The organism is Gynuella sp., from assembly GCF_050297175.1.
Classification (GTDB): domain Bacteria; phylum Pseudomonadota; class Gammaproteobacteria; order Pseudomonadales; family Natronospirillaceae; genus Gynuella.
Map to the genome: position 1 here is coordinate 1 of NZ_JBNKSF010000059.1, position 57671 is coordinate 57671.

At 49.1% G+C, this 57671-nt stretch carries 15 protein-coding genes and 1 rRNA gene (1 of these 16 running past the window's edge); all 16 read left to right on the top strand.

Annotated elements, in window-relative coordinates:
* Window positions 1-90: ribosomal RNA gene (rrf, locus tag ACQY6I_RS22210) — 5S ribosomal RNA — on the top strand; the annotation flags it as partial.
* A gap of 127 nt (window positions 91-217) precedes the next feature.
* Window positions 218-496, top strand: a complete 279-nt coding sequence (locus ACQY6I_RS22215; protein ID WP_428243735.1) for an FtsB family cell division protein — start codon at window positions 218-220, stop codon at window positions 494-496.
* Window positions 489-1190 (top strand): 2-C-methyl-D-erythritol 4-phosphate cytidylyltransferase, encoded by a 702-nt coding sequence (ispD, locus tag ACQY6I_RS22220; RefSeq protein WP_428243736.1) that lies wholly within the window; start codon window positions 489-491, stop codon window positions 1188-1190. The genes ACQY6I_RS22215 and ispD overlap by 8 nt, the downstream gene beginning before the upstream one ends.
* Window positions 1190-1684 (top strand): 2-C-methyl-D-erythritol 2,4-cyclodiphosphate synthase, encoded by a 495-nt coding sequence (gene ispF / locus ACQY6I_RS22225; RefSeq protein WP_428243738.1) that lies wholly within the window; start codon window positions 1190-1192, stop codon window positions 1682-1684. Before ispD ends, ispF begins: the two co-directional genes overlap by 1 nt.
* Complete coding sequence (truD, locus tag ACQY6I_RS22230) at window positions 1677-2696, top strand: tRNA pseudouridine(13) synthase TruD (protein ID WP_428243739.1); 1020 nt, start codon at window positions 1677-1679, stop codon at window positions 2694-2696. Before ispF ends, truD begins: the two co-directional genes overlap by 8 nt.
* A 51-nt stretch (window positions 2697-2747) precedes the next feature.
* Window positions 2748-3398, top strand: coding sequence for a protein-L-isoaspartate(D-aspartate) O-methyltransferase (locus ACQY6I_RS22235; RefSeq protein WP_428243740.1), 651 nt, complete (start codon window positions 2748-2750; stop codon window positions 3396-3398).
* Complete coding sequence (locus tag ACQY6I_RS22240; RefSeq protein WP_428243742.1) at window positions 3395-4282, top strand: DUF368 domain-containing protein; 888 nt, start codon at window positions 3395-3397, stop codon at window positions 4280-4282. Before ACQY6I_RS22235 ends, ACQY6I_RS22240 begins: the two co-directional genes overlap by 4 nt.
* Window positions 4283-4384: 102 nt before the next feature.
* Window positions 4385-4819 (top strand): HIT domain-containing protein, encoded by a 435-nt coding sequence (locus tag ACQY6I_RS22245; RefSeq protein ID WP_428243743.1) that lies wholly within the window; start codon window positions 4385-4387, stop codon window positions 4817-4819.
* Between the two features lie 27 nt (window positions 4820-4846).
* Window positions 4847-5461 carry a DUF924 family protein gene (locus tag ACQY6I_RS22250; protein WP_428243744.1) on the top strand — a complete coding sequence of 205 codons (615 nt, stop codon included), beginning with the start codon at window positions 4847-4849 and terminating at the stop codon, window positions 5459-5461.
* Window positions 5462-5536: 75 nt separating this feature from the next.
* Complete coding sequence (locus tag ACQY6I_RS22255; protein ID WP_428243745.1) at window positions 5537-6001, top strand: phosphatase PAP2 family protein; 465 nt, start codon at window positions 5537-5539, stop codon at window positions 5999-6001.
* 77 nt (window positions 6002-6078) lie between these two features.
* Window positions 6079-6597: a phosphatase PAP2 family protein gene (locus ACQY6I_RS22260; RefSeq protein ID WP_428243746.1), complete on the top strand. Its 519-nt coding sequence runs from the start codon at window positions 6079-6081 to the stop codon at window positions 6595-6597.
* Complete coding sequence (locus tag ACQY6I_RS22265) at window positions 6594-7658, top strand: MJ1255/VC2487 family glycosyltransferase (protein WP_428243747.1); 1065 nt, start codon at window positions 6594-6596, stop codon at window positions 7656-7658. Before ACQY6I_RS22260 ends, ACQY6I_RS22265 begins: the two co-directional genes overlap by 4 nt.
* A 361-nt stretch (window positions 7659-8019) precedes the next feature.
* The gene (gene tyrR, locus ACQY6I_RS22270; RefSeq protein ID WP_428243748.1) at window positions 8020-9606 is read left to right on the top strand and encodes a transcriptional regulator TyrR; all 1587 of its coding nucleotides are present in this window, start codon (window positions 8020-8022) and stop codon (window positions 9604-9606) included.
* A gap of 2838 nt (window positions 9607-12444) precedes the next feature.
* Entirely contained in the window at window positions 12445-31509 is a 19065-nt protein-coding gene (locus tag ACQY6I_RS22275; RefSeq protein WP_428243749.1) for an SDR family NAD(P)-dependent oxidoreductase, read from the top strand.
* A 75-nt stretch (window positions 31510-31584) separates the two neighbouring features.
* Window positions 31585-49848, top strand: coding sequence for an amino acid adenylation domain-containing protein (locus tag ACQY6I_RS22280; protein WP_428243750.1), 18264 nt, complete (start codon window positions 31585-31587; stop codon window positions 49846-49848).
* On the top strand, window positions 49841-57671 hold the 5' portion of the coding sequence (locus tag ACQY6I_RS22285; protein ID WP_428243751.1) for an SDR family NAD(P)-dependent oxidoreductase. The gene runs 5420 nt beyond the window's last position; only the first 7831 of its 13251 coding nucleotides appear in the window; the start codon lies at window positions 49841-49843; its stop codon lies beyond the right edge, outside the window. Before ACQY6I_RS22280 ends, ACQY6I_RS22285 begins: the two co-directional genes overlap by 8 nt.

Sequence of the window (57671 nt, forward strand, 5' to 3'; positions counted from 1 at the left end):
ACCTGATTCCATCCCGAACTCAGTAGTGAAACGACGCATCGCCGATGGTAGTGTGGGGTCTCCCCATGTGAGAGTAGGACATCGTCAGGCATCTAACACAACCCCGGTCTGGGATCAGATCGGGGTTTTTTTATGTCTGTCGTTTTGCTGAGCAGTGGGTGTTTATCCTTGATCAATTGCATTAAGATTGGCGCAGTTTTTTGATAGGACATCCGGGTTGAGCATCAAGTTTCTTTGGACTTTTTTAGTCGTTGTCTTTATTGGTCTGCAATATCGTTTATGGGTTGGTGAGAGAAGCCTGGCTGAGGCGTCTTCGCTAAAGAGCCTTATCGATCTGAAAAAAGCTGAGATAGAGATTCAAAAGAAACAGAATCTGGAGTTGCAGTACCATGTTCAAGCATTGAAAGATGATCCTCAAGCTATTGAAGAGGAGGCCAGGGAAGCTCATGGCTTGGTTAAACCGGATGAAATTCTGATCTTAATTCCTGATGAATAATTCTGAAACCCCTGTTTGGGTAATCTTACCTGCTGCTGGAATTGGATCGCGTATGCGAGCCGAATATCCAAAACAGTATCTGCCTGTTCATGGCAAAATGATCATTGAGTGGACCCTCGAGCTGTTCTTATCTATTCCCTATATTCAAGGAATCGTTGTTAGTGTCAGGCAAGATGATCAGCGTTGGGCTGAATGTAATTATTATCAGGATCCTCGGGTAGTAACCGTTTATGGCGGTAAAGAGAGGTCTGATTCGGTATTGTCAGCAGTCAATTGGGTCTATGAGCATCAGCCCCGTACCGCATGGGTCATGATACACGACGTTGTCCGACCATGTGTTCGCACAGGGGACTTGAACCGCCTTTATACTCGTTGCCTAAACTCAGAACGGTCTGCCATTCTGGCTGTTCCGGTTTCCGATACGGTTAAACATGTACAGCACGATACAATTACCCACACAGTTGATCGCACTGAACTGTGGCAGGCGCAGACTCCACAGATGTTTCCCGTAGAGGCACTGAAGCGTGCGTTTGAGAATGTTATTCACGATGGCCATCCTGTTACCGATGACGCTTCAGTAATGGAGCTTTATGGGCATGTAGTCGATGTCGTAACAGCACATCGTGACAATATCAAGATTACAACACCGGAAGATCTGGAGCTGGTTGAAATGATTTTAGGGAGAGCAAAGTAATGCGCGTGGGCCATGGTTTTGATGTACACCGTTTTGATGAGGAAACCGAACCTGACAAATTTATTGTATTGGGTGGCGTGAAAATTCCCTGTCATGCTGAACTGATTGCTCATTCAGATGGAGATGTTTTAGTGCATGCCATATGTGATGCGGTACTTGGTGCAGCAGCATTGGGAGATATTGGTCGCCATTTTCCGGATACAGATGACGATTATAAGTCTGCAGATAGTCTGCAACTATTGCGACATTGCTGTTCTTTGGTGTCGCAAAAGCAGTTGATGATTGGAAATATAGATTCAACTATTGTTGCTCAAACTCCCAAAATGGCGCCGCATATCGAGAGTATGCGTAAGAATATTGCCGCTTGTGTTCAGTGTGATGTGGATCGGATTAATGTTAAAGCAACCACTACGGAGCATTTGGGGTATACCGGACGAAAAGAAGGTATCGCTGCACACGCAGTGGTTTTACTAGTGGCGGCTGATCATGGCTGATCTTAACTATGATTTTGCTCGGGCACTCTCGCTGGTTGTCGAGCCGGTTGATTTTAAACAGCAACCTGTTGATTTTATTGTCGAAGAAGAGCTTCGTTTCGAGCTTACTGGTGCAGGCGAGCATTTGTATATATTGATTGAGAAGGAACAGCAGAATACCCACTGGTGTGCCAAACAAATTGCCCGGTGGGCAAATGTCCCCAATCGTCATGTTAGTTTCGCTGGTTTGAAAGACCGTCAGGGTGTTACCCGACAATGGTTCAGTATCTGGTTACCAGGAAAACCTGATCCAGAAGGACCTCTTGAGATAGAGGGGGTCAGTGTAATTGATCAACGACGTCATCGTGCTAAGCTGCAGCGTGGAGCTTTGTCATCCAATCGTTTTCATATCGTTTTACGGGGCGTACAGGGTAATCTTGGGGAAATTGAAGAGGGGCTTACCCGTATCGCAGCAAAAGGGGTTCCCAATTATTTTGGTCCTCAACGTTTTGGTGTTGATCATGGAAATGTGACACTTGCTCTGGGTCGCCCGGCACAGGAGTGGTTGGAGCAAAATCGGGCCAATGATATTTACGTTTCAGCGGTTCGCTCTTATCTTTTTAACAGTCTGCTTCACCACAGAATTCTACAAGATAACTGGTCTGTCCCCCAGGTGGGTGAGCCATTGATATTATCGGGCTCTAATAGCTGGTTTGTGGCTGAAGGAACAGACGATGAGTTAATCCGTATTGAACAGGGTGATTGTTCAACATCAGGTGTGATGTACTCCGGGCCGACTGTTTTGGACGAGTCTCCTGCTTTTAGTCTTATAGAGCTTGAGCTGTTGCACTCCTACGCTGAATTGACTGACTGGCTGACACCATTGCAGCTAAAGCCATTGCGTCGACCATTAATCCTAAGGCCTAATCAATTGCAGTGGACATTTTTAGATAACCACACGCTGAGTCTGTCTTTTGGGTTACCTTCCGGTACCTATGCAACTTCAGTATTGCGTGAACTCTTTAGTTTCTAATATTTGGTCAGAATACGGAGATTGAGTGTTTTGAACCTCGAAGGCATTGGAATGACCTCGCGTCGCACCCGGGAGCGGCTTGTTAGTCGGTTGTTGGAAAAGGGAATTGGTAATGTATCTGTTTTGGAAGTTTTTTTGAATACTCCAAGACATTTATTCGTTGATGAGGCCTTGGCCCATAAAGCGTATGAAGATACTGCATTGCCGATCGGGCATGGCCAGACCATATCGCAGCCCTATATTGTTGCCAGAATGACCGAGTTGCTGCTTAGTCATGGAACTCCAGAAAGGGTATTAGAGATTGGTACAGGCAGTGGTTTTCAGACTGCTGTACTGGCGCAGTTGGTACCTGAAGTCTGGTCAGTTGAACGTATATGGCCTTTGCAGCAAAAAGCCCAAAAACTGTTGTCAGTACTCGAACTCACCAACATCCATTTACGTTTCGCTGATGGTGGGTTCGGTTGGGAAGACGCTGCTCCATATGACGGTATTATTACGACATGTGCCCCTGAATCAGTCCCTGATAGTTTATTGCAGCAACTTAACCCGGAAGGTGGCAGGCTTGTAATCCCAGTTGGTGAAAGTGAGCAGTCTCTATACTTAATTATTCGTGATGGCGATAACTTTCAGCGAGAAAAAGTCGAAGTCGTTAAGTTTGTGCCATTGCTCAACGGAACAATCAACAAGGATATAGGTGAATGATGCAATATCTTGGTGTCTTTTTAAAAGGTTTTTGCATGGGCGGCGCGGACATCGTTCCAGGCGTTTCAGGTGGAACCATTGCGCTAATCACCGGAATTTATCAACGTTTGCTGAAGGCTTTGAGTAGTTTTGATCTGGTAGCGCTCAGACTATTGTTCCAAGGGCGGTTCAAGTCTTTACTGGAACATGTGGATGCCGCCTTTCTTGCATCTTTGTTGTCAGGAATGCTCTTGGCAGTGGTAACGATGGCCAATATTTTGTCATATCTTTTAGCAAACTACAGTCCGGTTGTCTGGGGATTTTTCAGTGGGTTGGTGTTGGCCTCCACCATTTTTCTTGTTCGTGGACACGTGCAATGGCGGCTGTCTTTTTGGTTGCCGTTTTGTTGTGGGATGGTATTGCCTGTTGTGCTGGCATTGGCTCAGCCAAGTCATATAGAACCAACTTGGCCAATTGTGTTTTTTTCGGCAGTGTTGGCGATTTGTGCCATGGTTTTACCCGGTATTTCCGGAAGTTTTATCCTGCTAATGCTCGGTATGTATGAACATGTCCTGCGAGCTGTCAGAGAACTGGATATATTGTTTTTAATCGTCTTTATGACAGGTTGTGCAGTCGGTATTTTGTCATTCTCCAGGCTGATTTCTTTCCTGTTGGAAAAATACACTGCGTCGGTGATGGCAGTGCTTACCGGTATTCTGGCTGGTTCAATGCTGAAACTCTGGCCATGGCAGTTTGAGGGACGGTTTTTGTCACCGGCAGATTATAGCCAGGCTCACTCAACTCAGAATTTTCTCTATATAACTGTTTTAGCCTGGTTAATGGGGATGGTTGTGATTCTGTTGTCACAGAGATTGCTAGAGCGAAATGAAAAAAACATTGACTAAATAATCGCAAGTCATTCTTTGGCAAATAGTGGTGATAAATATTCATTGTATGCTTCTGTAAACATATACTTGTGCTTCATTATTAATAATAAGAATGTGGTTATGTTTGAATTGGACGAAAGATTACAGTCGGATTGCCTTGACCTCGGGCAGTTGAATTTATGCAAGGTTCTGCTGCTGAAAGATGCTAACTATCCTTGGGTTATTCTGGTTCCGATGCGGGATGATATAAAAGAAATATATGATCTCGACGAGCTTGATCAGGAACAACTGGTATGGGAGTCCTCCTTTGTTTCCAAAGCGTTGGCAAAGTGTTTTGATGCAGACAAAATGAATGTCGCAGCATTAGGTAACGTTGTCTCTCAATGCCATATTCATCATGTAGCCAGAACCATTGATGATCCTGCATGGCCAAATCCGGTTTGGGGGGCAGTGCCTCCTCGTGGTTATACCCGTGAACAATTGATTAGCCGCGGTAAGGAAATACAGGAAGCATTGAAAACATCCGTTTTCATTCCGGCCAATCTGGAGAACTGATGTGATGTTGGAAGAATTTCAGGCTGTATGGAACATGTAGTAGACGATATTCTGTCCTTTTGGCTGGGACCTCTGGATAACGAGGGCCTGGCTAATCTGCAGAAACAGCGTCGTTGGTGGCTTTCAAGTTCAGCATTTGATCAGGAAATCGATACTCTGTTTGCTGGACTATTACAAAACGCTGAAAACGGGATGTTACTTGATTGGTTGAATTCGGCGGACAGTTGTTTGGCATATATTATTTTGACAGACCAGTTCAGCCGCAACATATACCGCCATACTAACAGAGCATTTAGAAATGATGGTCTTGCGCAAGCGGCTACCCATCATGCTCTTAAGAATAACTATTTAAAAATATTGCCCGTCGCAGGACGGTGTTTTTGCTTAATGCCGTTGATGCATAGTGAATGTTTGGAAGATCACAAAACGCTTGAGCAGATTTTAAATCAACAAACCAAAGAAGTTGGTTTGTCTAATGGCGTTGTTCGGTTTTGGTCTGGAATCACTAATTCTGCACAGGAACATCGCGCTATTATTGAGCGTTTCGGTCGCTATCCTTACAGAAATGAGGTGTTGCAGCGACAGAGCACGGCTAGGGAGCTTGAATACCTTAAGCAAAATGGCAGTCGGTTTGGACAATAGATTGAGGTAAGCGATATTAAGATTTTACATAATATACACGCGTTGGATGTTATCTTTTTTAACTGGCTAATGTCATTGCCGTCGCAAAATACCCAGGCAAAATGGTTGCGCAAAATTTCCTGGACAGGTGATGGATATGTACCCATTGCCTTTGGAGTGTATTTACTTTATTCCCATCAGTATGGATGGGCGAAACTCATTGGGCTCGGTTATCTACTGGAGCGCGGATTTTATTTTTCATGCAAGTATGGGTTTCGTAGAAAGCGTCCGGCTAATGCCATCGGGGATGTTGAGACTTATATCAAACCTGCAGATCAATACAGCTTTCCCAGTGGTCATACCTCTGCGGCGTTTTTATTCGCCAGTATCGTGGCCGGATATTGGGGTGTCGGCTGGATGTTCTTACCTGTCGTAATATGGGCTGCGCTTGTGGCTTTCTCGCGGATGATCATGGGGCTGCATTTTTTGTCGGATCTTCTGTTTGGTGTATTGGTTGGTAACGCCTGTTACTGGATTGCACGAGTGATTGTGCTGTCATAAAAAATTCACTGAAATTCAATACTACTGAAATTCACTTCCCATAGTGTCAGCTCAATCAGGAGCTATGGGATAAATGAATGAATCTTCTGCACAATATTCATGAACTGGACGTTGTAACCTTTCACTGGTGTATGGCTCGTCGGCACCGGGAGTTGCTTACCCGGACAGGCCGGCTCATTTCCAGAACCGCTGATGGCCCGTTATATGCGGTTTTCGGATTACTCATGGTTTATCTCGGATATCAGGCCTGGGGTTTGGCGCTGGCGTTGAGCTTTGCCGTCGAGAGACCGATATATTTTGTGTTAAAGAATGGTTTTAAGAGAAACAGACCTGCTGCAGCGTTATCGGATTTCCGGAGTTTCATTCAACCTTCAGACCAGTTCTCCTTTCCCTCCGGCCATACATCAGGGGCGTTTGTTTTTGCCTGTTTTATCAGTCAGGTTTTTCCCCAATGGAGCGTATTGATTTATCTTTGGGCTTTGAGTGTCGGTTTGTCGAGGATTTTTCTGGGAGTGCATTTTCCAACCGATACTGTCATGGGCGCATTTTTAGGAAGCAGTTGTGCAATATTGGCCATGGGAGTTTTGCTGCCATGAAAATTTTATATGGTGTGCAGGCAACGGGTAATGGTCACATTACCCGTGCCAGAGCAATGGCGCCGTTATTGAAAGCATCAGGCCTTGATGTTTCCTATCTGTTCTCGGGACGTGCTCGGGAAGATTTGTTTGATATGGAAGAGTTTGGCGATTTCCAGGTACGGGAAGGACTGACCTTTATCACCCGTGATGGCTGTTTGAAAATTGGTGAAAGTTTCAAGCAGGCATCACTGAAAAATTTGTTTCGCGATATCCGGGAACTGGATCTTTCCAGTTACGATATGGTGATTTCTGATTATGAACCTGTCACCGCCTGGGCCGCCAGATTGCAGTCGCGAAAATGTTTAGGGCTGGGGCATCAGTATGCATTTGGCCATCGTGTTCCACGTTATCGGATCGATATTCCGGGCCAGTTGGTTTTGCGGTGGTTTGCTCCGGCTCAAATGCGCCTCGGAGTTCATTGGCATCACTTCAACAATCCGATTTTGCCTCCAATCATTCATATCGAAGATAACCCCCCGGTACCGGATTCTCGTAAAGTTCTGGTGTATCTGCCATTCGAGAACTCTTTCAATGTATTGAATCTGCTCAAGAAGGTGACGGATTATGAATTTCATATGCATTGCAAAGATATTCGGCCGGGTGTGTATGGAGCTGTAACCGTACATCCATTTAGCCGCTCTGGTTTTCAGGCGAATCTACAGCAAGCCGAATCAGTGCTATGTAATGCCGGGTTTGAGCTGGTGTCTGAAGCCCTGAACATGGGAAAGCGCATCATGGTTAAACCCTTAAAAGGTCAGGTTGAGCAGAAATCCAATGCCAAAGCCCTACAGCAGCTTAATCTTGCCTGGACCTGTTCCCATTTATCTGTTCAGAGCATAGATCAATGGTTAAGAGGAGGGGAGGTGGTACGTATTCAGTATCCAGATGTTGCTGCAGCAATCGTCCAATGGCTGCAGGAAGGCGCTGTGAGACCAATTTCTGAATTAAGTGAACAGCTCTGGAATGAAGTGGGAAGTCATGACCGTACTGGATTATTCTTGAAATCGATGGTTGCCTGAAAACCAGCTGATATAAATAGTCATCTTTTACAGGAATGAGACAAGTATTTTATCGAATGCGGCAATTGACCAGCCGGTCAGTTGACGTACACCTCAATACCCAACAAACTGCTCCGTCTGTGTAAAGAGTTGATTACAGGCGAGGGGCGACACCGAAACCAACGTTAATCTACTACTGAAAAACGCTCTTTTGTGAGAGAGTGGTTTTTCAGATATTTGGCGAAATTGCCAGATTTTTCCTGCCTGTTTTACTAAGTCCTGAATAAGTCCGTTCGCAGTTTTTGTGAAATTGTTTCTATTCCTGGTATTTTTCTGGATATCGGAGTGTAAGTTTATAATTACGAATAACAACGGTTGAGCGATGCGTTTACAAGTCCTATGTGAAAACAGAATGGGTATAGCCCATGAAATACTGGATGTTCTGGTGCAATATAAAATTGACTTGACCGGAATTGAAACAGGTCCTGATGGTCAGATCTATCTGCATATCCCCAATCTTGAGTTCGAAAAATTTCAGGATTTGATGCCAAATATTCGGAAGGTGGGGGGCGTGACGGATGTTTCCACCATTGCCTACATGCCTCAGGAGCGCGAACGGCAGGAGTTGTTAACGCTGGTCAGAACTTTGCCGGAACCTATCATTTCGATTGACGCACGTGGCCATATTATTGTTGCCAACTATGCGGCCAAGCGTATATTCAAGCTCAGTGATGAAGAAATCAAAGATCGTCCTCTTAAACAATGGATTAAAGGGTTCAACATTAACAAATGGTTAAACCAGGAGAGTTGGGAACCCCAAACAACCTACATCCAGCTGAAAAACCATACCTACTTGTGTGACATAATGCCGATTAGTTTGCCTGAAGCTTCTGATGAGGAAGCTGTGATGGCTGGCGCCGTACTCACCTTTAAGTCGCCATCGCGCCTTGGCAAGCAGATGATCGCGTTTAACCAGACGGCTGGTGAGTTCGACATGATCATCAGTGAAAGTCCACTTATGAAAAAGCTGATCCGCCAAGCCAAAAAAATGAGTCAGTTGGATGCCCCGGTTCTGATAACCGGGGCAACCGGAACGGGTAAAAACCTTCTCGCCAAGGCTTGTCATCAGCATAGTTTGCGCAGAGATAAGCCTTTTTTGACACTTAATTGTGGCAGCTTGCCAAAAGAGGTCGCTGAAAGTGAGTTGTTTGGACAGACAGAAGGAGCGTTTGAAGGAGCCAGGGAGAGCAAAGGAATATTTGAGCAAGCTGAAGGAGGGACGGTGTTTCTGGATGAAATCGGCGAACTGGATCTTTCCCTTCAGACAAAGTTTCTCGGGCTGTTGCAAAATGGACGTTTTCGAAAAGTAGGAGCAGAACAGGAGGTACGGGTAGACGTTCGTATCATTTGTTCAAGCCAGCAGAACCTGGTAAAAAAATGCCAACAGGGTACCTTTCGTCAGGACCTTTATTATCGGTTGGACGTATTGTCCCTTGAGCTCCCTGCTTTACGGGATCGTCCGCTGGATATTCTGCCGCTGGCCGAACATTTTATTGCCCGTTTTTCTGAGCCTCAGAAAAAATTCTTTACCCTTTCCAAGCCTTGCCAGAATCTGTTAACCCAATATCAGTGGCCAGGTAACGTACGTCAGCTTGAAAATACCTTATTCAAAGCAGTTACTTTGTTAGAGGGAGACGTCATGGAGCCGGAAGACATACAGCTCCCAGAAAATGATGTTTCATTTTCGTCTTTTGGATATCGACTCGATGAAAATTTTTCGGGGTCTTTGGACGAGGCTGTCAAAAAATTTGAATCCGAAATCCTTCGACGTTTATATCCAGCCTATCCCAGTTCACGTTTATTAGGGCGAAAATTGGGGATTTCACATACTGCGATTGCCAATAAGCTGCGTGATTATGGGATAAGAAGAGCATCTGATAAAAACAAGAATGGGGAAGTGAGCTGTTAGGGACAAGGGCGTTTGAAAAATGACCTGTTTGCCCTGGGGTGTCGTTGGCTCTTTCCAGAGTCGAAAACCCGCACTCATGCAATTCAGTCAATTTGAGGTTCTTTGAGTGGGTGCTTGCTACTAACCCACAGTTCAGAATATCGGATATAGTGTCCTAAATAAAAACGCGATTCAGATGAACAGCCAACAGACATTGGCGGCACGTTTGAATCTTGTCATATTAGCCACTCATTCTTCGAGAAGCTCGCCAGAACGCCACATCTGGGTTGCAGCCCCGCCATTGCCTGCGAGCTGCGCCTTGTTGTGGCGCTCTGGCGGTGCTTTCTTAATACATGTCTTATTCAGGACACTACACTAGCTTCATAAGCGTGGGATGATTCGAGCCGAGACTGTTGAAATCGTGAGTATCCATGCAGATACCGTTGGTCGGCGTCTAAAGCCTGACGCAAAACATCTCGAGGTCGATCAGAGAGGTCGAAAAACGGACAAAGCACGCTGCTCGACGACTGATCGCGAAAAACAGATTCAATCCAGCACCATCGACAAAACGCCAGACCCATTGAATATGACCTGGTATGGAGTCCTGACTAAAACCTATTTTTCAGAGGTCCCTTAGAAAACAGCTGCAGGGGGGGGCTCGAAGGGTGGGACGGAGGCTGCAGTAAATGTACCCGCTTGCAAACTGAATTCAGCAGCCCACCTGAATATGCGATTTATTTGAGACACTACACTACTACGTCTTGCGGACGCGTAAAACGCTTGAGGAGTTGTATCTTTAATTGCCTTGCCAGGCTTTAATGACTCACTCTTCCACCTGATGAGTCCGATTTGCCTGTTTTGACAGTCAGCCAAACGTCTCCTGAGCAGAGTGACGGAACGGCGTCTGTTGTAAGTCCAATTCATTCAACCAAAGCTCTGACTACTCCAATGGCTCGGACCCGCATCCCGCTTTATGCATTTTTCATTGAGCCAAAAACATGCGCTACCCGTGCCTGCCTTATCGATTTCTTCAGGCTTGTGACCTACTGCCTGTTCGTCAACGGTTGGTTGCGTTTTTCTTCTTTGATGTATCTGATTTCGAGACCCCATGGCATGGTACACACTGTTTACCCTCTCGTCTTTAGCGCTATTTTCCGTCAATCCCTCATCGCGTCTGTCGAGGTCTCCTCACATGCCTAAATCAGCTTGTGTTCATGGTCGTTTTTAAAGCCATAATACGAGTGGTCATGTTTCTTGGCCGGCCAGTATCGACAATCTGACGTTTACGAGCCCCCTGATCTGCAATTGCCCTTCAAAATTATAAACTGATCTTTGATGATATTGGTTCTGGTTAACTGTTCCCTAAACAACCATTATGGTTTTGGCATCTGTGAATATTAATGGGAAACAGACGCGCTAGAAAACCGATCATTCGGTTGCAGAAGTGACGGATGGTAAAACAGTCAAATTATCGCAGATCAACCCCCGGGTACATCTTGGCACATGATATCAATCTCGATAGAAGCCTTTTGCAAACTATGAACGGCCGAATGTAAGAGCGCAATTGACCCTCCAAGGTATTTATGGTCTGGTAAATAGGCGGTGCTCATAATTGTGTTTTTAACGGTTACATCACCAATTAGATTTTCTCTTATGAGTCTGCCGGTGCCAAGCCTGTTGCGTTGTTAAATTGATCTTCTCCTACCAAAGTGCGATAGAGGAATAAAATGCCTTTATAGTTAATTATGGGATCAATTGATAAGTATTAGAATGATAAATATTTAGAGTTTGATCTGTTGTTTGTATTTTCGAAGGCTCGTTTGTGTGTATAAAGCGCAAATATTGATCAACTATTGCCGGGCAATCAATTATGCCGGGTTAACAATTTTAGTCATGGAACAAAACGGTGTTTTGATAAGTGTTGTCAGGTTCATGTAAGGGTTAATGCCCGACAGGTTTTAGCATTTCTGTCCTGACTACTAAAACAGCAGTGATGATAAATAAGGTTTTCATTAAGGTAAATTTTATAACGGATAAGGTAATAAACAGGTATCGTTTTTTATGATATGTTGCCAAAAAAATACACTAAAAATACGTTGGATTGCATATTAATGTTCGCAAAAATAAAACACGAATGGCTTCTTTAATATTTAATTATACGACAAAAAATGACATGCATAATGTTGTTTTTATGCGCGCATTACGTTTCTTATAACCCTGTTGTTTTGTGAAAAATTGTCCTGCTGATTGATAAGGGTTTATCAGGAATTCTGTTTTTCAGGATCATATTTTTCTAGTAATCAAAAAATTACTGATTCCACTTAATCTGGAGTTTTCTATTAACCCCCGAAAGCATTTATGTCGGGTTAATAATGTAATTCGGGGAGGCATCAAGGTGTCGGGCTATCCCAATGGCCTTAGCTAAAGCGAGCCTCGAGAAATTAAGGTGTTTCACACAACACCCAGGTTTTTCGTTGGTGATAGTGAAAGGGGTCATTGGTTGTCGGATTAATCGTTTGAGGCGAAAAACTCAAATTGCTTAACCAGGCTGAGGGGCGACTTACATTTCGTATGCTTTCTGACATGTTTTCGAGAAAATGTTTGATCGTGCCGCAAAAATTCAGGTTTATTTGAAATTGTATCTGAAAGATAGAATCTATAAAAGGTGTTGTATTTGACAGAAATTATTCTGAAATTACCCTCCGGAAAACTGCGATTGTACTGTTTTGGAAGGAAATATGCCGTTTTATTCGCAGGTAACAGAAAGCTGCAGTCAGTTAAAGTGCTTTTTAAAGTCCATCGATAACTGTCCGATGACGGCCAGGATAATATTGAGACAAGTTAAAAATGTTAACAGTGATGAACAACTATATGCATGGTTTGGTAGCGATACCTGTAGTGCACGCCATGGCTGAAAAATCTGTATTCGCGATAATCCAGCGCGAACAACCATGTCGTCTATCAAGCTTGGTTGATCGGACCGGTGCCAATGCTGGTCACTTGTTGACCGCGTTGTTACTGCTCGAAGGTCTTGGTTATATTGAGGGAGTCAGGCAAGACAGTATCTGTTACGTGAGAGATGGTGCTCCGCCTCACCTACCTGCAAATATCCATCAACTACTAGTGTTTCCATTCGATGAATATCTCAGGCAATCGCAAAAAAAATTAACGCTGAAACCCTGGATTGATCTTATGAAACAGCGGTGGCAGCTTGACCCAGAACTCGCCATGTATCTCGATGGTTGTCTGTTAGTTCCGTTGCTGCTGTCGCTTAATGAACATGGCATGCTGGAGCTTGGTAGTGGACAAAAGATCTTTACTTTTTTTCATGCAAAACTGTCTGTACACGATGAACTGGTAAACATTTTTCATGATCGTGGATGGTTGGAACCAGATGATGGCGATTGGCAGGTTACCGGGATAGGTGAGTTTGTTGCGCGCAGGATTTTCATTACGGCATCAGTGGCTTCGTATTTACCGATGTATTCTCAGATCGACGCGGTGATCTTTGGAGATTGTCAGGAAGTCTTCAGTCGCGATAGTGAGGGGCACGAGAAGCATGTGGATCGGTCACTTAATGTATTAGGAAGTGGCTTCCAGCATCAAAAGTTTTTTTCAGAACTTGAAAGTATCGTGTCCACTCTCTTCAATCACCAGCCGGTTTCCGAGCAACCCAGATATATCGCTGATATGGGCTGTGGCGATGGGCAAATGCTGTTTAAGTTGTATCAGGTTGTGCGGGACAAAACTGAGCGTGGCAAACAGCTGGAGCAATACCCTCTAAAGCTGATTGGCATCGATTACAACAAAAAATCCCTGATTGAAACCAGCGCTACATTGAATGGTCTTGACCATTTGGTGATACATGGTGATATCGGTGATCCACAACAGATGATCAATGACCTTATCGAACAAGGCATTGAAGATACGGAAAATATTTTACATGTACGTTCATTTTTGGATCACGATCGGCCATATTTGAAGCCTGTCAATGTGCCTGGCGCATATGCCCACCATGTTTATGGATCTTTTACTCATCCTGACGGTACCCGTCTAATGCCAGAAGCCGCCTACCAGAGTCTGGTGGAGCATATGTCTCGATGGGCTGAAATACGGTCCAGGTTCGGGTTTTTGATACTCGAAGTCCACTGTTTGGGAACCCAGGCGATAAATCAGCATCGGTCACAGACCGAAAGCCTTAATTTTGATGCCTATCATCGATTTTCATCGCAACTGTTATTGGAGGCTGCGGATTTTATTGCTGCCACTGCAGAATCCGGGCTGATCCCTGAGTTTGTACTCGCCAAGACTTATCCACGGATTTATCCCTTCACCAGAATTACACTGAACTATTTTCGACAATGCCGCTGGTGTTTAAGAATTGCGGATGTCGATGATATTCCGGTGCTTGAACGCATGGAGAAACAACGGTGCGAACAGGACGGAATGGTATCGGACTTTTCCGATCAGGTGACTATTGCTCAGCGTATTCAACAGTATCCAACCGGACAATGGGTTGCCACCCAGGAGGGGAAGGTGGTCGCGGTAATCTATTCACAGAGAATAGCCAATGATCCCGCACCACGGGAAAGCAGATCACCCGGCCTGCAATGGCTCCATCAAGATAATGGCCCTGTCGCAGAACTGTTATATATGTGTGCCTATGATTCAGAAGTGTCGGAACTACTCTATCAGTTTGCGAGGTATTACCACCAAATCACCACCAATATTGAAGCAGTTGTTGGTGATGAACGTTTAGTGACAGAGAGCATCATTAACCATCGTGAAACAGAAGTTATTTTTCCTGTCAAATTATCAGAAACGCTGACAAGGTTTGTTCGCCGATATCCTCTGGATGAGTCTGAAGATGACATTCATGTTGAAGCCGTACTCGACGAATTCTGTGTTACCTGGTTGATACATAACTTTAGTCGGATGGGGATTTTTTTAGACCAGCAAATAATTTATCCGAATACTCTGCAATTGGCAGACACGATGGGGGTTGAGCCTAAGTATCGTCAGCTGCTTGACTGTCTTGTGGATATATTGATTGCTCATCAGGTTGTTGACCAAACCCCTCAAGGCTTGCGGGCTAACTCAAATTATTTCCGCCTTATGCCTAAAGAATTGGGAGTGGCCCGTGAGCAGTTTAAGCGTCGATTTATTCAGCAATATCCTTCTTATACCGCCAATATTGAATTGGTCTTTGAGACACTGGACAACATGCCAGCGGTTTTGAGAGGCGATGTTTCAATTTATGATGTTGTGTTCGCGAATGGGGACATGTCGTTATTCTCAGAACTGTTCATACACAACCCTGTCTCTCGATATTTTAATGAACTGGTTGCCGAATCGGTGCTGGCGGTGGTCGAACAAAAACTGGCGGCTTATTCATCTGATAAACTAAAGATTTTGGAGGTGGGAGCCGGTACCGGTGGTGTTTCGGAGGCAGTTCTTTGTCGGCTGAAAGCGTATGGCGGTAACGTGGAGTATGACTACACGGATATATCCGGCTCGTTCACACGTTATGGGCAAAAACGCTTTTCAGACCAATATCCGTTTGTTCAATTCAAGCGACTGGATATTGAAGAGGATCCGATTGTCCAGGGTTTTATTGAACAACAGTACGAAGTCGTTGTCGCCGCCAATGTACTTCACGATACCCGCTTGGTCGTACCTTCATTGGAGAGAATCAGGAAACTGTTGAAGCCGGGTGGGGTCTTCGTATTGAACGAATTCACCGCAATGAAGGATTTTCTGCTGTACACCGGTTGTTTTTTGCATGGCCCTTGGTTATTTGAAGACCCGCAAGACCGTCTGAATAAAGTTTGCATGCTAAGTTCTTCGCTCTGGGAACAGGCTTGTGAAAAAGCAGGTTTTGAACATATTTCCGCTTATGGGTTGCCATTTATTCGTGATGCAGAAAAATTCAGGCAAAGTGTACTGGTGGCGCACGCGGGCAACCATATGTCCGCCACAGAGACGGCAAATACAGTCGCAAAGGTTAATTTTTCTGTTGGCAGCAATAATTCCGAGGTCCCTGTTCAGCAGTTAGTGGAAACAGTTGTCCATGAGATTCTTGGAGAAAGCCGTGCCCAGGCGCTGACAGATACCCATCCGTTTATGGAAGCAGGTATAGATTCCATCGAAATGTTGGAACTGAGAACCTTGCTGGCCCGTAGAACCGGTCATGATCTGACCGCTCCCTTCCTTTTTCAATACAACACCAAAGCCAGGGTGGTTGAATATTTTACCAGACATGGTGTGATGGAAACGCCGATGCTTCCAGAGACAAAAGCTCTCCGGGAACAACCAGAGAAAGAACGCTCGACTGACGTCCCACCAGTCCCCCCGGTAAAAACTCCTCAGATACCTAATGAGCACATGAAGTCTGTCATCAATGATGTCTTTATTGAAATTATCGGTGAGGTCCGGGACCAGCAACTGGCCGAGGACAGGCCGTTCATGGAAGCAGGTATTGATTCCATTGAAATGCTTGAGATTCGCACGCTGCTCTCCAGGAAAACGAATCAGCTGCTCGATGCTCCGTTCCTGTTTGAGCACAATACCAAAGCCCGGTTGTACCAGTATTTTTCCACTGAATCTAAGACATCATCAACGATAGTCTCATGTCAGGAAACGACTGGTGAGGTAACCGATGATGGACTGATGCTAACTGTTCCCTGTTCTAAAGAAGAATCCCATGTATCTGCTGGCAAGGAAGGTCTGGAGCAAGCACCGATTGCCGTCATTGGTATGGCGCTACGTTTTCCCGGTGATTGTACGGATGAGAACAGCTTCTGGCAGATGCTGGCTAATGGTGAATCAGCTGTCGGATATCTGCCGGCAGACCGCTGGCAATGGCCGTTGTCTGCTGACCTTGAGGAGGTGGATCGAGGCTTGGGGGCAGGCGCATTTTTGGAACGTATTGATGAGTTTGATCCGGCATTTTTCCGTTTGGGTGGTGCTGAAGCCGAACTCATGGATCCTCAGCAAAGGTTGTTGCTGGAACTGAGCTGGGAGTTGCTGGAAAACGCCGGATATAAAGCATCCAAACTGGCTGGTAGTCAGACGGCGGTATATGTGGGGGCTTGCCACTTTGATTATCGCGAGCTGGTGGAGAAAGCATCCACGCTCCCCGAAGCGCATTTGTCGACTGGAAACCATGGTTCCATTCTGGCAAACCGTATTTCCTATTTTTACGACTTCCATGGCCCCAGTGTCTTGTTTGATACGGCCTGCTCAAGCTCTCTCGTAGCTATTCATTATGCAGTAAATGCCCTACGTCATGGTGAATGTACGCTGGCCCTGGCCGGTGGCGTCAACCTGATGTGCAGCCCAATGAATACATTGGCATTCTATCGTGCCGGGATGTTGTCCAGAGAAGGACGATGCAAGGTATTTGATGCCAGCGCAGATGGTTATGTGCGTGGAGAAGGTGCTGCATTTGTTTTGTTGAAGCCGTTGCATGAGGCACGGCAAGACGGTGATACCATTCACGGCCTGATTCGTGGTTCTGCTGTTAATCACGGTGGTCAGGCGAGTTCATTAACCGCGCCGTCACCCGCGGCACAAAGTGAGCTGCTAAAACAGGCCTATCGCAACGCCGGGGTGTCACCCTTGACCGTTGGGTATATAGAAGCACATGGTACTGGAACGTCTTTGGGTGACCCGATTGAAATTCAAGGGCTGCAGACGGCTTTTCAGCAGTTGCTGGCAGAGGAATCCCAATCATTACCCGAACAACCCTGGTGTGGTATCGGGTCGATTAAAACCAATATAGGTCACCTCGAGGGTGCTTCGGGCATTGCGGGGTTCATCAAAGCTCTGTTATGTGTGAAGAATGGGGCATTGCCGGCTTCTCTTAACTATCAACGCCTTAACCCTAATATCCGGTTAAGCGGAGATACACCGTTTTATGTGGTTCAGCATAGCCAATCCTGGCCACTGCCACCGTCGAACCAGGCCGCGCAGCCCAGAAGAGCGGGCGTCAGTGCATTTGGATTTGGTGGGGCCAATGCGCATGTGGTACTGGAGCAGTTTGCGGACTCTTCGACGGAAGATGGTATTGCACCAGTGCCAGCTCAGATCATTGTGTTATCCGCGAGAAACGAACAGCGTCTGATCGCGGCTGTCGAGAACCTTCGCGCGTTTCTTCAGAGCTCGGTCGAATCCTTACCCGTTCGGGAACTGGCCAGAGTGGCATATACGCTACAAACGCGGCGCGAGGAAATGGATGTCCGGATGGCTGTGGTTGTTCGCAGTATTGCGGATTTGTGCGATCAGCTGGACAGATATGTAGCCGCAACCGGGCATGGCAACCGGACACTCAAAGGCAATGTACGGCAGGACAAAGAGCAGTTGTCTTTGTTCTGGAGCCAGGATAAACAAGAAGCCCAGGCGTTTGTCCGCGAGTGCCTACACCATGAACGACTGGAAAAACTGGCCCAGTGTTGGTGCTGGGGAGCGGATGTCGACTGGCAGTTGTTATGGACCGGGAGACAGGTAAGGCCGGTAACATTACCGGGCTATCCATTTGCCAGGGAGCGTTACTGGATTGAATCATCTGGACCAGACTTTATGGTCAGTACGAGTCGCCTGCATCCGTTGGTCGATAAAAATATATCTACACTGGCAAGCTACTCGTTTCATTCTGTATTCACCGGCAATGAATTTTACTTGCGTGATCACCAAGTGTCTGGCCAAACAGTTCTTCCCGGTGCAGCGTACATTGAAATGGCTAGGTTCTGTGTTGAAACTGCCGCAGAGCAAAGTATCACCCGTATACAGAACCTTTCCTTTCAACGGCTTTTCAGCGTTAACCATCATCATGCTGAGATTTTCGTCAGTTTGTCTGTGAGTGGTAGTCAGATTGATTTTGAATTTCACAGCGGTAGCTGCGGTAACGAACGACAGGTGTTCTGCGATGGTCAGGCATTCTTTAGCGAGTTGCCATGGCTGGATGATAAGGTTGGCCTGAACGAGCTTATCAGTTATGTGTCTGATCAGCTGACGGTCGCACAATGCTATGAGTTGCTTGAGTCATGTCAATTACGATATGGCGGCACATTTCAGGTTATCCAGAAGTTTTATTATAACGCCCACGAATCTGTTACCAGACTCGTGCTCCCGAGCACTCCGAATATCGACAATCAAGCGCTGAAACTACATCCTGCTATTCTGGATGGTGCATTTCAGAGTGTGGTTGTACTGCTCGCCGCGAGAGGACAAGGTCGACGGGGCAGCTATTTACCGCTGTCTATCGAGGCCATTGAGATTATCCGAGCTATCCCGGATAACTGTTACGTTTATGCCAGACCTTCCGATCAGCCTCATGTGCAGACGGAAAAGATCAGAAAGTACGATATATCGATTCTGGACGATCAGGGGCATGTCTGTATCAGGATTCACAATCTGGTTCTAAGGATCAATATTGATGGGGTTGATGCTGATCCGGAGCGAAGTTTTTATCAGTTTCCCTGGGTTGAAAAACCGCTGGCAGTTGCTCAGTCGAATCACCGGTCCGGTCCCACCTGCTATTTCGTGTTTGGCAATGATACACAGACAAAAGATGTATTGAGCAATCAGCTCCTTCGATCCAAGGCTATGGACACCCGTATTATTCTGGTTCAGTCGGGACGTGAATTTAAATATCTTGATAACGATATTTGTCAGATTGATCCCGGAAGCGAGGAAGACTACGTCAAACTGACGCAGATGATCGGCGAGCATCATGGACTGACTATTAATGTACTTCACCTCTGGTCGATGGAAAGTCAGATCAACGAACGTCATGAGCCGATCAATGCTTACCTGAACAATGGTTTTTATTCTTTGTTGTTCTTCACCAAACAATTGATAAAACAGCGCCTGAACGCAGAGGTTTATCTACTTTACTTTTATGCGGAAGCAAATGAATGGTTGAGCGGTCTGAGCGGGTTTCATAATACCATCGCCCGTGAGCATCCTTCTTTTCACTATAAAAATGTCCACTATATGACTCGCAATACGGCTTCTGTTGAGAACGTGGCAGAACAGCTTGTAACCTGCGCAATGGCGGAGCTTCATCCCAACAGCTATGACTCTGTCAGTGTTCAATATGATGGCCGTGAGAGAAAGATACGGCAGCCTCAGCGACTTAACCTCCGTCATTTGGAAATAGCAGAATTAACTGTCAAGCATTCGGGGGTGTACCTGGTCACGGGTGGCAGTGGGGCACTCGGTGTGTCCGTGGCAAAGCTTTTGTGTACCCGTTCAGAGCCCAACATAGTATTGGTCGGACGCAGGCCGCCAGAGGTGGTCAAGGCGGAATGGTCAGCGTCTTTTCAGTCCCAGGGCGACAGCGTTCGCTATATTCAGTCGGACATCAGTTATCCGGAACAGGTTCGCAGCCTCATTGCACAGCTGAAAGCAGAGTATGGTTCGATCAACGGCATTGTTCACTGTGCCGGAGTCATTCGGGACGCCTATGTCTTCAATAAAACCTTGGAGCAGGCTGAATCTGTCATTGCCCCGAAAGCCTTGGGAGTGACGTATCTGGATCAATACACCCAGGATGAGAAGCTGGAATTTTTCCTGTTGTTTTCTTCTATTAGCGCGGTTTTTGGAAATCCCGGACAAGCTGACTATGCATTTGCCAATGCCTTTATGGATGCATTTGCAGAACATCGGGAAGTGCTGCGTGCCAGTGGTCATAGAAATGGCGTATGTCGCAGTATCAACTGGCCACTCTGGCAGGAGGGTGGCATGCGACCAGATGAACAATCACAGGCATTTATGGAGCAACAGCTGGGATTATGCCCGATCCCTCAGGATCATGGTCTGGCTGCTGTTGTTCAGGCTCTTTATATCGATGCGCCACATCTCATGTACGTTGAAGGTAATCCGGCCAAAATAGAAACTGCGTTAAAGATACCGACAGTTTCGGAAAAACCGATATCCAGGCAGTCTCTATCCGAGAGAACTGGCTTCAGCCAAGCCGATTTTGATCGCCAGGCAGTGCGATTTCTGAAAGATATGATTGTTACAGAAATGAAACTGTCAGCAGATGGGTTTGATGAACATCTGCCTTTCGAGCAGTTTGGCATTAACTCCCTCATGATTGTAAAACTGAACAAAGCCTTGGAAGCGGTATTTGGAGAACTCTCCAAAACTCTGTTTTTTGAGTATCAAACGCTGACTGAATTGGCAGGATATTTTATTGCCAACCATCGTGACAGATTGCGTGAGCTGGTGTCTGGAAAAACCTCTGACCATACGCGGAATATTGCTTTGTCGGCGGTTGCTTCACCCCAATCGAATCATCTCAATCATCTGACATCAGTGGCTTCAGTTTCGCGATCCTTACAGCGTGATGCTGATGATATGGTCGCCATAATTGGCTTGAGTGGCCGCTATCCCGGCGCCGATACGCTCGATCAGTTTTGGGAAAACCTCAAATATGGTAGAGACAGTATTGAGGAAATTCCTCGTAGCCGTTGGGATCACGATCGTTTTTTTGATCCGGATCCAGACCGCAAAGGCAGAAGCTATAGCAAATGGGGTGGTTTTATCAGCCACGTAGATCGTTTTGATCCGCTGTTTTTTAATATCTCGCCGAAAGAAGCGGAACTAATTGACCCTCAGGAACGGCTGTTCCTGCAAACCAGTTGGGAAACGCTGGAAGATGCGGGATATACCCGCCGGGGGGTGGCCGATAAACGGGTCGGCGTGTTTGTCGGCGTCATGTATGGTGAATACCAGTTTTTCGGTGCCGAAGCGGTGATGCAGGGAGGGCCGGTCGTTACTGCTTCCATGTATGCTTCCATTGCCAATCGGGTCTCCTACTTTTTTAACTTCCATGGTCCGAGTATTGCCCTCGATACCATGTGTTCATCATCATTAACTGCCATCCATTTGGCCTGTGACAGTATTCGTAATGGAGACAGTGAAATTGCTATCGCCGGTGGTGTTAATGTATCCATTCATCCTTATAAATATGTTTTTCTGAGTCAGGGAAAATTTGCGGCAAAAGATGGGCGTTGTCGCTCCTTTGGCGCAGATGGCAGTGGATATGTGCCGGGAGAAGGCGTCGGGGCAGTATTGTTGAAGCCTTATCGTCAGGCCCTGGCTGATGGTGATCATGTTTACGGAATCATTCTGGGCAGTGCTGTGAATCACGGCGGCAAAACCAATGGGTATGCTGTTCCCAATCCCGTCGCCCAGGCAGATGTCATTGATCGGGCGATGTCCAGAGCGGGTATCAGACCACAGGATGTCAATTACATTGAAACCCATGGTACCGGTACAGCTCTCGGAGATCCGATTGAAATTACCGGGTTGTCCAGAGTATATGATAAGCATGCTCCTGCTAGGCAGTCTTGTGCTATCGGTTCGGTAAAATCCAATATCGGTCACCTCGAATCTGCGGCCGGCATTGCGGCGTTGACCAAAGTATTACTGCAGTTGAAACACCACCAGCTGGTGCCGTCCTTACATTCCGGTACTCTCAATCCAAATATTAATTTTGCCAATACCGCCTTTTATGTTCAGCAAAATCTGACTGTCTGGCGACCACCGTTATCAGGCGAAAAGCGTCGTATCGCGGCGATCAGCTCCTTTGGAGCTGGAGGGGTCAATGCCCATATGATCATTGCCGAACACCGTCAGGCCGCGATGTTGCCGCAATCGCCTGAGCCTCAATTGATTGTACTGTCAGCCGCTACCCAGGAGCGGCTGCGGATAGTATGTGAACGTCTGATGGAGTTTGTTGAGCCACTGGCAGATCCCCAAAATGTCCCTATGGCAGCAGAAGAAGATTTGCCCAATACCATCAGTCTTGCCGACATTGCCTACACGTTGCAAGTCGGCCGTGAAGCCATGAAAGAAAGGGTTGCGTTCGTGGCCTCTGATATATCCAGACTGATCTATCTGATTAGCCATTATCTGGATAATAATCTGGATGCCGCTGATATCTACTGTGGCTCCAATATGTCCGGTTCTGGAGATAATGCTGTAAACCCTGGTCATGGGCAAATATCAGACCTTCCTTCATTGGCGCGCCGATGGGTGAGCGGTGCCAACATCGACTGGAAAACACAAGCGCTCAATCAGACGGGTAGAAAAGTCTCTTTGCCCACATATCCATTTGCGCAGGAGCGGTGTTGGGCACCTGGTTCCGGAGATGGCTGGCTGGCCGAGCATTCCCTTGAAAGGGGAGAACGTCTGCATCCCCTGATTGATCAAAATATTTCCACTCTTACCCAGCAGTGTTTTGTCCGTACTTTTAAGGGGCACGAGTTCTACCTGAGAGACCATCTGGTCGATGGCAAATCCATATTGCCTGGGGTCGCATACATAGAAATGGTGCGCGCCGCCAGTGCTTTATCCAGCCCTGATCGACCTATGGTCATTCAACAAATGAGCTGGACCCATCCGATAGAAGTCAAAGGCTCCGGCAAAACCATCTACATCACTTTGCAACCTGAAACGCGAGGTGTTCAGTTTGAAGTCTATAGCGATACTGAAGGCCAGAAAGTGATTCACTCTCAGGGCCTGCTGATGGATGATCCCGGGCAGGAGCGTGCAGCCGATGTCGTCGATGTTGAGGCCTTTACCAAAGGATGTGCGACGGTGTATGGCGGTACGGATATTTATCGCCAATATGAAGCTGTCGGATTTGGTTATGGGCCGTCCTTCAGAGTTACCCAGTCCTTATGGGTTGCTGACCGGCAGGCGCTGGCATTGATTCGCCTACCGGAAGAGGCGCGCAACGAAGTATCGGAATTCATGCTGCACCCGGCCTTGATGGATGGTGCATTGAGGACTCTCTTCTGGGCCAATTACCCGGCAACGCTGGGACAAGGATTACTGTTAGTGCCCTACAGTATTGGTCGGATTGAAATACTCCATGCGCTACCGGAGACCTGTTATGCCTACGCGAGGGTACTGGAACAACCAGCCAATAGCCGACATGACCTGTTCAAATATCAAATATCGGTATTGAATGAACAGGGGCAGGAGCTGGTAAGGATCGATGAGTTTGTCTGTCGACCCTTCAGGAAACAGTCCTCTCTGCAACAGCCGGTATCAGAAAAGCCGGTTCTGTATTATCAGCCACAATGGCTGAAGGCCACTATCAATCAATCCTCCCGCAAGGATCCCGCCTCTGATGCTGTGTTAATGATTTTTCAATCTGACTCTGAACTGTTGGAAGGGTTAACCGGGGTATGGCGAAGGATCATCCGGGTTGCAGTGGGAGAGGGATTCAAAGTGTTGGGCGATGATCACTTTGAAGTAGAGCCCAGCAGCTTTTCGGATTACCAGCAGCTATTTCAGCAGCTGAATGAAAACGGATTAATGCCATCCGCCATACTGCACCTATGGAACCTTGAGCAGTCTGAGGATACGTCTGAAGTTCTGCAGCCGCAAGGCCTCGATCAGGGCTTATTTTCCATGGTCGCTGCCTTTCAGGCATTGAGTACGGCACGACCAAACCACCGTTGCCGTTGTGTCTACGCATACTTAGGAGGCGCTGACAGTATCAGGCCGGAGCATGACGCCGTTGGTGGATTCATCCGCTCGACCATAAAAGCCAATCCATATTTTCAAGCGATGACGGTACAACTGGAGCGGACATTGTTGACTGGCAATTGCCACTTGGCTTTATTGCTGCGAGAACTGAACGCTGACAGAAATATTCACAGCAGCGAGGTTCGCCTTAACGCCGCAGGCAGGTATGAGCGACGGTTACGATCACTGCATTCGTCAGGCATGCTAGATCAGGCGGTGCCTCTGAAAACTGCGGGCGTATATCTGCTGACTGGCGGGCTTGGAGCCATTGGTGAAGTATTTGCCCGATATTTGAGCGAACGCTATCAGGCCCGTTTGGTATTGGTTGGAAGGTCAGTCCAGACAGACCAGACAACCCGGCACATCAGAGACCTGGAGCTATTGGGCGGCAAGGCTTTATATGTGCAGGCCGATGTCGCCGATAGTCAGGATGTTCAACGTCTGTTTGCGACGGTTAACGAACACTTTCAGGATTTGAATGGCATTTTCCATATTGCCGGTGTGGTTGATAATACACCGATATTACAAGTCGATCAGATGATATTTGCCAAAGCAATTGCGGCAAAGGTTCAGGGAACGATTAATCTGGATTATGCCAGTCAATCAGAACGGCTTGATTTTTTCATTCTGTTTTCCTCCATCTCAGCCATGCTGGGCGATTTCGGTTCCGGCAGTTATGCCGCTGCCAATCGGTTTATGGATAGTTATGCGGACAAAAGAGAACAACTCCGTCAGCAGGGACAGCGTTACGGCAGGACCTTGAGCATCAACTGGCCATTGTGGAGCAGCGGTGGCATGGATGCTGATCTGGACGAAGAATCCCAGCGTTTGTATGAAAACTATTTCGGGATGCAGACATTTGATGGCGTTGCCGGCATTCGGGCATTCGAATGGCTACTGAGACAGGACTGCTCGCAGGCGGTCGTTGTACGTGGTGAACAGGACAAGATTGAATCAGCGTTGGGTCTCTCGACCAGTGCGGTCAAGGTTCATTCCGGTGCGCCGGCAGATCGTGAGATCTCGCAACCACTGTCCGTCGGTCCGGAAGCAAGTCATGATCCTTTGTTCGTAAACACTGAGCGTTTTCTCAAAAACACCCTATCGGTGGTAATCAAGTTGGCACCGGACAGAATCGATGCAAATGCCCGGCTTCAGGCCTATGGGATAGACTCAGTGATGATCATGGATTTGAACCGGTTACTGGCTAAAGATATTGCTGATCTGCCCGGTACGCTGTTCTTTGAGTATGAGAACATTTCCGAGATCACGGAATATCTTCTGCGTGAGCATCGTCCTGCTCTGGAGCATTTGCTGGGGCGGCCCTCGGATTCCGCTGAAGCACCCGCTCAGCAGCAGCCAACTGCTGCTGTCAATACCCTGTCAAATAACCATTCCCGGTTTCGCAACGAGATGGCCGTTCGTCATGAACACCCGGGATTGGATCGCGCCAGTCCGGAAGTTTCGGAAATAGCCGTCATCGGCATCGCCGGACGTTACCCTGAAGCCGAAGACCTTGAAGTCTTTTGGAAAAATCTACAGGCTGGTGCCGATGCGATCAGAGAAATTCCTGCTGATCGTTGGCGTCATCAACAGTATTTTGACAGTGATCCTGACTGTCCAGGTAAAAGCTACAGTAAGTGGGGTGGTTTTATTGCCGATGTCGATAAATTTGATTCCCTGTTTTTTCAGATATCTTCGTTGCAGGCAAAAACCATGGACCCACAGGAGCGGTTGTTTCTGGAGACCGCCTGGTCGGCGATAGAAGATGCCGGTTATACCCGAGCGACCCTGCCGCCCTCACGGTATGCCAGTAAGGGACTGGATGTAGGGGTGTTTGTCGGTGTCATGTGGGATGACTATGCCATTGTCGGCGCAGAAGAAAGTTTTCATGGTAATCCGGTCATGGCACTGTCAAACCGGTCCGCGGTGGCCAATCAGGTTTCATACTTTTTTGACTTTCGTGGTCCCAGTATGGTGGTGGACACTGCCTGCTCCTCCTCTCTGGTGGCCATCCATCAGGCCTGCGAAAGCCTGCGTCGGGGTGAGTGCCTGTATGCACTGGCCGGAGGGGTTAACGTCATGGTACACCCGGGTAAGTATGTCAATCTCAGCAGGATGAAGATGTTGTCCAGCGATGGCCACTGCCGTTCATTCGGAGCGGGAGGGGATGGTTATGTTCCCGGTGAAGGGGTCGGTGCAGTATTACTGAAGTCGCTGACCCAGGCTGTGACGGACCGTGATTCAATTCGTGCCGTTATTAAAGCCAGCGTGGTAAATCATGGTGGCAAAACCAACGGATTCACCGTTCCCAATCCTAATGCCCAGGAGGATCTGATTCGAACGGCTGTGCACAGAGCCGGTATCGATCCGAGGTCTGTCAACTATGTTGAAGCACATGGTACTGGTACTTCCCTCGGGGACCCGATTGAATATGCCGGGTTGGATAAAGCTTTAGGGCGATTGATGGATGGTAATCACGTGTGTGCCCTGGGGTCGGTAAAGTCCAACATCGGTCATCTTGAAAGCGCAGCGGGTATTGCAGCGCTGACGAAAGTGATATTGCAGTTGCAGCATCAGCAGATCGTTCCATCCCTGCACTCTGCCACTCACAATCCCTTGATCGATTTCGAACATTCGGCATTCTATCTGCCGCAGGCGCTTGGGCCCTGGCATCGTGTGACGGTGCAAGAAGCGGATCATACTGAAACTGTGTTTCCGCGTCGTGCTGGAATCAGTTCGTTTGGTGCAGGCGGCACCAATGTACATCTGATTGTAGAAGAATATGAGTTACCGAAAAGTAATGGTGGTCATGATTCGAGTTCGATGCAGCTTATCGTATTGTCTGCCAAAAACAGCGAAAGACTCCAACAAAAAGCCGGAATATTATCATCCTATCTGACTCGCCAGCAGGAGCTGGGTAATACCATCCGTTTGCAGGATGTTGCCTGTACGTTGCTCACCGGTCGGGAACAAATGCCCGAGCGGCTGGCGATGGTCGTGCAGGACATGAATGAGCTGATTTCCAGGTTTGCAGAGTATGGACAGGGGCGTGAAGTTGACAGTCTGTATCGCGGCAATGCCAGACATGAATCCGAGTTGCCGGCACTGATCAGTGAAGGCGAGAGCGGAAAAGCATTCATCCGATCATTGGTAGCCGCTGGAGACATTCACAAGCTCGCGCGTTTATGGGTGAGTGGTGTTTCCCTTGATCCCGTCCAGTGTGCTGAATTGACCCTTGCGGATGCCAGACGTATTTCGTTGCCAACCTATCCATTTATCCGTGAGCGGCACTGGTATTCTGTTCCCGAACGACGTGTTTCCCACTCCTATCAGACCCTGCATCCACTGCTGGATAAGGTGGATTATAGCGGTAGCCTGGGGACGGGTATTCGATTCAGAAAAACACTTTCGAGTGCTGAGCCCATTGTCGCCGATCATATCGTGAAAGGGCAAAAAATTCTGCCCGGTGTGGGATACCTGGAAATGGCCTTTACCGCATTAGCGTACATTCAACCGGCAGACAATTGGCAGTTGAACCGGATAACCTGGTCGCGCCCTGTGGTCGTGGATGATAGAGACCATGAGCTGGAACTGTCGTTGCTGAAGCAGAATGACGACATTCTGTTTGAACTGCGGTCAGTCCGTCAGCAGATAGTACATGCCAGCGGATCTTTCGACCGACTGCAAACCGTTCCTGTCACGCATTCGTTTTCCATTGAGCAGATCAAGGGTAATTGTTCGCATTTGATCGACGCCGATCATATGTACCGGAAATTTGCTGGCCAGGGGTTGCAGTATGGTCCGTATTTTCAGGGTATCGATCAAATCTGGAAAAATGATCAGGAGGCGCTTGGCCGGTTAACACTGCCATCGGCTTACCAGTCAGAACAGAGTGTTTATCTGCTGCATCCGGCCTTGCTTGACAGCGCTTTGCAGACAGTCTCCAGCCTGCTGGAAAACGAAGCAATGGAAGACTCACCATTAATGCCGTTCAGTGCGGAAAATCTAATTGTCTTTCGGCCCCTGTCTGCGAATGTTTATGTCTATGTCAGACATACCGGACATCATCGTTTTAGTGTGTCGCTCATTGATGATCAGCAGCGGGAATGCGCGCGTATTGAGACTGTTTACTTTCGTCGTCATCGGGACACGTTCGAATCCTTCAGTTATAAACCCCGGTGGATGATGGCTGCTCAGACCCCGGCCAGCAAACCGGCTGCCGCGGGTAGTATATTGATCGTTTCTGCAACGAATGGTCAGGCGCTGGTCAGGCTGCTGGATCAACAACATGCCGACAGTCGTCTGACGCACATTGAACTATCTGCAGAGATCGCTCCGGAGCAGTGGTTCGAAGATAGTCTGATCAACATTCACCGGCTCGATATGGTTTACTTTTTGGCTGCCGGCAGCGAGGCCGATCTGCACAGTGATGACGCTTTACAGCGCAGCCAGCAGTCCGGTGTGTTGGCATTGTTCCAGTTGATTAAAGCATTGCAAGGGCGAGGGCTGCTGGAGCAGCCGGTGAGCCTGAAAGTGTTGACCCGGCAGGTTTTCGGGATCACCGAGGATCTGCCACTGAATCCTGCAGATGCCAGTCTGATCGGATTGGCGCGGGTCATCGACAAGGAATTTCCAAAAATAAAAGTGTGTTGTATCGATTATCTGGTCGATGACGCCGCTGATTATGCGGGACTTGTCCGGCAACTGGTGGCAGAGCCTGTTATGGAAAAAATAACGCTGACAGTCCTGAGAGATGGAGTACGTTACCAGCGCATCCTTGAACGTGTCCAGTTGCCGGCCGCCAATCAGTCAATATTCCGCCCTCAGGGAGTATATCTTATTCTGGGTGGAACAGGCGCCATTGGTCTTGATACGGCGCTTTATTTGTCCGAACGTTATCAGGCTAGGCTGGTGCTGGTCGGTCGCAGTGAACTCACTGAGGCGCGACAGGCCAGGGTTACACAAATAGAAGCTGCGGGTGGTGAGGTCATGTATCTGCAGGCTGATGCCAGTAATCGCCAGGCGATGCAGAATGTGATCGATGCTGTTCATGACCGCTTTGGAGTCCTCAATGGTGTCATTCATTCGGTCATTGATCTGGTCAATGAGCCCATAACACAGTTGTCCGAAGCGCGCTTTAAACAGGCCCTGCAACCGAAAGTTGATGCCAGTTATGTCCTTTACCAGGTTTGCAAAGAAGAACCTCTGGATTTCATGCTGTTTTACTCCTCGGGTATTGCCTTTGAAGGCAATCAGGGACAGGCAGGTTATGCGGCAGGTTGTGCATTTAAAGATGCGTTTGCACATTATCTGGATCAGCGCATGCCTTATCCCGTCAAAACCATCAACTGGGGATACTGGAATGGTGCAGCTATCCCGGAACGAGAAGCGATTCTGCAACGGTTTATCGAGGCGGGTATCGAACCAATCAGCCGCAGTGAGGGCATGGAGTCACTGGAGCGACTGCTGATCAGCGATGTTCATCAGGTGCTCACCACCAAGGCGTCGTCGCGCATCCTGGAAAATATGGGCATTCCATTGCAGTATGGCATTCAATGTTACCCTCAGGTGGCGCCATCCCTTGTGGTTAAGACGTTGGCCGGCAGTAACTATCCATTACCTGAAAGTACTGTTTTACAGAGCCACCAACAGGCATTTCAGCGCCTGGAACGATTTGCTCAAAGTTCGCTGTTGAAGGTCTTTCAGCAAATGGGATTCCTCAAACATTATCCGGAAGTATATGCGATAACAGAGCTGCGGGAACGCATGAAAATCGATCGGCAATATGATCGCCTGTTCCTGGCTTTGCTCGATATCCTGGCGACAGCCGGATTCATAGAGCTTGACGGGGATAGTGTATCGACACATTACGATTTGTCCGCAAATCAGGTTGGTCAGGAACTGTCGGTACTTGAACAGACCGGTAAGCAGTTGTACCAGGAATGTGCCGAAGTACGCGGCATCATGCCATTGTTGTCTGCCTGTCTGAATGATTTTCCAGCCATTCTGACCGGCCATAAAAATCATATGGAAGTGATGTTCCCGGGCGGGTCGAAAGCGCTGGTCGAAGGGGTATACAAAGGCAACCGGGTGACAGATTACTACAATGGTCTCACGGCTGACATTGTGCGTAGCTACATTGTGCAGCGCTTGAATGAACAGCCACACAGCCGGATTCATATTCTCGAAGTCGGTGCCGGCACAGGGGCAACCAGTTCTTCTGTGCTGGAGGCCATTTGGGAATATTCCGATCACATCCAATTTACCTATACCGATATTTCTTCGGGTTTCATCAGTCACGGCAAAAAACTGTTCTGCGAACGTTACCCATTTGTGGACTTCAAGGTACTGGATATAGAAAACGATATTGCTGCACAGGGATTCGAAGCCGGCACTATTGATCTGATCTATGGCAGCAACGTGTTTCATGCCACCCGGCACATTGAACACACTCTGGGGCAGATCAAAATTCTGTTGCGCAAAAATGGACTGGCGCTGATCAATGAAGGTACCTGGGTACCGAACTACACCACGCTGACATTTGGCCTAACGTCTGGGTGGTGGCTTTTTGAAGATGCAGCCTGCCGTTTGCCAGGGGCTCCGCTGTTGAGTCAGGCTCGGTGGAAGCAACTACTGCAAGTCAGCGGTTATCGCAATATCGAAATGCGCGAGTTGACGGACAGTGCCGGAGACAGTATCGGTCAAAGTCTGTTTATCGCTGAAAGTGATGGTGAAGTACTGGTTGAAACTGCTTTGGCCGACAATCTGCGGCCAGAGACATCCAAAGTTCCCACTACAGCCTCAGTGGTGAATCAGTCGGTTGGTACGGGGAGTGTGTCACAACCACAGCAGGCACAAACCACACTGCTATCTGAAGAGCAGTTTAACAGTCAGATACAGCAGTACGTCGCTGCTGTCTTTGCCAGAGTGTTGGAAATGGATGCATCCGTTTTCGACGTGCGGGCAACCTATGACGAATATGGTATCGACTCTCTGGTTGTGTTGGAACTGAATAAGGCGTTTGAGAAAGACCTGGGCCGATTACCGTCAACCTTGTTGTTCGACAACATTACCATTGAACAAATCACGACCTATTTTCTGACTGAAAAACGCTCCGTTATGGAAAAGATGTTCAGGGGGCCTCAGCTAGCAAAAGAAGTCCCGCAAACAGAATACAGACCAAGCCATGGAGAACGTGCGACCGGGCAGCTGACAACCGCTGACGTCATCCACACTGATGAAGGCAATGAGGATCTGTCGACCGCTCCGCCTGGCTATGACCAAATACCGAATGAAATGGAAGCATTGGTTGCGAATTTGTCTGATGATGAAGTGGATGAACTGCTTCGCAAATTGACTGGAGAGGTTGTCTAGCATGTATCAATCGGCATCAACACCTAACCCGCATATGCACATTAACCTATGGCTTGCCAGGCAGGAGCTGTAAAGATGGATGAGAAACGAAAAAAACTTATAGAACTGCTAAACAAACGTCAGTCTTCACGCTCAGACGGCGATATTGCCATCATCGGAGTGGCCGGTCGTTATCCCATGGCAGACAACTTGGATGAATTTTGGGAGAACCTGCAATCCGGTAAAAGTTGTATACAGGAAATACCACCGGAACGATGGGACTGGCGTGAACACTATCATCCAGACGCCAAAACCCTGGATAAAAGTTACAGTAAGTGGGCTGGGTTTATCCGTGATGCGGACAAATTTGACGCTTCATTTTTTCAGGTGTCTCCGTTAGTGGCCGAAGCCATGGATCCACAGGAGCGGGTGTTTCTGGAAGTGGCCTGGTCAGCGGTTGAAGATGCTGCTTACACTCGTGACCAGCTGCGACATCACCACCCGGTTGGTGTATTTGTCGGCATCATGAACAGTAATTATGAATGGATGGGGGGAGAAGCTGCGGCAAAAGGCGTGTTAACCGATGCTCATTCAAATTTTTGGTCCATCGCCAATCGGGTCTCTTATATTTTTGATTTTCGTGGCCCCAGTATGGCGGTTGATACGGCCTGCTCATCATCATTGACGGCGATACATCTGGCCTGTGAAAGCCTTAAGCGTAAAGAGTGTCGGGTCGCGGTGGCTGGTGGGGTAAACCTGATCCTGCACCCGATGCACTTAAGCATGCTATCCAATCATCAGATGATTTCAAAAGGTCAGCAGCTCAAGAGTTTCGGTGCGGACGCTGATGGCTTTGTCGATGGCGAAGGTGCCGGTGCCATTGTGCTGAAACCACTGGTTGAGGCGATTGCTGCGGGTGATCGGGTTTATGCCGTGATCAAAGGTTCGGCGATTAACGCCGGTGGGAAAACCAGCGGTTATACCGTACCAAATCCCAGAGCCCAGACAGACGTGATTCATAACGCTTTACTGCGGGGCAACGTTGATTTTAATTCAGTCAGCTATATCGAAGCACATGGTACCGGTACGGCATTGGGTGACCCCATTGAAATTTCCGGTCTTTCCGGGGTTAGCCGGGTAACCAGAACCGGGTCTGTGGAGATGCCGGCAGTCGATTGCGCCATCGGCTCCGTCAAATCCAACATCGGTCATCTGGAATCGGCCGCCGGAGTCGCAGGTATCACCAAAGTGCTGCTGCAGATGCGTCATAAAACACTGGTTCCGTCGCTTCATTCGAATGTACTCAACCCCAAAATCGATTTCTCGGATTCCCGTTTTCAGGTGCAGCAGTCACTGACCGAGTGGTTACAACCGAGCTATCTCAATCAGCGGGGGCAGCATGTGAGTGTGCCGCGTCGCGCGGGTGTCAGTTCTTTTGGTGGCGGCGGAGCCAATGCGCATGTCGTGTTGGAGGAATATGTCGCGCCAGCCCGAACGGTACCCGTTGAATCGGAGTGCGGGCCGTATTTGATTCTGTTGTCTGCAAAAAATGTTGAACGCTTGCGCGAATATGCCGCCAATCTTCGCGAGTTTCTCGATCACCATATGCTATCTCTACAGGATGTGGCTTACACCCTGCAAACGGGACGTGAAGTCATGGAAGTGCGACTGGCCATCATTGCCAGGGAAACCGAAGAGCTAAAACGCCGAATCACGTCGTATCTGAATGAAGAGGGAAGTGAGAAGGACAGGAGCAATGAGGGTATTTATGATTCCCACATAGGCAGCGCTGTCGGGACCACAATACCTGAAGATGTGTCTGTGGCAGTCGATCATAATGATCTCCCTGTCCTGGCCCGCTGTTGGGTTCAGGGAAAACAACCGGACTGGTCCAGACTGTCTGCCTGGCGCGGGGCAGAAAAGGTAAGCCTCCCCACTTATCCGTTTGCTCGCAAGCGTTACTGGATACCACCGTTGCCGGTGGGCCAATCACCAGATGTCACTGAACGCATGTCTGAAACATCATCTGAACCGTCTCACCAGGGTGCGGTATTATCCTTGTATCGCCCATACTGGTGTGCTGAAGATCATACCATGCCGATAACAAGTCAGAGTGGTCGCCGGCAAACAGTGCTGATTATCGATAATGGTGATGACCTTGCTCAAAGACTCATCCTGTCACTGGAGCAACAGCATGATACTGACACGGTTATCCGTTTGAAGAGCGGACTGTCAGACTATGTTGCTGCACTCACCGGTATTTCCCATGTAGATCTGATTTATCATCTTGGCGGTCTGCCATCAGAACCCTTGTCAACCGATGAACTGGCCAAACTGAAGCACAGCCAGGATCATGGGCTTTTGACTTTGTTCCGGCTGATTCGACAGCTGGATCAACGCGGTTTTTGCCAACAAGCCATGACGCTCAAAGTTATTACCAATAATGTGTTTGGGCTGCCCGGCCAGCGAGTGACTCATCCATATGGCGCCAGTCTGCATGGCTTGTGTCAGGTAATACCCAGCGAATATCCATTGCTCAATGTTGTGGGTATCGATATTGACCTGCCGGACATTTTAGAAGCTGGCGCGTCAGATGATATTGATCACCTGGTGACCATGATCAGGCAGGAAGTAGCGACCGAAAACGGCAGAGCGGTTATGTTTAGACAGGGCGTCCGGTATCGTAAGACTTTGCAGGCGGTAGAGGTTCCGCTGCTAGAGCCGCCGCCGTTTCGACAGCAAGGTGTGTATTGTATTCTCGGTGGCGCCAGTGGCGTCGGTATCGAGTTCAGTCGTTATCTGGCCAAAGAGTATCACGCTAAAATTGTCTGGATTGGTAGAAGCGTTTTAAATGAACAGCAGCAACAGCACATTGCAGACATTGAGGCGGTCGGTGGAGAGGTTGTTTATCTTCGGGCGGATGGTTGTCAGCTTCAGCAAATGACACGTGCCGTGGCCAGCGTCCGGCAGCGTTTCGGGCGTATAAACGGTGTGATTCATTCCGCGATGATCTTTAATGATCGTGAAATCAATCGTATGGATGAGCGACAGTTTTTTCAATCCATAGCTCCCAAGATTACCGGCAGTGTCATTCTGAATCAGGTGTTCGCTGACGAATCATTGGATTTCATGCTGTTCTTCTCCTCGACCGGATCCTTTGAGGGGGGCATCGGTAACAGCGGATATATTCCAGGTACCACTTTTAAGGACGCCTATGCACATTATCTCGATCAGCTTCACAGCTTTCCGGTGCGGGTGATTAACTGGGGTTACTGGGGCAGTGTCGGTTCAGGTGCACAACCAGGTCTGGAGCGGTTTTTTAAAGCTCAGGGGATAGGTACTCTGTCGCCGCAACAAGGCATCGACAGTATTTGTCGTATTCTGGCCAACAGACCGGTCCAGTTAATGTCTATCGTTGCTGAGACAACTACACTGGAGCGATTGGGACTGGATACCCAGACCCGTGCAACTGCTTACCCACCACAGTTGGCACAGCTATTGAGTCAGACTCACCAAACATTACGCAACCCTTTACCGGCAGACATCACAGTGGACAACATCCGCCGTGATTTCAAAGCCATGGAACGGTTGTGTGAGCCGCTGCTGCTGGGCGTGTTTCAGGAGATGGGGGTTTTCCGTCGTGGCGGCGAGCGCCACGACATTTCCGTACTATTCACCAAGCTTCGAGTAATTGAGAAATTTCGGCGCTTGTTTGTGGCGCTGTTGAATATTTTGCAGCATGCCGGTTATCTGCAGGTATATGACCGTGAAGTGGAAACATTGGCTGTGATTGAAACGGTGAGGCCCCAAGCATGTAAAATCGAACTGATCAGCGCATTAAACGATGTTGCCCATCAGAACCCAGAGATCGAACCGACAGTGACCCTTGTGCGGCTGTTTCTGGAAAGTTACCCAGCTATTCTGACCGGAAAAATCATGGCGACCGAAATCATGTTTCCGGGGTCTTCAATGAAACTGGTGCAGAATTTCTATCGTGGCAATGCGGTGACCGATGCCTATAACATGCTGGTGTGTCAGGCTGCACAAACCTATGTGGAGCACAGAGCAATGCAGTTGGCCACGGGCGAGAAGATCCGGATTGTCGAACTCGGTGCCGGCACTGGGGCCACAACCGGAAAACTGCTGCCCATGCTGGCCAAGTTTGCTGGTCGCATCAGTTACACCTATACCGATATTTCGTCCATTTTCCTGGATTACGGCAAAGAGCAATATTCCGGGCAATATCCGTTTGTAAGTTTCAAGGCGCTGAATCTGGAGCACGATTTCGAAACGGAAGGGTTTGCACCGGGTACTTTTGATCTGATCGTAGCAACTAACGTCGTGCATGCCACTAAAAATCTGCGCAGCACCATTGGCAAAGCCAAAGCACTGCTGAAAACCAGTGGTTGGTTGGTATTAAATGAACTTACCGACGTGGTCAATATCACCACGGTGACTGGTGGTGTGCTGGATGGCTGGTGGTTGTTTGATGATGAATCCCTGCGTATCAAAGACGCGCCGCTGGCCTGCCCACAAACCTGGGAACGCATATTGCGTGAGGCAGGGTTTGACGAGGTCGTGATTCTTGATCACCTGGATTCTGGTGCCCGCAATTGTGGTCAAAATATCATCATCGCTGAAAGTGATGGTGTTATTCAGACGGTATTGGAAACACCTTGCAAACCCTCTTCAGAGACAGTTGTAGCCGACGCGCCGCTGGTGGACTCGTTAGCAGTGTTGGCCACACCCGTCGAACCATCATCGCCGGGATTTTTTGCGGAAAAATTCCGTGGTTGGGTGCAGGAGCAACTTAACCGGATCATTGTGTCTTCATTAAAACTGGATGAAGCGGTCGATTCTGACCGGCCACTGGCTGAGTATGGTTTTGACTCCATTACCGGTATGAAGGTGGTTAATGCTCTGTCGGAGCAGTTTGATGTCGATGTCGCTATTAAGATATTCTTCGAATATCAGACTATTCGTGAATTAGCGGATTATTTGATACAGGAAGGCATTTTTCCGATGCCTGAGCACACCGTGACGGCGGATTCCCATGCCCGTTTCCGTACGGCGCCGGCTGCCGGATCAGATGTCGAGTCGGTTAGCACTCGTCGGGGTTACAATCCCGATATCCTGCCAGTACCTGAGCATATTGCCGCGCCTGAGGTGTTCCCTCTGTCCCACGGACAACGGGCTTTGTGGATTATCGAGCAGGTTTCACCGAATAACTATGCTTACAATCTGCCACTGGCATTTCGGATCAGCAGTGATGTTGAGGTGCCGGTGTTGCGCCAGGCCCTGCAAAGTCTGATGAATCGTCATGACAGTCTGCGCACGACGATACAATTGCAAAACCGCGAGCCGGTGCAACAGGTGGTCGGTTGGCAGGCACTGGCACTGGAACAGAAATATCCGGCGATCAATGATGAACAGCGACTGCGGGATACCATCATCGCAGACGTGCAACAGCCGTTTGATCTGTCTGTCGGACCGCTGATGAAGGCCATCCTGTATACCCTGCCGAATCATCAGAATGTACTGTTGCTGAATTTTCATCATATTATTTTTGACGGCATTTCCATCCTTCATTTTCTACAGGAGCTGGAAGCCACTTATGCCCTGGCTTCACAGGGGCAGACCATCAATCTGCCAATGCCCAAAGTGGGTTTTAAGGACTTTGTCGCGTGGCAGCATGACATGTTATCCGGCCCAGAAGGCCAAACGCTGGAAGATTACTGGCTGCGACAAATGCCTGAACAGATACCGTTGCTGGCACTGCCATTGGACCGCCCACGTGGTCGTCAGCCAGGTTATCGTGGCGCTGCGCTCGAAGGTCGAATCAGTGCCGATATCACTACCGCTCTTAAATCGATGGCCGGACGAGAACGAACCACATTGTTCAATGTCATGCTGGCAGGTTATATGTTGTTGTTGCACCGGTATAGCGGACAGAACCAGATTCTGGTCGGTACCCCGACCGCAGGAAGGCCTGACTCGCGATTTGAGCAGGTGTTTGGTTATTTCATGAATATGGTGGTGATTAAAGGGGAGCTGTCTGGCAACCCGGATATCCGAACGTTTTTATCTCAGTTGAATAACACGGTCATGGAAGCGCTGGATCATGCGCATTATCCCCTTATTAAACTGGCTGAAAAATGTAATGAGCATGGTAAATACCATGCTCATGGGCTGATACAGACTGCATTTTATTTTCAAAACTGGGTGGATAAATCACAATCCACTGGATTGATCCGGGATATCTTTCCAGGTGTACATCAGACTGGTGAATTCGAGATTACCCTGGAAGTGGTCGAAGAAGCGGACGGTTGTCGTTACTGCCTGAAATATAATCCTGACCTGTTTGACCACACCACCATACAGCAACTGGGACAGCATTTTACCTTGGTCCTGGAGCAAATGGTCAGAAATGCTGAACAGCCGGTCGCGGCGATTTCCATGCTGACCGATGCAGAACAGCAACGACTGTTGGTTGACTGGAACCGTACCGATGCATCCTATCCGTCGGAAACCTCAGTGATAGATCTGTTTGAGCAACAAGCCGTTAGTCATGCGCTGGATACCGCCGTCATTTATGACAGTAGTTCCCTAAGTTATCGTGAGTTAAAAACCAAGACCCACCAACTGGCGACCTATCTGCAGCAGCATGGAGCGACATCCGGCTCTATTGTCGGTGTCTTTATTGACCGCTCTCTGGACTTGATAGTGGCGTTACTTGGTGTCATGAAAGCGGGGGCGACTTATGTGCCGCTTGATCCCACCTATCCGGCGGACAGGCTCGCTTATATGATTGATGACGCCGGCATTACCATGCTGGTCACCCAGTCCCGGATAGAAGATAAACTACCTGCCTGTCCTGCGGAGCGGATTCGTATCGATCAGGACTGGCCCAATATCGAACGCAGTTATCAGGATGACCTGTTGACCAATCACGGCTGGCGATCAGAGAGTCTGGCTTACATCATTTATACCTCGGGCTCGACTGGCAATCCCAAAGGTGTACAGATATCCCACCGAGCACTGACTAACTTTTTATGTGCTATGGCGAAATTGCCCGGTATTGGTGCTGCAGACCATTTACTGGCGGTAACCACCGTTTGTTTTGACATTGCCGGCCTGGAGCTGTACCTGCCCCTGATTGTCGGGGCGAGACTGGAAATAGCTCCCACGGCGGAACTGAAAAATGGTCTTGCGCTGGCGCGCAGGCTGGAGAGCAGTCAGGCGACGGTGATGCAGGCCACGCCCGCCACCTGGAGGATGCTCCTCGGTGCGAATTGGAGGGGGAACCCTGCACTCAAAATTTTGTGCGGCGGAGAAGCGCTCAGTGCTGATCTGGCAGATATTTTGGTGGGCTGCGGCAAAGAGGTCTGGAACCTGTTTGGTCCGACAGAGACAACCATCTGGTCTGCACTGAGCCGGGTGCAACAGGGCAAAAAAGTAACCATAGGCCGACCCATCGACAATACCCGGTTTTACGTACTGGATGACCGCTTGCAGCCGGTGCCAATTGGTGTGACCGGGCATTTGTACATCGGGGGGGATGGTCTGTCGGAGGGGTACTTTAACCGTCCTGAACTCACCGCGCGGAAATTCATCGATAACCCATTTGATGGCAGCACAGGTTCGCGGCTTTATAATACTGGTGATTTGGTTCGTTATCTGGCGGACGGTGAACTGGAATATGTCGGCAGAGACGATTTTCAGGTCAAGATCCGCGGCTATCGCGTCGAGCTGGAGGAAATCGAAACCCAGGTTCGTAAGTTGCCGGGCATTGAGGATGTGGTGGTGATTGCCCGCTCCCTCAATGACCGACATCAGGTATTGCAGGCCTATTGTACGTTTAGGGCAGTCATGCCGTTTCCGGACACGGAAACATTTCCAGGCCTACTGTCACAATGGTTACCTGACTACATGGTGCCCGCAGCCTTTTATGTGTTGAGGGAGTTTCCACAGACTTTGAACCGAAAGGTTGACCGCCAGAGAATATCCACCACTGATGTGGAGGTGTTACTGGCACAGTACGGTATAGAAGGCAATATTGGCAGACCTAACCGGCATGATGATAACCACCCGTTATCAGCATGGCACGATGCTTTGTGCCAAGCTCTCACAGACCGCCTGGGGCTTATGGTTGCACAGATCCTTAATCTCTCCGGTCAGATGGTCAGTACTGCCAGTCCTCTCGGTACATACGGTTTTGATTCCATCGGCTTTACCCAACTCAGCGTGGCGGTGAATGAAGAGTATGAGCTGGAAATCAACCCCACCTTGTTTTATCAATATTCCAGCATCGACAGTATTGCACGTTATTTGTTGCAGTATTCTGAGGATCGTATCCGGCGTAAACATCCGGACATAATTGAATCACCCATGGCGGTTGCACCAACGTCGCTATCAGCCCGATCGACAACCACAGGTTCGACCATCGCCAGACACGGCAGATTATCCGATAACGATCCTGTGGTGATTATCGGTATTGGCGGCAAAATGCCGCAGTCACCAAGCCTTGAAGTGTTCTGGCAAAACCTGTTGGACGAACAAGACCTGATCCAGGAGATTCCCTCTGAGCGTTGGGACTGGCGGGCATATTTTGGTGATTCAACCGACGCGGAAAAAAGCAATTCCCGGTGGGGTGGGTTTATTGGTGATGTCGATAAATTCGATGCGGCTTTTTTTGGCATTTCCCCTCGTGAAGCAGCACAGATGGACCCGCAGCAACGATTGCTGCTCGAAGTGGTCTGGCAGACGATTGAGGATGCCGGGTATCAGGCTTCGTCTTTGTCTGGTAGTAAAGTAGGTGTTTTTGTCGGTGCCACCAATGCAGATTATGCCGAAGTGCAGCGGCAGGCAGGGCAGGAAAGTTCCGGCCATACCTTGACAGGACTGGCTCATTCCATTTTGCCGAACCGAATATCCTATCTGCTCAATCTGCGGGGACCAAGCTGCGCCGTGGATACTGCGTGTTCTAGTTCGTTGGTAGCCATCCACCAGGCGGTTGCAGCGATTTTGCATGATGATTGTTACCTTGCACTGGCCGGTGGTGTCAGTCTGATTCTCGACCCTAAAATATATGTGGCTCTCAGTCAGGGCGGTATGCTCAGTGTCGATGGACGCTGTAAGGCCTTTGATCGGAGTGCCAATGGTTACGTGCGTGGCGAAGGAGCCGGCATGGTGTTGTTGAAACGGCTCTCTCAGGCGGAACATGATGGTGACCATATTTACGCTGTCGTCAAAGGATCAGCTCAGAGTCATGGCGGGCATACCAACTCGCTGACCTCTCCGAGCGCGGCGGCTCAGGCTGAGTTGCTGGTTGATGCGTACCGCAAAGCAGGTGTCGACGTGTCCACCATCGGCTACATTGAAGCTCATGGTACCGGTACAGCACTGGGGGACCCGATAGAGATCAATGGCCTGAAAACAGCGTTCAATCAGTTATCGGGCTCACCGTCAGCCGCTGCAGGCCTGATTGATACCGACTCGATAGTGCGAGTGGAGCATCATGGTCAGCCATACTGCGGCATCGGCTCCGTGAAAACCAATATTGGTCATTTGGAAGCCGCTGCTGCAGTTGCCGGCGTGTTAAAAACCCTGCTGGCACTAAAATACGGGAAGTTACCGGCAAATATTCATTTTAACGAGCAGAATCCGTACATCGATTTAAACGACAGTCCTTTCTACATTGTGCGGCAAACTCAGGAGTGGCCGCCATTTACCGATGCTCAAGGACGGGAGTTACCCCGGCGTGCAGGAGTGAGTTCATTTGGTTTTGGAGGGGCCTATGCCCATCTAGTGCTGGAAGAATACCGCGTTGACGACAGAGTAGCCATTGAACATGATCAGTATGTGATTGTGTTGTCTGCCAGGACCGATTCTGCGTTGAGAGTTTCGGTGACTCAGATGATCGGGTTTATAGAAACCGGGTTGATGGCGCCGGGTCACGCTCCGGCGCTGGCGGATATAGCTTATACCTTGCAGACCGGACGGGAGTCGATGGAAGTGCGACTGGCCGTGGTCGTTCGTTCCAGAGAGGAACTGCTGGAGCGGCTTAAGACTTTTCTGGCAGCTGATCATGATGAGCACAAACAGTCATCACTATGGTGTTACGCAAGTCGTAGTGATGCAGAGATGTCATGGGCATCGTCGATTAAAGGTCGCGCCTGGCAGCGGCTTGTGGCTGATCTGGCGGCAGAACAGGAATATGCATCATTGGCCAGTCTGTGGGTTTCGGGCGAACCGATAGAATGGACGCTGTTGTATCGGGATGCTGACCGTTTGCCTGTCAGAGTTTCATTGCCAACCTACCCATTTAGTAAAGACCGACATTGGGTGCAGAATGTCATGCGGCCGGAGAGATTCTCGGCCGGAAGGACAGCAGCCCTTCATCCAACATTGCTGGACACAAACATCTCCACTTTTGAGCAACAGGCGTTTGAAAAGACACTGTCCGGTGAGGAGTTCTATCTGACCGACCATATGGCTTCGGGTCGTAAAGTGTTGCCAGGAGTCGTGTATCTGGAAATGGCCCGGCAGGCCGGCATTCAATCTTGTCCCGGTTCAAGCGTTCAGCGCTTGGAAAATATTCTCTGGGCACAACCGGTGGTGATGAGTGATACCCGGCCACGGATTTTGCAGTTGGTGCTCCGGCCGACAGATACGACTGCCGGATATGAAGTGACCTCAGTGACAGACAATGGTGAAACTTTGGTACATGCCCAGGGCAAGCTCGTGTTTCAGTCGTCACCAGAGTCCTGGCCGGATATCGGCCAGCTGGATATCGAGGCCGTGCGACTGCACTGTCAATGGACCCGGACTGGCCAGCAGTGTTATGACTTTTTCCGTTCGGTCGATTTCCAATATGGCCCTGCGTTTCAAGTAATCCAGCAGTTACAGGGCAATAAGCAGGAAGTCCTGGCGTATGTGTCATTGCCGCAGCAGCAACAGGCCGATTTTTCACAATACCTGTTGCACCCATCGATGTTGGATGGCGCACTACAGGCTGTGGCATTTCTCATTAATCAGGATAGGGAAATTTCCAGTGTCCCGTATTTGCCATTTGCTATTGGCTCTATGACATTTGTATCCACCCTGCCGGAGCAAGGTTATGTGCATGTGACTCTGACCGGACATGGGCACGAAGACGGCTCGGTGTTGAAGTTTAATATCCGTATGATTAGTGAGCTGGGTGAAATCATGGTGGATATCCGTGACTATACCCTTAAAGCGGTTCCCCGTTCCAAACCGGTGATAAATGGTTCTCATGCTGTCGTACCGTCTGCAGAAAGTGTCCATCTGTTTCAACCGGTGTGGGAAACTAACCCGTTGCCGGATATCGGTGATCAGACGATAAACGATAATATCCTGGTACTTAACCCATCGGCCATTGAAACTGTTGTACTGACGCAGCAACTCAGAGCATCGGGCTTGACCGGCAACCTGGTGACGGTTGTACCAGGTGATGGTTTTGAACAATGTGGTGAGCAGGAATATCGCGTCAATTTTGCGGTTAGAAGCGATTACCTCAGGTTGCTGGCAGACCTCGCGGACAAGCATGCATTGCCAACCATTGTGTTGCACCCGGCGGGCCATCAACTACTGGCGGGTTCGCAGCCAGAACCTGACAAACATCTGCAGGACAGTGTGTATACGGTATGGTATTTCTGCCAGGCATGGATCGAGCGTGGTGATTCCAACCATGTCCGTTATCTCTACAGTATTTCCAGGGATTCAGAACGTTATCCGTTTGCCATTGGTCTTAAAGGGTTTGCACGCAGTATCCGGCAGGAAAATCCGCATATTGATATCTGCCTGATCGAGTATGATGATCCTCGCACTGTGCTGTTCCCTGTTGGTGAGTTACATGCCTCTGTAGCAGCTTGTGTCCGTTATCAGAATGGCCGGCGATTGATTGAACGCTGGCGGCGATATGCCCCGCCGTCGGATTTTCAACCGTCTGCCTCAGTGCTGATTCGACAGAACGGTGTTTATCTGATGACTGGAGGTGCCGGTGGCTTGGGTTTCCATTTTGCCGAGTACCTGATCCGTGCCGGCGCAGCCACGGTGATCATTGTCGGGCGGTCGGTGTTATCCTCTCAGCAGCGGCAGCAGTTTGATACCTTGCAGGTCAATGGCGCTCAGATTCTCTACGAACGGGTCGATGTTTCGAACTGTCAGACATTGCAACGGTTTATTGGTGAAATTCAGGCAGACTATCCGGCACTTAACGGTATTATCCATGCCGCGGGTGTGCTCCGGGATGGTCTGGTGTTGAAAAAGACCGATGCTGACATGAACGATGTGCTGCAACCCAAGGTACATGGCTCGGTCTGGCTGGATCATTTGACCCGTCATATGGACCTGGATTTCTTTGTGCTGTTTTCATCGACAGCAGCGGTTTTCGGCAATGTCGGGCAAGCTGATTATGCCTATGCCAACAGTTTCCTTGATGGCTTCGCGCATCGCCGGGAGGTGTTACGGGCAGCCGGAAAGCGCAGTGGTCAGACTATATCCGTTAACTGGCCGCTGTGGCAGGACGGTGGCATGCAGGCCTCTGATCAGATTAAACGTCTGATGTGGAGTGTGTTGGGAATGACACCCTTGCAGACCGCGGAAGGCATGGTCGCATTTGAGCAAATAGGCAGGTCGGGCCAGAATCAACTGTTGGTGGCCTCGGGGGATCTGGCGCATATTGAAAGTGCGTTGCCGGGCCTTCCGGAGGTGACTCAGAATCGCCTGTCAGAACCACCACCCTCTGCTGCGGTTCGTCAACAACCCGTGGCAATCGAAACTTCGGATCTTAAAATCCGGACAGAAGACCTGTTGCGCCGGGTGATCGCAACGGAGTTGCAGATATCTGCAGACAGCCTTGCCACTAATAAGCCGTTTGAGCGACTGGGACTGGACTCCATCATCATTATGAGTTTGACCCGGAAACTGGAAGGCATTTTTGGTGAGTTGTCCAAAACACTGTTTTTTGAATGCCAGACGCTTACCGAGCTGACGCAGTATTTCCTTGAGCACCATCACGATAAACTGATCAATCATCTGTTTTCGGAGTCGGTAGCGAATCACCAGGACGTCATCGTGGCAAAGCAGACCACATCGATAGCTAATCGATTTGATCACAACGGAATGACACCGAATCCGGCTGAAATGGTTAATAAGATAAGTTATTTGCCCCGGACAGAGGATGATATTGCCATTATCGGTGTCAGTGGCCGTTACCCTCAGGCAGAAAATCTGACGGAGTTCTGGGAAAATCTCAAACAGGGACGTGATTGTATCGAGGAGATCCCGGCTGATCGCTGGAATCATCAGCTGATTTACGACCCGGACCCTAATACATTTGGTAAGTCTTATGGACGTTGGGGAGGCTTCCTTAAGAACATTGATCAATTCGATCCACTGTTTTTCCGGATGTCGAAAATGGAGGCCGAGTATCTGGATCCGCAGGAACGACTGTTTCTGGAGTCTGTCTGGAATACGCTGGAGGACGCCGGTTATACCCGAGAAGGTTTGCGTTCATTCAAAACCGGTGTCTTCGTTGGTTTGATGTACGGACACTATCAGCTGCACGGCGTTGATCAGGCCATGAAAGGAGAAAGTCCGACGCCGTCTTCATCCTATGCGTCCATTGCTAACCGGACATCATTTTTCTTCGATTTTTCCGGCCCCAGCATGGCCATGGATACCATGTGTTCCTCGTCATTGTATGCCATTCATCTGGCCTGTCTGAGCATTCGTAACGGTGATTGTGATGTTGCATTTGCCGGTGGTACCAACATCTCCAGTCATCCTCTCAAATATATTCAGTTGAGCTATCGTAACTTTTTGTCAACTGATGGTCGCTGCCGCAGTTTTGGAGAAGGTGGTGATGGGTATGTGCCGGGTGAAGGTGTTGGCACTGTCCTGCTAAAGCGACTGGATCAGGCCAAGGCGGATAATGATCAGATCTATGCCATTGTGGCAGGTTCGGCGGTCAATCATGGTGGTACCACTAACGGCTTCAGTGTGCCCAACCCTAAAGCCCAGGGCGACTTGATTCAGCTGGCTATTCAGCGGGCGGGTATCAACGCTTCAGATATCGGCTATGTTGAGGCTCACGGCACTGGTACTTCATTGGGTGATCCGATTGAAATGACCGGGCTGCTGCGGGCTTACAAGGGGAGCGACTGGCAGATACAGCGTACGCCGATAGGTTCGGTAAAGTCTAATATCGGTCATACCGAATCCGCCGCCGGCATTGCCGGAGTCACCAAGGTTTTGTTGCAGATGAAGCACCGTCAACTGGTTCCATCTCTGCATGCGGAGGTAACCAACCCCAATATCAAATTTACCGAATCCCCGTTTTATGTGCAGCGTGAACTGGCGCCATGGCCGGCTGAATCCGATACCCATGGTCGACCGAAAGCCAGAATTGCTGCTGTCAGTGCTTTTGGGGCGGGTGGTGCTAACGGTCATGTGCTGTTGCGTGAGTATCTGACCGCGACGAATCCGGCTGACCGCAAACCAGGACCGTACCTGTTTTTACTGTCTGCCAGATCACTCGCGTGTTTGCAGGAATACAGCCAGCGCATGATCGATTTTCTGACCACCGCTGAATTACAACCGCAACTGTCGCAAGTCGCTTACGTATCTCAGGTGGGGCGTGAGGCCATGAAACAGCGTTTGGCGCTGGTGGTTTACGATCACACTGAACTGGTGGCTGCACTGCAACAGTTCCAACAATATCACGACAGTATCGAACATGGCTGGTATGCAACATCGAGCAGCAAGTATGTTCCGGCTTCACCCGAGCTGATCAATGATGCATTGCAACAGCAGTCGCTGGAAGAACTGGCGCGCCAATGGGTACAGGGGGTTGAGATCGACTGGCAAAGACTGTATCCAGACGGTACGCCAACCCGGGTGTCGATACCCAACTATCCGTTTGAACGTGAACGGTGTTGGGCCGAGGTCGCTGAGTTCAGCCAGATGGCATATGCCGGTGGTGGACAACCGACATCGGTCTCTGTTGCGGATCATCGCGTTGTTCTTCCGGCAGGGGGAACGACGCAACGTGATGCGAATTCTTATTTACTCGTGAAAGATTGGCAGACCGCTTCGCTGACACCAACGGTACTGCCAAAGCGGGTCATGTTGATTCTGGCGACCACCGCGACCCAGAATCTTGCTCAGATACTTTGTGAGTGTTTGAGTGGCTCCAGGGTGCTGATGCCCGATCAACTGACGGAGTTTAAGGACCAGCCTGATGATCACTGGCAACGTTATGATGGGGTATTGGATCTGGCCGGCTGTGCAGAACAGCGGTCCCCAGCTCTTGATCGCATCGGCTGTTTGCAAAAACTGATCGAATATGGGCATAGGAATGGACTGGTGCTGATGGGAGTCAGCAAAGGCCTGGAGTCTTTTCATAATGATCGGATAAATCTGGAAGGAGCATTATTGGCTGGCCTGTATCGATCTCTGCAAAGCGAATATCGCCATCTGCGCTCGATGCAACTGGATGTGGACTGGCAGATCAGCGATGAGCAGGTGGCTGCCCATGTACTGGCCGAACTTCAAGGGCCGCTTGATGATCCTCAGGTCTGCTATCGTGATGGGCAACGCTATGTGCCTACCCTGCACAGCCTGAAAACTGCCGTGCAGGGTGGAAAAAAGCCGGTGTTCAGGGCCGATCAGGTGCTCTTTATTACTGGGGGCACACGCGGCCTGGGTTATCTCTGTGCACAGCATTTTGTTGATCATTATGGTGTTAAGAATCTGGTTCTGACAGGGCGCGAGACTTTACCGCCCAAAGCGCATTGGCAAGCATTGGATGGCCAGAACAGTTCGACGGCAGAAAAAATAAAAGCCATCCTGGCGCTCGAAGCTAAAGGCGTCAGCGTACGAGTATTGGACGTTCCGCTGCAGGATCAGGACGCTTTCAGCCGTTGTGTTGAAGATGTCAAACAGCAGATGGGCTCTATTGCTGGGGTGATCCATTGTGCTGGTTTGGGGGATTTTGACAATCCTGCATTTATTCGCAAAACCACTGCTGGCATGGAGCGGGTGTTGGAACCCAAAGTGGCAGGCCTGGAGGTCATGATGTCCTGCCTGCAACACGAACCATTACAGTTTTTCGCGCTGTTTTCATCTGTTGCGGCCGTAGTTCCCGGTCTGGCCGCCGGGCAGATGGACTATGCCATGGCCAATGCCTATATGGACTATGTGGCTCAGGCCAATCATCACAGGTTGCCAATGGTGAGCCTGCAGTGGCCAAGCTGGAAAGAGTCCGGCATGGGTGAAATCAAAACCCCTGCTTACCGGCAGACGGGGTTATCGGGACTGTCGAATGAGGAAGGACTGGCGCTGCTGGATCAGGTACTGGACAGGCATGATGCCCCGGTTGTGTTACCCGCAGTGGTGGCCGCTCAGGACTGGGATGCACAGTTGTTGTTACAGCCTGCCCGGAGCCATTCGGCAAAACCTAGAGCGGACAAACCACACACTTTGAAAGCAGTATCGACATCCGATCAGCTGGCCATTCAGATACAGCAGTGGCTGATGGAGATGTTTTCGAAAGAACTGAAAATAGCCGTTGAAAAATTTGAACCGGATGCATCTTTTCAGGACTTCGGTGTCGACTCCATCATCCTGGCACAAATGTCGCGGACCATCAGTCAGACCCTAACCGAGGATCTGGACCCTTCTGTGATGTTTGAGCATGACACCTTTGAAGGTTTGTCTGCATGGCTGGCGGAACACTATGTGGAGGTCTTATCTGGTGTGTTTAATGCGACGGTTGCAGAACCAGAAACAGATGCTGCGGAGCCTGACGCACATGTCGAAAATGTAGCAGCAATGCCTGCCACTGAACCACAGGTTGTAAGTATGAAAACCATGCTGGAACCGGCGAGGATGGGATCAGGCGTCGTTGACGAAGACATTGCTGTAGTGGGAGTGTCATGTCGCTTTCCCGGAGCTGAGTCGGTGGCGGAGTACTGGCAGTTACTGGCACAAGGACAATCCGCGATCCAGAATGTTCCTTATGAACGGTGGGGTTATAAAAGTCCGTTTAACGCAGCTTTGCTAGAGGATATCCGCAGTTTTGATCATGACTTTTTCCTGATTCCGCGAGTGGATGCAGAAGCCATGGATCCCCAGGCTTTATTGGTTCTGGAAGAAACCCTGCGTTTGATTTATCACAGTGGTTATACCCATCAGCAACTCAAAGGTCGCGATATTGGGGTTTATATTGGAGGCAGGACGCAGCATTGGCCGGGACAACAGCGCCTGAGTCTGGCGCGCAATCCGATTGTCGCGGTTGGGCAGAATTATCTCTCGGCGAATATTTCCCAGTTTTTTGACCTTCGCGGACCGAGCCTGGTGTTGGATACAGCCTGTTCATCTGCACTGGTTGGCATGAATATGGCCGTTCAGTCTCTGCGCTCCGGTGACATCAGCGCTGCTATTGTTGGTGGTGTGAGTCTGCTCAGCAGCGATATTGCGCATAAGACATTTTCTCAACGCAACATCCTGAGTCGCGAACCGGCTTTTCATATCTTTGATCAGCGTGCCAATGGTGTGGTATTGGGGGAAGGCGTGGGTTTGGTAATGCTCAAGACTCTTTCCCAGGCACAGGTGGACGGTGATCAGATTTATGCCGTGATCAAGGCATTGGCCATTAACAACGATGGTAGAACCGCCGGACCGGCGACGCCAAACATCAAAGCTCAGAAACAGGTCATGGAAGCCGCATTGCGAAAAAGTGGTTTGCGGCCGGATGATGTTCAGTATCTGGAGGTCAACGGCTCCGGTTCTGAAGTGACTGATCTGCTGGAACTCAAGGCCATCGAATCGGTCTATCGACATGACAGCAAGGTACCCTGTGAGTTGGGGTCGATGAAACCGAATATCGGTCACCCCTTGTGTGCCGAGGGGATTGCCAGTTTTCTGAAAGTGGTACTGATGCTGAAACATCGGCAGATGGTGCCGTTTTTGTCTGGTCAGGTTCCCCTGGAACACTATGATCTTTCGGCATCATCATTTCACTTTCGCCGTGAAATCAGCCTGCCTGGCCGTCAGCCGATGGTGGCCGCAGTCAACAGTTTTGCTGATGGCGGCACCAATGCACATGTCATTCTACAGTCCTGGACTGCCACGAATGCAGTTCGTTCGCCCCTGACTCCGCCGCAATTAAATAAAACAACGCTGTCTGCGCCGTATCAATCTGATGGCGATGACAGTGAACAGAATCCGGTGACAGAGGGCTCGGCTGCCGAAATGACCGATGCCCCGTCATTGCCCGTCGGGCCGGTTAACAATATCTGGAAACGACCCAGCCAGGAGCTTCTTCATGCGTGAGCAAATCGTTCTTAACAGTCATAATCCTTTTGTGGTCAATCACAAAGTTCATGGGCAGATGTTGTTGCCGGGACTGGCCTACATTGACATGATTTATCAGTTGTTTCGGGAAAATGAATATCACTTTGAGAGTTTGGAACTCAGAAACGTTGCTATCTATGCACCATTGATCGTGATGCCAGAGGCAGACGTGGTACTCACGATTGAATGTATCGACAACAGTGAGGATGGATGGGATATTTCCATTCATGGTCAGGTACGATACCAAGACCAACCGGTTGGAGCGGAGATTTGCTATATTACTGCCGAGATGCGGTCTGTCGAACCCACGGCTTTCAATGAGACATTAAACCCAGATGCTTTGAAGCAGACTGCAGGCTCGACTCTGACGCTGGAGGAACTGTATCAGGAATACCGGCAGCAGGACGTTGAGTATGAACGCTTTATGATGGCGGATGGCACGATTCATCAGTCATCGTCATTTGCCCTGATTGACACCCGGATCTCTGAGCTGGCTGGCGACAGCGCTCAACAGGTTATGTTTCATCCGGTCCTGATCGACAGTAGCGCATTGAGTTCGCGGGGCCTGTTTCGTGATCTGGTCGAGGATGGTCAGCAGTTATTTTTGCCTATGTTTTATGAATCTTTCCGCGCCAGTGAACTGCTGCAATCCCAGTGTCAGGTACGGATACTGTCATCCTCACTGCGGCGTAAAAATGAACTGCTGAGTATGACGTTGGAGTTCTTCAATCAGCGCCAACAGAAAGTGGCAGAACTTAAAAACTTTACCACCAAGCTGGTACGAAAACGCCTCTCCAGTGGGGTGAACGCTCCAGAGGTGGTACCGGCTCCAAGTGAGCCCGGTTTTAACCATCATGGAACCATACCGGCAAATGGCTCTCAGGTTGAGACATTTTTAATTCAGTTGATTGCCACGACGCTGAATAAACCCATAAGCCAGGTGAATGTGCAGTCTGGCTATTATGAGATGGGCCTGGAGTCCTCAGGGTTGCTGCGGATTGTCAAGGCCATTGAAAGCAAGATTGACACTCGATTGTCGCCAACTTTGTTGTTTGAATACACCAATATTCATGAGCTTGCAGACTATTTGGGTAAGCATCATGGTCATAATTTTAATGCTAATCAACGTTCCGCATTCATTGAGAGTACGGCTGAGCTGACTCCGGATGAGCAGCCATCCAGGGCAACTTTCTTAACGGCAGAACAAGGGCACGATATTGCTGTTATTGGCTTGTCTGGACGTTATCCCCAGGCTGCTGACCTGGATACATTGTGGAAGAATCTGCGTGAGGGCAAAGATTGTGTTACAGAGATTCCAGCCGAGCGATGGGACTGGCGGGAGTATTTTTCTGAAGACCGTAAACAATTAGGGACTTCATACAGTAAATGGGGGGGATTTATCGATGAGGTAGATTGTTTTGACCCGCTATTTTTTAATATATCCCCGCGTGAAGCGGAAATTATGGATCCTCAGGAGCGTTTGTTTTTAGAGTTAAGCTGGATGGCACTTGAAGATGCTGGCTATACCCGAAGCACGATTGCCAGTACCGCTTATCCAGGTATGGAGCGTCATATCGGAGTCTATGTTGGTGTTATGTCGCAGGAGTATTCTTATTTGGCGGTGGAGTCAAGTCTGTCCGGTTATCGGTTCGGTCTGGCTAGCGGAACATCCTCTATTGCCGCCAGGGTTTCTTATTTCTGTAACTTCCATGGCCCCAGCATTGCCATGGATACCATGTGTTCCAGCTCCCTGACTGCGATTGATGTGGCTTGCCAGGCACTCAGGCAAGGTCAGGTTCATGCAGCTCTCGCCGGTGGTATTAACCTGAGTATTCATCCGAACAAGTATATGGTGTTAAGCCAGGGACAGTTTATGGCTTCTGCCGGGCAGTGTAGAAGTTTCGGGATCGGTGGAGATGGCTATGTACCTGCCGAAGGTATTGGAGTGGTACTGTTAAAACGTAAACAGGATGCAGAAAACGATGGTGACCACATATACGGTATTATTAAAGCCTCATCTACGAATCATGGCGGGCGTGCCAGTGGGTATACCGTACCTAATCCTAAGGCTCAGGGACGGGTAATTGCAAAGGCCATTAAGGACGCGGGTATAGATCCACAGTCTATCAGTTATATCGAAGCCCATGGTACCGGTACACAACTCGGTGATCCTATAGAGATTGCGGGTCTGACGCAGGCATTTCGACAGCATACGAACGCCAATCAGTACTGTTGGATCGGCTCCATTAAATCCAATATTGGTCACTGTGAGGCCGCTGCCGGCATTGCTGGGTTGACCAAAGTGCTATTGCAGATGCAGAACGGCGAGATTGCACCTTCCCTTCATGCCACCCAGTTGAATCCGGGAATCGATTTTAATACTACTCCGTTTATGCTGAACCGTACTCTAAGGGTATGGGATCGTCCTGTGCTGCACGGTGTTGTACAACCACGACGGGCAGGTGTAAGCAGTTTTGGAGCCAGTGGTGCCAACGCCCATGTGATAGTGGAAGAGTATATTGAAGGTACTGATCAGAACTCTGAAGCTGTTTCTCCTCAGACCTTTCTTATAGTACTTTCCGCTCGCAGCGAAGAGTGTTTGCAGGAGCAGGCACAGCGGCTGTTGAAGGCTATAACCATCAGATCGTTGAGTGAAACTGATCTGGGACGTATTGCTTACACTTTACAGGTTGGCAGGGAGATGTTTAGCCAGCGCCTGGGGTTTGTGGCCAGGTCTCTACGGGAGTTAACAACCCGCTTACATGAATTTCTACAGGGACATACAGAGGCGTTGCTGTTGACTAACGTTGACCCCGAGTCTGATCCCGGCCAGTCATCGGCGAATACCAAGATTACTGAATGGCTCGAAGATGGCGAGTATGAGCGGGTATTGAAACTATGGGGGCAGGGTGTTGAGATAGACTGGGTTGGTTTGTATGGAAACAATCGACCGCGAAAAATCAGCTTGCCAACCTATCCGTTTGCTCGTGGTCGCTACTGGATCAGTGGACAAATTCCACCTGCGAGTGAAGCCCCAGGGCGTCAACAGGTTGCCCTGCACCCGTTGCTTCATCGCAATATCTCAACGCTCACTCGTCAATGCTTCAGTTCCACATTCACAGGTCAGGAGTCATTCTTAGTTGATCATGTTGTCGGTGGTAGAAAAATTCTGCCGGGTGTTGCCTACCTGGAAATTGCCAGGGAGGCAGTGTGGCAATCGTTGGAGCTGCGATTAAAAAGCCATAATCTAAGTATGAGCAATATTCGCTGGACCCGGCCGGCCGTCATTCCAGAGCAGGGTGCAGATCTGAATATTGCTCTGTATCCCAGCGATGGGGAACGTATTGACTTTGAGATTTATAACGGTGTCGATGGACCGTCTGTCATGTATTGTCAGGGGAGTGTCGTGGCGGTTCCCGTGGAATCTTTGACACCCGTTTCTCTGGACCTAGTGGAGTTGCGAAAACGTTTTGGTTCATCTTTTTTGTCAACACAGCAGTGTTACGATGCGTTTTCTCAGATAGGTATTAATTACGGTCCCAGTTACCGCCTGATCGACCGGATATACAGTGCTTCGGGTGAGGTGCTGGCGCGGTTGTCTTTAATCGATGATGAGCCCTGGAGTGGTTTTGTATTAACGCCTGGACTGATGGATGCGGCCATTCAGGCTTCATTGGGTTTGAGAGCTGTTGACGGTCGGTTGGTTAACTCTGAAGATGTTGGACCATCGCTGGCCTTTGGGTTACGTGAGCTGCAAATATATGACTCGTTACCATCCAGCCTTTGGGTATTAATCCGTTCCAATTCAAATGATCGTCATCAAAATTCGGTGCGTTATTTGGATATTGACTTGTGTGATGATGATGGCCGGATCCGGGTTCGTATGAAAGGCCTGTCCTTACGGTCAGCTGATAATACTGCAGCTACCCGGGAGAGTTTGCTAAAGGCGCCGGATTTACATCAGTACCCCCGTATTCTGACGTTGACTCCAATGTGGCGGGTGCAGTTTCCAAAATGGCAGCCAGCGACGACAGTGCCAATTGCTTCGACGGTGTTCATCACTGATTGTTATGATGACATATTGCTTTTCGTGCCTGACCAGGCCCAACTTCCATATGTACTGGTTGATCCAAACGATAGTGTGGAAACTCTTTTTAAAAAGTTGTCGGCAGCACAAAACTTTACTCATGTGGTTTGCAGTCTAGGACAATCTGCATTGAACGATTCGGATGATATTACCCTTAATCATTCAAGTGATGGAGTAATACTGTTTTTCAGATTGATCAAGGCATTATTGCAACTCAACTATGGTGCTGGCCCGCTGGAATGGACTGTACTAACCCGACAAACCCAGCCGGTATTGTCTGGAGACCCGGTCTCGTGCGCCAATGCAGCATTGCATGGTCTGATTGGGTCGATGGCCAAAGAGTATCCCAACTGGAAAGTCCGGTTGGTGGATACAGACATAGAAGGTGTTGAATACTCAGACATTATCCGCTTACCAACTGACCCCAATGGAGATGCCTGGGCCTGCCGCCAAGGGGAATGGTATCGGCAGACACTAGTACCTTGTGCAGATAAAGTCGTCTCAGGCGTTGCCTACCGGCATCATGGTGTTTACGTTGTTATTGGTGGTGCTGGTGGTTTAGGGGAAGTCTGGAGCGAGTATATGATCCAAACCTATCAGGCCAGGATTATCTGGATTGGCCGGCGCGAAAAGGATACACATATTCAGGCCAGACTGGCGCGATTTGGTGATTTGGCGCCTTTATATATTCGTGCCGATGCCAGTGATGAAGTATCGTTGGCAGCGGCGTCTCAGACGATTAAACAACAGTATCCAACTATTCACGGCGTGGTTCATTCAGCCGTAGGCAGCCTCGACAGTAGTCTGGCTAAAATGGACGAGTCACTCTTCAAACAAACAATTTCGGCCAAAATAGATACCAGTGTGGTAATGGCTGAAATATTCAGTCGGGAAGCTACAGACAAACTGGACTTTGTGCTGTTCTTTTCTTCTCTTGATGCATTTACCAAAGGTCACGGTAAAAGTGGTTATTCCTCTGGTTGTACCTTTGTGGATGCGTTTGCAGCAGTACTTGAAAGACATTTTGCTGCACGGAGCCTGCCCACAATGGTAAAAGTAATGAACTGGGGTTACTGGGGGGATGTGGGAGTTGGTCGTGAGGTGCCACAATCCTTCAGGAACAGACTTGCCCAGGCTGGAATTGAGGCAATCAGGCCAGATACAGGAATGGCGGCTTTGGAGCAACTGTTGAGTCATGACGGTCGACAGATGGCGATGTTGGAAACAACCGGAATGGTGGCTATAGAGGGGGTTGAATATGGCCGCAGAGTGATACATTTGCCAGCAACCTTTCAGCCTGCTATTGATGCCGTTATGGACATGGCGGAGGTTGAGCCGGTCAGCCATTTACGGCGGGAAATACTGGCTGAACAGGGGCCGCTGAAGCAGCGCATAGATTATATGAATGATCTGTTGACGCAATTGCTGTGGTGTCAGGTGTATTCTCTGATACCTGGGGTTCCAACACGGTTTAGTACTATGGAATTAACTCAGCAATTGGGGCTTGTGCCTGTTTATCAGCGTTGGCTGGAACAGTCTCTGGCGCTGGGTGTACAGTCAGGTTACCTTGAGTTCACGGCGGCTCAGTATCAGTTAACTGACCAATTTCCCAGGGATCACGCTGAGGTTTGGCGGAGCTGGGAGGCTTTTAGATCTGATGGAATCGCTGATGTCCGGTTGAGTGCGCAGATACAGTTGGTGGAACAAACTCTTCACGCATTACCTGATATTTTGACCCAGCGACAGCAGGCGACCAAAGTGATGTTTCCCAATTCATCGATGAGTTTGGTGGAAGGCATCTACAAACACAATGTTGTGGTGGATTATTTCAATGAAGTATTGACCACCAATCTGATTGCCTGTTTGCAGCAGCGTTTGCAACAGCACCCTTCAGAATCACTTCGCATATTGGAGATTGGGGCTGGTACCGGCGGTACCAGTGCCGGTTTGTTTACGGCATTGAAACCTTATCAGACGAATATTGCAGAGTATGTATACAGTGATATTTCCCAAGCATTTTTGCAGCATGCAGAGACCCATTTTGGCGCGGATGTTCCCTACCTACAGTGTCGTATTTTTGATGTGGAGCAGCCATTACAGCCTCAGGGCATTGAATTAGGTAGTTATGACTTTGTCATTGCTACGAATGTATTGCATGCCACCCGGAACATACACACCACCCTTGGCAACGCGAAGGCACTGTTAAAACATAATGGTTTGTTATTCATAAATGAAATGAGTCAGAACAGTCCATTTCTGCATTTGACCTTCGGGTTGCTGGATGGCTGGTGGCGTTATGAAGATGAGGCGTTGCGTATCGCCGGCTGCCCGGCTTTGGCTGCGCAAAGCTGGCAGAAAGTACTGCTGAGCGAAGGCTATCGGAATGTACGTTTTCCTGCGTTTCCAGAACACGAACTGGGGCAACAGATCGTGATTGCCGAAAGTGATGGTGTGGTATCGCAGGTGTCCGCTGAAATAAAGTCTCTGCAATTTTCAGAGACGTCTACCGAGCCGTTTGCGCAAAGCCATATCGCACACCATACCGCTTCACAGGAGACTGACGAAACCTTATGGGAAGCATGTCTGGCATACGTTAAAAAGGTGGTCTGCGCGACCCTCAAAGTTGCTCCAGCCGATTTGGAAACCCGTGTTCCGTTGGAGCAGTATGGTATTGATTCCATACTTATCGTGCAGTTGAGCAGCGCTTTTGAAGCAGACCTCAGCGAGCTGGAAAGTTCTGTTTTTTTTGAATATAAAACCGTTGAGGAAATCAGCGATTATTTCGTCAGAGCTTATCCGAAGGCTCTGCGTCAACTGTTTAATTTGGATTCAGACGTGTCCGTTGACAGAAGTCATGGAGCACAGTCCGGCAGTCTCCAAACAATTCGGCGATCCGGAATGGCCAACGCAACGCGACAACGGTTTTTGCCGGCAATGGTCGCCCCTCAAGGTGCCACCCTCACGCGCGAACCCATTGCTATTATCGGCATGGTGGGGCGTTACCCACAGGCCAATAATCTGGATGAATACTGGCATAACTTGGTATCGGCCAAAGATTGTATCAGCGAGATTCCCTCAGACCGCTGGTCCTTGCAGGACTTCTTTTGCCCGGACCCCCAGCAGGCGGTTTCCAAAGGTAAGAGCTACAGCAAATGGGGAGGATTCGTCGGAGACTTCGCGGAATTTGATCCATTGTTTTTCAATATCTCACCGCTGGAAGCCATGAATATTGATCCCCAGGAGCGATTGTTTTTACAAGCATGCTGGGAGTTGTTTGAAGATGCAGGATATACCCGTGAGTCTCTGGCCCGTCAGTATGACAGTAAGGTCGGGATATTTGCCGGTATTACCAAAACCGGATTTGAGTTATATGCACCGGACCTGTGGAAACAGGGCAAACGGGTTTATCCAAATACTTCATTCAGTTCGGCAGCCAACCGGGTTTCTTATCTGCTGAATCTCACGGGACCCAGTATGCCGGTGGATACTATGTGTTCATCCTCTTTAACGGCTGTGCATGAGGCCTGTGAGCATTTGTATTGCGGGGAGTGCGATATGGCCATTGCTGGCGGGGTAAACCTTTATTTGCACTCTTCAGGGTATATTGGTCTCAGTGGTCAGCAGATGCTCTCGGTAGATGGTCGTTGTAAAAGTTTTGGTAAGGGGGGTAATGGCTTTGTACCTGGTGAGGGAGTTGGTGTCGTACTGTTGAAGC

What these genes read in the sequence shown, in the direction of transcription:
- ispD (WP_428243736.1), top strand. Translation starts at nt 489, where the DNA reads ATGAATAATTCTGAAACCCCTGTTTGGGTAATCTTACCTGCTGCTGGA.
- ispF (WP_428243738.1), top strand. Translation starts at nt 1,190, where the DNA reads ATGCGCGTGGGCCATGGTTTTGATGTACACCGTTTTGATGAGGAAACC.
- truD (WP_428243739.1), top strand. Translation starts at nt 1,677, where the DNA reads ATGGCTGATCTTAACTATGATTTTGCTCGGGCACTCTCGCTGGTTGTC.
- ACQY6I_RS22235 (WP_428243740.1), top strand. Translation starts at nt 2,748, where the DNA reads ATGACCTCGCGTCGCACCCGGGAGCGGCTTGTTAGTCGGTTGTTGGAA.
- ACQY6I_RS22240 (WP_428243742.1), top strand. Translation starts at nt 3,395, where the DNA reads ATGATGCAATATCTTGGTGTCTTTTTAAAAGGTTTTTGCATGGGCGGC.
- ACQY6I_RS22245 (WP_428243743.1), top strand. Translation starts at nt 4,385, where the DNA reads ATGTTTGAATTGGACGAAAGATTACAGTCGGATTGCCTTGACCTCGGG.
- ACQY6I_RS22250 (WP_428243744.1), top strand. Translation starts at nt 4,847, where the DNA reads ATGGAACATGTAGTAGACGATATTCTGTCCTTTTGGCTGGGACCTCTG.
- ACQY6I_RS22260 (WP_428243746.1), top strand. Translation starts at nt 6,079, where the DNA reads ATGAATCTTCTGCACAATATTCATGAACTGGACGTTGTAACCTTTCAC.
- ACQY6I_RS22265 (WP_428243747.1), top strand. Translation starts at nt 6,594, where the DNA reads ATGAAAATTTTATATGGTGTGCAGGCAACGGGTAATGGTCACATTACC.
- tyrR (WP_428243748.1), top strand. Translation starts at nt 8,020, where the DNA reads ATGCGTTTACAAGTCCTATGTGAAAACAGAATGGGTATAGCCCATGAA.
- ACQY6I_RS22275 (WP_428243749.1), top strand. Translation starts at nt 12,445, where the DNA reads ATGAACAACTATATGCATGGTTTGGTAGCGATACCTGTAGTGCACGCC.
- ACQY6I_RS22280 (WP_428243750.1), top strand. Translation starts at nt 31,585, where the DNA reads ATGGATGAGAAACGAAAAAAACTTATAGAACTGCTAAACAAACGTCAG.